Origin of the sequence: Sorangium sp. So ce590 (assembly GCF_051521365.1) — a bacterium.
GTDB lineage: Bacteria > Myxococcota_A > Polyangia > Polyangiales > Polyangiaceae > Sorangium.
The window spans coordinates 4528452-4586122 of the sequence record NZ_CP150346.1; the positions used below are offsets into that span (position 1 = coordinate 4528452).

A 57671-nucleotide genomic window follows, 5' to 3' on the forward strand; every position below is an offset into this window, starting at 1 on the left:
GAGGCCGGCGACGCCCCAGCCGGTCTGCGCGGCGAGGTCGCCGCGCAGCTTGGCGGTGAGGGCGCCCTGGAGGGCCAGGAAGTGCGCGGGCTGCACCTCGGGCGGGTACGACATGCCCGCGAAGACGCCGGCGAGCGCCGCGCCGAGGACCGCCTCCGGATCGCGCGCATCGGCCATGCGGCGCTGCACGGCGACCTGCGTGAGGTCGATGATGGCGTCGCGGAGGCGCTCGTCGGCGAGCACCCCGGGGCTGTAGGCGAGGGGGATCTGCGCGAGCGCGCGGTAGCGGCGCGGCTCGGCCTCGGCGAGCGCGCGCAGCGCGGCGAGGTGCGCGAGGCCGAGCTCGGTGACGCGCCGGTGGGCGGCGCTGCCCGCCTGGCCTGCGGCGGGCGCGGGGCCGCGCTCGTAGAGCAGGCTCGGCGCGTGTGCCCACGCGGTGCTCGTCTGATCGACGGCGCGGACGAGCGCCTCGTAGCGCGGCAGCCACGCGTCGAGCGGCAGCCGTCTGCCCGGCGCTGCCGCCGCGGCGCTCCCGGTGGCGGGTGCGGCCGATGCAGCCGATGCAGCCGATGCAGCCGATGCAGCCGATGCAGCGGATACAGCCGCGGCGTCGCCCGGGGCGAGGGCGCCGGCGAGCGCCGAGGCGAACACGAGGTCGCGCGCGCCTTCCATGGGCGGGGCGACGTCCCGGCCGCAGCCCGGCGCCTTCCCGAGCAGGTCGTCGAGCGCGGCGCGCCGGCCCGCGGGCACGGCCCGCAGCACCGCCGCGCCGCGGACGCGCCACGCCGCGCGGCTGTCCCGGGCCGTGCGCACGCGGAGGAGGTCGCCGTAGGGCGTATCGTCCGGCGCGGGCGGAGGATCCAGCCGGGGGGCCGCGGGCGCGCCGGCGGCGCCGGTCGCGTCGCCGTCGTCCTCGAGCGCGACGCCGGCCGTCCCGAGCAGCTGGAGCGCGTACCGGCCGCGCAGCGCCGGCTCGTCGTTCGGGTCGCGCCCCTTCAGCGCGGCGGCGAGGGCGTCGGCCGCGCGCGCGGCCTCGACGTAGCGGAAGCCGCCGGCGGCGTCGAAGGCGCGGCGCACGAGCGCCGCGAGCGCGATGTCGTCCGCGACGCGCGCGAGCGCCGCGTCGCCGCGCGCGATCGGCGCGACGCCGGCCATGAACGGCGCCAGCGGGTCGCTCGGGAAGAGCTGGACCGCGCCGCCGCCGCGGGCGCGCGCGTGGACGAGGTGCTCGACCCCGAGGGCCTCGCCGATCGCGAGGAGCAGCGCGTCGGCGCCCAGCGCGCCGGGGGTTGGCAGCGGCGCGGCGCGGATCCACGTCGCGTCCGCCGCGCCACCGCGCTGCGCCTTGCCGGCGGCCTCCGCGCCTGCCTCGACGATGACCGCGACGCGCGGCGTCGCCCCGCCGCGGCGGTCGAGATCGCGGAGCAGGAGCGCCCACGGATCGCCGGCGTCCCGGGCGGCGCGGGCCTCGACGTAGCCCAGGGCGAGCTCGCGCGGCGCGCGGCCTTCGGCGAGGGCGCGCTCGCACGCGTCGAGGTGCGCCGGATCGCAGCGCGACGCTGGCGGGGGCGCGGTGCCCGGGGGGCTCGCGCCGCCGCAGCCGACGGCGAGGAGCCCGAGGACGAGCGCCGAGCAGACCGAGAGAGCGCGCGACGAGACGACCACGCGGGCGTGCAGCATGACGAGCGCGCGACCTTACACGAAGACCGCGGGCCGGCCGCGGTCGTCTCGCAGATCGGACGAGCGACGCCCCCCGGACCGGGCAGCCGCTGCCTTCCTGCCCCCCGGGGGCCGTGCTACTCCCGCGGCATGCGACGGGCTCCGGAGCGACGAGGTGCCGGCGGCGAGGGGGGTGGCGGGAGCGCCGGTTGCGCGGCGCGGGGCGCCCTCGCTGCGCTCGGGCTCGCGTGCCTCGCCCTCGCGGCGTGCAGCGAGGGCGAAGGCGGGTACGCCGGCACGACCGCGCGCGTCGGCAAGGACGAGGCGACGATCTACATCAACAACGGCACGGAGCCCGAGTACGTCGACCCCGGAAAGTCGAACGACTCGGCGAGCTCCACGCTGCTCCAGCAGATGTTCGAGGGGCTGACCACCTACGCGGCCGGCGATCTCCATCCCGTGCAGGGGGTGGCGACGCGCTGGGAGCAGAGCGACGACAACCGGATCTTCCGGTTCCACCTGCGGCCCGAGGCGCGCTGGTCGGACGGCAAGCCGGTGACGGCGCACGACTTCGAGTACGCGTGGAAGCGCGTGCTGCGCCCCTCCACCGCCTCGCTCGCCGCCACGAACCTCTACATCGTGAAGAACGGCGAGCTGTTCAACCACGGCAAGCTCAAGGCGCTGCGCGAGGCCACCCTGCTGCGCACCGCGCCGCGGCCCGACGCGCCGTCCGCGCTCGATCTGCCCAAGGGGTCGTTCGTCGTGGTGCTGGCGCGCTCGCCGATCCAGGTCGACACCGCGATCGCGCCGCTCGCGGCGCTGCCGGAGGGCGCCGCCGCGGTGACGTTCACGAAGGGCGACGCGAAGGGCGGCCCCGGAGACCGGCTCGTGTTCGACGCTGCCGCCGGCGGCGCCGCGCCGCTCGGCCCCGCGCCCGGCGGCGGCTGGCAGGGCGCCGTTGTCGACATCGTCCGCGCGGGCCCGCCGTGCCAGTGCAACGGCGCCGCCGATCGCTGGTTCGAGGTCGAGCGGGGCGGCGCGCGCGGCTTCCTCCCGGGCTGCCTGCTCGTCCCCCCCGCCGCGGGCAAGGACGGCGCGGGCGCCGCGCCCCGCGAGACCTACGCGGTCGTCGCGCCGCACGCGGACCTCCCCACGTACGACGCCGCGGCGGCCCCCGCGGCCGCGCAGGGCGAGCCCCCGGTGGGGTTCGTGCCCGAGGCGCTCCTCGTCGAGGACGACGGCGCCGTCGGCGTCCGCGCCAGGGACGACCTCACGCTCGACGTGCAGCTGGAGCAGCCCACGCCCTACTTCATCGATCTCACGAGCTACGTGACGCTCTTCCCCGTGCGCAAGGACGTGATCGAGGCGTTCGCGCAGCGCGGCGAGCCCGAGCTCTGGTTCCGCCCCGAGAACATCGTGGTCAACGGCCCCTACACGCTCGATGAGTGGAAGTTCCGTTACGAGATCACGATGAAGCGGAATCCGATGTACTGGGACCGTGACAAGCTGAAGATTCACCGCGTCGTCTGGCTGGAGATCGAGCAGTACAACGCCGCGATGAACATCTACAAGGCCGGAGATCTCGATTACGGAGGCGACAACTCCTCGCTCCCCTCCGAGCACCTGGACTGGCTGTCGACAAAGAAGGACTTCAAGCGGTTCCCCTACCTCTCCACGTACTGGCTCGAGTTCAACACGAGGAAGCCGCCGGTCGACGACGTCCGCGTCCGCTGGGCGCTCAACCTCGCGGTCGACAAGCAGCAGATCGTCGAGAAGATCACGCGGGGCGGGCAGATGCCGGCCACGCACTACGTCCCGGACTACACGGGCTCGGGCTACGACGAGGCGCTCGCCGAGGACAGGAGGCTCGGGGTCGACCCGTTCTCGTCGCCGGACGTCCTGTTCAACCCGGAGCGCGCCCGCGCGAAGCTCACCGAGGCGGGCTACGAGGTCGTCCGGGAGGGCGACGGATACCGGGCGAAGAACTTCCCGGCCCTGGAGATCCTCTACAACACGAGCGAGGGGCACAAGCAGATCGCCGTCGCTGTCCAGGACATGTGGAAGCGTCACCTCGGCGTCTCCGCCACGCTGCGGAACGAGGAGTGGAAGGTGATGCTCAAGAACGTGCGCGACGGCAACTTCCAGGTCGTGCGGTTCGGCTGGATCGGCGAGTACAACCACCCGGCGACGTGGCTCGGCACGCTGCTCTCCTACAGCCCGCAGAACCGGACGGGCTGGGCCGACAAGGAGTTCGACGACCTGATGCGCACCGCCGCGGCGACGGCCGGTCGGAAGGAGAGCATCCAGGTGTTCCGCAGGGCGGAGAAGCGGGCCGTCGACCGCATGCCCAAGCTGCCGCTGTATTTCTACACGAAGTCGACGCTTGTGAAGCCCTGGGTCAAGGGGTTCAAGGGCAACGCGCGGAGCGTGCAGCTCGTCAAGTGGCTCTGGATCGACCCGCGCTGGCGCGACAACCCGTCGAACGAGATCGCGTTTCCGCAGCTCGAGTTCCCGGCGCCGGGCCGGCTCGGCCCGACGCTGGGTAAGCCGGCCGGGCCGGCGGCGCCGTGACAGCCGATCCCCGTCCACCACGATCTCCGTCGCCGTCCGACAGCCGCTCCGCTCGGCCGCGCGGCGACGCCTTCGCGCGGCCGCGGGGGGTGAGGGGACGTGCCCGTTGACGTGCTGGCCTGGGCCATGGCCTCATTCAAGGAGAGCAGCATGGACGCTCTCGGGAGAACGACATGAGCAAGACGATCCTGGTCACCGGAGGCGCGGGCTACATCGGCTCGCATACCTGCGTGGAGCTCCTCCACGCGGGCTACCGGGTGGTCATCCTCGACAACCTCTGCAACAGCCGCAAGGCGGCCGTCGAGCGCGTGGAGCGGATCGCCGGCAAGCAGGTGACGTTCGTCGAGGGCGACATCCGCGACGCGGCGCGGCTCGATCGGTTGCTCGCCGAGCATCCCATCGACGCGACGATCCATTTCGCGGGGCTCAAGGCGGTCGGCGAGTCGGTCGCGAAGCCGCTCTCGTACTACGAGAACAACGTCGCCGGGACCGTGTGCCTGCTCAAGGCGCTCGACGCCCGGGGCGCGCGGAAGCTCGTGTTCAGCTCGTCTGCCACGGTCTACGGCGATCCGGAGCGCGTGCCGCTGGACGAGGGGTGCCGCCTCGGGCCGACCAACCCCTACGGGCAATCCAAGCTCATGGTGGAGCACATCCTGCGCGACGTCGCGGCCACCGGCGGCTGGTCGCTCTCGTCCCTGCGTTACTTCAACCCGGTCGGCGCGCACGAGAGCGGGCTTATCGGCGAGGACCCGAGCGGCATTCCGAACAACCTGACGCCGTTCATCACGCAGGTGCTGGTGGGGCGGCGCGACAAGCTCCGGGTGTTCGGCGGCGACTGGCCGACGCCGGACGGCACGGGCGTGCGCGACTACATCCACGTTGTCGACCTCGCGCTCGGGCACCTCGCCGCGCTGAACCGCATCTTCACCGTCGGCGACAGCTTCACCGTCAACCTCGGCACCGGGCGTGGATACTCCGTTCTCGATATGGTGGCCGCGTTCGAGAAGGTCAGCGGGAAGCGGGTCCCCCACGAGATCGTCGCCCGGCGCCCCGGGGACGTCGCCTCCGTGTACGCGGATCCGGCGCGCGCGGCGGAGCTCCTCGGCTGGCGCGCGGAGCGCGACCTCGAGACCATGTGCCGCGACAGCTGGCGCTGGCAGGAGCAGAACCCGAAGGGGTTTGCCGACTGACACCGCGTCTCCTGAGCGCGTTCCCGGGTCCGTGATGGGGGGAATTTGAATCACAGAGGCACAGAGGGTACGGAGGAGAGAGAAGAAGATCATATTTCATCTCTCTTCTCTTCCCTCTGCGTCCTCTGTGCCTCTGCGGTTCATTCTCCTATGAAGCCCGGGACCAAGGAACAGCGATGACGCCGTTCGCCCGCGAGCCGCTGCGCCCGCGCGTCGCCCTCCTCGGCGCGCTGCTCGCGCTCGCGGCGTGCACGGGCGAGGGCGATGGGTACGTCGGGACGACGACGCGCACCGGCAAGGACGTCGCGACCTTCTACGTCAACAACGGCGACGAGCCGGAGTACCTCGATCCCGGCAAGGCCGTCGACTCCGTGAGCATCACGCTGCTCCAGCAGATGTTCGAGGGGCTGACCACCTACGCGGCCGGCGATCTCCATCCCGTGCAGGGGGCGGCGACGCGCTGGGAGCAGAGCGACGACAACCGGATCTTCCGGTTCCACCTGCGGCCCGAGGCGCGCTGGTCGGACGGCAAGCCGGTGACGGCGCACGACTTCGAGTACGCGTGGAAGCGCGTGCTGCGCCCCTCCACCGCCTCGCTCGCCGCCACGAACCTGCACATCCTCAAGAACGGCGAGCTCTTCAACCTGGGCAAGCTCAAGGCGCTGCGCGAGGCCGCGACACTGCGCACCGCGCCGCGCCCCGACGCGCCGCCGGCGATCGAGCTCCCCAAGGGGGCGTTCGTCGTCGTGCTCGGCCAGTCGCCCGCCCGGGTCGCGTCGGGGGTGCCGCCCCTCGCGGCGCCGCCTCCCGGGGTGGCCTCGGTGACGTACGCCGAGCCCGACGAGAAGACCGGCGCCGGCGAGCGGCTCTCGTTCGACGCGGCCGGCGCGGCCCCGGTGCCCGCGCCGATCGACGCGACCCCCGGCGGCGGTTGGCGGGGCGCCGAGGTCGCCCTCCTCGCGGCCGGCCCGCCGGTCGCCTGCAACGGCGCGGCCGACCGCTGGTTCGAGATCGAGGGGCCTCAGGGCCGCGGCTATCTCCCGGGCTGCCTGCTCGCGCCGGCCGCGTCCGCGGAGGCCGCCGCGTACGCCCTTGTCGCGCCCCACGCGGCCCTCCCCACGTACGACTCCGCCGCGCCACGGGCGGCGCCGCCTTCAGGCGGGGTGACCGGGTTCGTCGCCGCATCGGAGCTCGTCGAGGACGACACCGCCGTGGGCGTGCGGGCGCGGGACGACCTCACGCTCGACGTGGAGCTCGAGCAGCCCACGCCCTATTTCACCGATCTCACGAGCTTCGTCACGCTGTTCCCGGTGCGCCGCGACGTCATCGAGCCGTTCGAGGCGCGCGGCGAGCCGGAGCTCTGGTTCCGCGCCGAGAACATCGTGGTCAACGGGCCCTACCAGCTCGATGAGTGGAAGTTCCGGTACGAGATCACGATGAAGCGGAACCCGGCGTACTGGGCGCATGACGCGCTCAGGATCCACCGGATCGTCTGGATGGAGATCGCCCAGTACAACGCCACCCTGCAGCTCTACAAGGCAGGGGACCTCGATTATCTGGGCGACAACTCCGAGCTCCCGTACGACCACCTCGGCTGGCTGTCCGGGAAGAAGGACCTCCGGCGGATCGAGTACCTCTCCACCGTGTACTATGAGCTCAACACGAGGAAGCCGCCGCTCGACGACCCGCGCGTGCGGTGGGCGCTGAACCTCGCGATCGACAAGCGCGAGCTGGTCGAGAAGGTCACGCGGATGGGGAAGCCCGCGACCCACTACGTGCCCGACATCACCGGATCCGGCTACGCCGAGCAGGTGGCGGAGGACAGGGCGCGCGGCGCGGATCCGTTCTCGAGCCCTGACGTCGGCCACGACCCCGCGCGCGCTCGCGCGCTGCTCGCCGAGGCCGGATACGAGGTCGTCCGCGAGGGGGACACGCTCCGCGCGAAGGGGTTTCCGCCGATCGAGGTGCTCTACAACACGGGCGAGGGGCACGGGCAGGTCGCCGTGGCCATCCAGGACATGTGGAAGCGCCATCTCGGGATCTCCGTGACGCTGCGGAACGAGGAGTGGCGGGTGATGCTCAAGAACCTCCGCGACGGCAACTTCCAGGTGATCCGGCTGGCCTGGTTCGCCGACTACAACCATCCGCAGACGTGGCTCGGGACGTTCCTGTCGTACAGCCCCCAGAACCGGAGCGGCTGGGCAGATGCGGAGTTCGACGAGACGATCCGCAAGGCCGCCGCGATGGCCGATCCGAGGGAGAGCATCCGGCTCTTCCGGACGGCCGAGCGGCGGGCGCTCGACGGGATGTTCAGGATCCCGCTCTATTTCGAGGAGAAGTCGACCCTGGTGAAGCCGTGGGTGAGGGGGTACATCCCCAACGCGCGGAACACGCAGCTCGTCAAATGGCTCTGGATCGACCCCGACTGGCAGCACAGGCCGGCAGGCGAGCCCCCGCCGGCGCTGGAGATGCCGCCGCCGGGGCGGCTCGGAGGGGGGCAGTGAGCAGGCCTCCGGGACGGTGATCTGCAGGGCGTGGGGCCGTGACGAGCGCCCCGGTCGATTCGTGGTCCGGACGGCCACGCCCGGCTAGACTCGCGCCATGCACCTCACCGACGCCTTGCTCGGCGCGACTCACGTGCTCCTCTCGGGCGCCCGCGCCGCGATCGAGATCCGCTGTCCAGGTCCCGGTGTGCTGCGCGTGCGCCACGCTCCCTCGTCCGCCGTGACGGGCTTCACGCACCCCGATCTCCCCCCCAAGCGCTCGTTCGCCGTGGTCGCCGACGGCGCGCTGCCGCTCTCCGCGCGCCGGGAGGGGGACACGCTCCACGTGACCGCCGAGGGCGCCTCTCTCGAGGTCTCCCTCGCCTCGGGCACATGGACCTTCGGCGACGGACAGGGCTGCATCCTCGCGCGCAGCGAGGGCGTCTCCGGGGAGGTCCGGCCGGCCTTCCCGGTGGACGAGCTCCGCGCCCGGCTCTCGCTCGCGGCGCCCCCGGGCGAGGCCTACCTCGGCTTCGGCGAGAAGGTCGGCCCGCTCGACAAGCGCGGCCTGCGCTTCACCTTCTGGAACACCGACGCTTTCCCGCCGCACGTCGAATCCGACCCGCTCTATGCCTCGATTCCCTTCTTCGTGGCCCTCCGCGGCGGGGTCGCCTGGGGCCTCTTCCTCGACGAGCCGTGGCGCTCGGAGGTCGACATCGCCCTGAGCGACCCGGATCGCATCGAATGGGAGTCGCGCGGGCCCGAGCTCGACGTCTACCTCCTGGCCGGCCCGCACCCGGCCGACGTCCTCCGGCGCTACGCCGCGCTCACCGGGCGCCCGGCGATGCCGCCCCTCTGGAGCCTCGGCGCGCACCAGTCGCGCTGGGGCTACGAGACCGAGGACGACGTGCGCGGCGTCGTCCGCGGCTATCGATCGCGCGGCCTCCCCCTCGATGCGGTCCACCTCGATATCGACTACATGGATGCTTACCGGGTGTGGACCTGGGACCGCTCGCGCTTCCCGGACCCGGCGCGGCTCGCGCGCGATCTCGCGGCCGAGGGGGTCAAGCTCGTGACGATCGTCGACCCGGGGATCAAGGCGGACGTGGGCTATGCCGTCTACGAGGAGGCGCGCGCGCGAGACTTCCTCGTCCGGCTGTCGCGCGGCGACACCCTCGTGGGAGAGGTCTGGCCCGATCCCGCCGTCTTCCCGGATCTGACGCGCGAGGACGTGCAGCGCTGGTGGGGCGATCTCCAGAAGTCCTTCGTCGACGCCGGCATCGCCGGCATCTGGAACGACATGAACGAGCCGGCGTGCTTCTCCGTCCGGCCCGACAGGGGCCTGCCCGCGCCGAACGGCGGGCGCACCTCGGGGCTCGGCACGATCGAGGGCAGCACGCTCCCCTACGACGCGCGCCACGGCGCCCGGCGGCACCTCGAGGTCCACAACGTCTACGGGCTCGGCATGTCGCGGGCCGCCTACGAGGGGCTCGCCCGCCACGCGCCCGACCGGCGCCCCTTCGTGCTCACGCGCGCGGCCTTCGCCGGCATCCAGCGCTACGCCGCTGTGTGGACCGGCGATTTTGCGAGCAATTTCACGCATCTGGAGGCGTCGATCCCGATGCTCGTCGGCCTCGGCCTCTCGGGCGTGCCGTTCGTCGGCGCGGACATCCCCGGCTTTGCCGGCCGCGCGAACGGCGAACTGCTCGTGCGCTGGATGCAGGCGGGGCTGTTCTATCCGCTCATGCGCAACCACGCGGCGAGGGGCAGGCCGGCGCAGGAGCCCTGGCGCTTCGGCGAGCCGTACCTCGGCCTCGCGCGCGCGGTGCTCGAGCGGCGCTACCGGCTCCTGCCGACCCTGTACACGCTGATGCGCGAGGCGGCGGAGACGGGCCTGCCGGTCTTGCGGCCGCTGTCCTTCCTGGCCCCGGAGGATCCCGAGGCGCTCCATGCCTACGATCAGCTCCTCTTCGGCGACGACCTGCTCGTCGCGCCGGTGGTGCGGCCGGGGCAATCGAAGCGGCTCTCGTACCTGCCCGCCGGCGCATGGATGGACTTCGCCAACCTGGAGCGCGCGGGGAAGGTCGAGGAGGGCAGGCGCCACGTCATCGCCGATGCGCCGCTCGGGGTCGTCCCCGTGTGGCTGCGCGCCGGGGGCGCGGTGGCGCTCACCGCGCCGCGGATGCACACGACGACAGCGCGCTGGGAGGAGATCACGTGGCACGTGCACGCGGCGGAGCGGGTGAGCGGCCGTCTTTACGAGGACGAGGGCGACGGGCAGGGTCCGTCGCGCATGACGCGGCTCTCGGGCGGATTCGACGGCGCGACGTTCACGCTGGAGCGCCGCGTCGAGGGCGATCTGCCGCCCGCGCGCGAGGTGGAGACGATCCGGATCTACGGCGTGCCCCCGCCGCACGCCGTGGCCGGGGCCATCTCGCACCGCGTCCTGGAAGGGGTCGTCGAGATCGAGGTCGCGGCCGACTGGCAGCGAATCGAGCTGCGGGCGTCCTGAGCCGGGAGGCGCGGAGACGCGAGGCAGCGCAAAAGCAAGGCGGGAGCTCAGCACAAGCGAGCTCCCCGATCTCGCTTGTCTTCCGCGGCGGACCGACCCACCTCGCCCTGAGCCGCCTGCGTGAGAGCGACGCGCCGCATTACGCTTCTGTCCCGTCGAACAGGGCACGTTCGGCGGGCTGCAGCCGGACTGAATTAAACGATCATCACGAGATCCGGCGGACAGTGCCACGCGATCTCGCGTACAGCGTCCATGGGACGCGGTTGACAACTTCCACCAAATGTGGTTGTCCTACTTTCTCACTGGAGTGCTCTATGTCCCCTCGATCCTTCCTTCTTGTTACCTTCGCGGTCGCTGCCCTGGCGTGCTCTTCGGGGCCCGGCGAGAACGGCAATTTGACCTCCGGCTCCGGCGGCAGCAGCGGGACGACCACCGGCGGCACCAGCGGGACGCCTTCGGGGGGCGATAGCAGCTCGAGCGGCGGCGACTTCGGGAGCATGGCGGGGGGCAACGTGACGGTCGGCGCCGGCGGCGCCGGCGGGGGCGAGTGCAAGAGCACGCTCGAGGTCCTCTACCGCGACTTCAACGCCACGCACCCCGACTTCGAGATGGACTTCAGGGGCGACGTGGTTCGACGCAAGCTCGTCGAGCCGGCGCTCGACAGCGACGGGAAGCCGGTGTTCCTCGACTCGATCGGCTGCCAGGCGGACCTGCAGACCCCGCTCGACTGCGGGGGTGGGAACCCCAATCAGGTCGTCATCAACAGCAAGGCGTCGTTCGACCAGTGGTACCGGGACGTGCCGGGCGTGAACATGACCTTCCCGAAGCAGCTCGAGCTCGAGGAGTCGCCGCCCGGCTCGGGTCAGTACGTCTTCGACAGCATGGATTTCTTCCCGCTGGCGCCTGAGGAGGGGTTCGGGATCACCCCTCAGAACCACAAGAACCAGAACTTCCTCTTCACCACCGAGATCCACCTGAAGTTCGGCTACGTCGCCGGCCAGCAGTTCAGCTTCCGGGGCGACGACGACATGTGGATCTTCATCAACGGCAAGCTCGCCCTCGATCTCGGCAGCATGCACGGGCCCGAGTCGGGTGTCATCGACTTCGATGCGCAGGCCAGCTCCCTGGGCATCACTCCGGGCAACAGCTACACGATGGATATCTTCCACGCGGAGCGCCACACCGACGGGTCGAACTTCCACATCGAGACGAACATCTCCTGCTTCGTGCCCGTCGACGTGCCGAGGTGAGGCGCGCCGGCGCCTCGGGCGCTGGCTGACGACGAGCGTCTCGAGCGGCCCGAGCCCTCCCGATTGCCGGGCGACGGACGCCCGCGCTGACCTGCGCGCGTTCACGCCGCAAGTTGACATGCTCCCAGGTGAACCGGTAAAGTTCGCCCCCTGATGTGCCGCCTCCGGCGCGACCGGGCGGTCCTGAGGTCGCGTTTTCCGCCGTACGGGGCGGCGGTGCGGCGTGCTGGGGCTGACGTGGACTGTCGCGGGTCCTGACTCCCGCGTGGAGCATGCTGATGAAGAGTCGAACGATGACGCGCCGCGTGTTCGCGGCGGCGGCGCTGGCCCTGTCCGCGGGCGTCACGGCGGGCTGTCCTTCCAAGCAAGAGGCGCAGCCCTCGCCCGGCGCCAGCGCCTCGGCGGCCGCGCAGAGCGGCGCGGCGCCCGCGAAGAAGGGCACCGCGTTCGTCACGATCTCCAGGGAGCAGCAGGCCTCCTGGGTGCGCAACTTCAACCCGCTGCTCGCCGAGGGCAGCGTGCGCTTTCCCACGGTCGCCGGCATCTACGAGCCGATGCTCGTCTTCAACACGATGAAGGGCGAGTACACGCCGTGGCTCGCGACGAAGTACGCGTGGAGCGACGGGAACAAGAAGCTCACCTTCACGATCCGCTCCGGCGTCAAATGGTCGGATGGACAGGCGTTCTCGGCGAAGGACGTGGCGTTCACGTTCGAGCTCCTGAAGAAGCACGCCGCGCTCGATCTCTCGGGGGTGTGGAAGTTCGTCGAGTCCGTCAAGGCGACGGACGACACGACGGTCGAGTTCGCGCTGAAGCGGGCGTACGTCCCGGGGCTCAGCTACATCGGCCACCAGCCGATCGTGCCGGAGCACAAGTGGAAGGACGTGGCCGATCCGGTCACCTACTCGAACGAGAACCCCGTGGCGACAGGGCCGTTCACCGAGGTCAAGGTCTTCCAGAACCAGGTGTACGAGCTCGGCAAGAACCCGAACTACTGGCAGCAGGGGAAGCCGGCCGTCGACGGGCTCCGCTTCCCGGCGTACCCGGGCAACGACCAGATCAGCCTGGCGATCATGAACGGCGAGGTCGACTGGGCGGGCGCGTTCGTGCCCGAGATCGAGAAGGTCTACGTCGCCAAGGACCCGGCGAACCACCATTTCTGGTTCCCGCTCGTCGGCGGCATGGCCACGCTCTACCCGAACAGCACGAAGAAGCCGTTCGACGACGTGCGCGTGCGCAAGGCGATCAGCATGGGCCTCGATCGGGAGCAGATCGTGAAGATCGCGTCCAACAACTACACAAGGCCGGCGGACGCGACAGGGCTCGACGACTCCTACGAGCGCTGGCGCAACCCGAAGGCCGCTGAGGCGGGCGACTGGGTGAAGCTCGACGTGGCGAGGGCGAAAGAGCTCCTCGACGAGGCCGGGTACACCGCGGGCCCGGACGGGATCCGGGTGAAGGACGGCAAGCCGATGCGCTTCGAGATCAACGTCGTCACCGGCTGGTCCGACTGGGTCCGCGCGGTCCAGATCATCACGCAGAACCTCAAGCAGCTCGGCATCGACGCCTCGCTCAAGACCTACGATTTCAGCGCGTTCTTCGAGGCGCTCCAGAAGGGCACGTTCGACATGTCGATGGGGTGGACGGTCGTCGAGCCCACGCCCTACAACTACTACCGCGAGCTCATGTCCGCGGAGCTCGTGAAGCCCGTCGGCGAGGCGAGCGCGCGCAACTGGCACCGCTACGGCGACAAGGGGGCCGACAAGCTGCTCCAGCAGTTCGAGGCAGCGACGGAGTTCGCCGAGCAGAAGCGCATCCTCGACGAGGTGCAGATGCTCTACGCGCAGAACGCGCCGGTGATACCGCTCTTCAAGAACCCGTCCTGGGGCGAGTACAACACGAAGCGCTTCACCGGCTTCCCCACCAAGGAGAACCCGTACGCCAAGCTCTCGCCGAACAACCCGCCGGAGTACCTGCTCGTCCTGACCGAGCTCAAGCCGAGGTGACTCCGATCGGCCCGCGCCGGCGCGGGCCGCGAGCCTGCGTCTCGCCGGTCAGCTGCCCGAGGCCGACACGATGCAGGCGTCGAGCTCCGGCGTCTCGCGCCAGCCGCACTGTCCGGACGCGTCGCGCTCGCAGATGCCGTGCTCGCCATAGAAGGCGTACTCCTCGCGCCACTCGCACGTGGTGGCCACGTGCTCGCTGGCGCAGACCTGCCCGCTACAGCCGGTGACGACGCATCGGCCGGGACGCACGATACCCGCGGCCTCCTCGACGCCGGGCGCCCGGAGCTCGTCGAGCGCGGGGGCAGGGCGGCCGCAGCCGCTCTCGTCGGCGCCGGTGAGCGCGGGGACGCAGAGAAGGAGCACCGAGAACGCGAATCGATGACGCTTGACGAATGAGCTCATCCTGAGACCGCCTTGATAGAGACGCAGCAATGCCCCGAGCAGGGCGAGTCGGCGCCTGTGTACAACGCGACGCTCCTCGGTTCATGCGCTCTGAGCGTCGAGCGATGCGGTCGCCCGGGGGTAGGACCGGCCCGAGATCTGCGCTACTCCCTGACGACGCGATGGCGTCACTCCGTCGCTGCGGCGCCGTGTCGACGGCGGTCCGCGCGTCGCACGCGAAAGGCGGGTCGGCGGCGGCGACGATATCATCGTCGCGAGGCGGGGACGGTCCTAGTCCGCAGGCCCGGTGGCCTCAAGGGATCGCGCTGTCGATGGCGTAGCCGGCGCTCCCGTTGGGGACCGTCACGGCACCGGAACCGATCGCGAACAGGCCGTTCGGCGCGAGGTTCGCCGGGGATTGCGCCGCCAGGATCGTCTGGTACCAGGTCAGCTGCGTGATCTCGCCGCCGTCGACGTCCACGCGGAGGTACATGCTGCCCTTGTCGTAGCGGAAGCCGCCGCTCACCGGGTCGTTCGAGAACGAGGCCCAGGGCAGCAGCCTGGGCACCTGGAATTGCTGCGTACCGCTCAGCTGCGGAGGCGTGCCATCGCCGTCGACGTGGTTGAAGAACACGTTTTTCTGGCCGAGGTAGCCCAGGTTCGCCTTCGTCACATACCAGTACTCCGTGTTGGCCTGGTAGGGGCCCACGTTGCTCCCTGTGATTGCGAGCATTCGAAAGAAAGGCTGGCCGTTCGAGAACGTCGCCGTGTACAGACGCCATTTCTTCATTCCACCATCGAGCTGCGCCGCGCTCGCCGAATCGAGGTCTTCGTCGTCCTCGGGCTCCCCGCCCGCGGTCGCGATGCAGCCCGCCGTCGCGAGGCACAGAAAGACCGCCGCCCCTGCCTGCATGAGAATGCTTTTCATGTGATTTGTGCTCCTGTGGTGATTGTATCGTTGATGCTGGCTGCTCGACCAAGCGGGGCGAGCTGCCGTTCGAGGACGGTACGGAGGAAGCCCATGCGCGGTGGTATCAAGGAATCGCGCTGTCGACGTAGTGGCCGATGCTCCCGTTCGGGGCCGCCACGGACCCGGAGCCCGCCATGAACACGCCGTCCAGCGTGACCTTGGCGGGTTGTCTGCGCCGCCGGGATCGTCTGGTACATGGGGGGGGCCGGCCAGGGGCAGATTGCAAGCGCTGTGCCGATCCGTCGCGCGAGGACAGCGGACGGCGGGGCGCTCGGCGACACGTCCCGCAGGTCAGGGCTGCATCGGCGTCCATCGTGACATGTCACGGATGTCACGTGACATGTCACGGATGTCACGTGACATCCGTGACGGCGAATGGATTCCCACCTGAGCGCTTCACGACGGGGTGGATGCCTCTCCTCTGTGCCCTGTGTGGTTCAAATTCTTCCCATCGCGGAACCAGGCACGAAACACCGATGCGTTACTGGTCTTCCGGGCAGGTGGGCATCGGGTCAGGGCACATTTGACCCTCGACCCAGGGGCGCGTCTGCTTGCAGCCGCTCACGTCCTCGAACGTGTTCCCGGCGACGAAATCGGGCCCGGCCGTGCCGACCCACCCGCGGGTGACGCCGTGGCCGGCGACGTGCCGGAACGTCGATCCCTGGATGAACGCGCTGGCCGGCGCCTCGCTGAAGATGACGGCGCCGTTGAACGTCGTGAGGTCGTTGCAGCTGAGCAGGCTGCAGCCGCAGTCATAGCCCGCGTACTCGATGATGACGTTCTCCAGGACGTTCTCGTCGCGCGGGATGCCGCCGAACCAGAGCCCGCCCCAGTCGCCGGGCGCCGGGTTCTCGGCGGCCGAGGTGAAGACGATGGGCCTCTCCGGCGTGCCCAGCGCGCGGAGGACGCCGCTCGCCGCGAACTCGCCGGTGAAGTGCTCCATCTGCATGACGTTCCCGGGCTCGAACCGGATGGTGACGCCGGGCTCGATGGTGAGCGTCGTGAGCGGCGCGCCGTCGCCGCCCGCGCCGATGTTGAAGCGGGCGTCGTGCCAGTCGCCGAAGTGATAGGGCACGCCCCGGTCGCGCAGCGTCGTGTCCTGCTGCAGCCCGTAGGTCTGATTGGCGCCCTCGTCCAGGATCAGGATCTCGTCCCTTCGATTGCCGGTGTACTCGCCGACAGGGATCGAGCCGATCGCCTGCTCCCCGAGCTCCAGCGGATACGGGTGCTCCTCACTGCCGCTCTCCGTGATCACGAGGTCCGTGGAGCCCTCGGCGAACGACGACGCTTGCAGGAGGAGCACCCCGGCGCCGAGCGATCCGCGCACCGTCACGTGATCGACGAGGAGGGCCGGCGCCGCGGGGGTCACGGACGCCCCGTACGCGGAGAGCGTCGCGTTCGCGTGGAAGCGATCGCCGCCGCCCCCCTCGAGGATCACGTGCCGGAGGGTCGCCCTGGCCGGCCACGCGACGTGGACGTTGTTCCACCGCGCGCCCTCGCTGCCGCGAAACGCGATGGGCTGCGCCTCGGTGCCCTCGGCGTTCAGCTCGGCGCCCTCTTCCATCGCGGAGATGCCCGTGTCCTCCTCGAGCAGCACCTCGGCGCACGGCTCGATCGTGAGGGTCACGCCGGCGCGGAGGCGGACAGGGAAGCTCACGATGTGCGGGCTCCCCTCCGCGGTCCAGGTCTCGTTCTCGCTCAGATCGCCCTCGTGGACCGTCGGACCGCCGGAGGGCGCGCGACACCCCGGCTCGACCGTGCCGCCCGAGCCTCCAGAGCCGGAAGCCCCGCCCGCGCCGCCAGCGCCGGAAGAGGGCGGGTCGCCGGGATCGCACGCGGCGAGGAACATCCCACCTGCCGCGGTGAGCGTGACTACAACGTTGCGTAGAGCCATATCCTTGTATTCCTTGTGAGCGCCTGTGTGTTCATACGCGCCCAGGCAAAGGCGCAGAGAGTAGCTCATCTGCGCCCGATCCGCAGAGCCTTCGTAAACATCTTTGCAATCTTGAGCCCGGCCGCTCGCGGCTGGCCTCGCATTGCGAATCTGCCGAGCCAAGGTGTTCTCCGGGACGGTGGACAGCAGCGCTCGTGTGACGGTCGACGCCCGGCACTCCCGCGGTCGCGCGGTCGACCGATGGGCTTCAGCGCCGCGGCGCCGGCTGCGCCATGCGGAACGACGCGAACCTCGCGGAGGCCTCGCTCGGGCCGCGCACGAACAGAGCCGCGCGCACGCCGCGATCCCAGGGCGGCAGATCGGGGCCGGCCTCGGCGTCCACCACGTCGCCGACCGGGGCCCAGGCGGCGGCCCCGCCGGCGCGGATCGTGAAGCGGAACAGATGCCCGTCGGCGACCGTCATCCGGAGCTGCGCGCGGTCGGGCGCCCTCGTCTCGGCCACCACCGCGAGGGCGCCGTTCGCGACGCGGAATCGAGCGCGTCGCCGTCGAGCTCGTCGACGATCTCGGCAGGCCAGGGAGCCGACCTCCATGCACGTGAGCGGCCCGTGATCGGTGTACGGCCCGCCCGGCGCGGCAGCGCTGGCCGCGGCGACGCACAGCGGGCCGCCGCGCTGCCGGGCCGTGTAGAAGACGTCGTATCGGCCGCCATCCTCGCTGATCTCGGGCGCCCAGAGGCTTCCGGCGGCCCAGGACGGGAGCTCGGGGAACACGGTGTCCACGCGCTCCCAGTTCACGAGATCGGTCGAGCGGAGGAGCGGAAACGGCGCGCCCCACTCGGAGCTCGTCGCCGTCGCCCAGGATTCGTGCCCCACGCGGATGACCGACGGGTCGGCGAAGTCCCCGGGAACAACCGGGTTCGTGGACACAGCGGCGGCGCCGCTGTGCCCCGCGGCGCCGGTGGACCGCGGCGCGCCCGCGAGCTCGGTATCGTCCCCGCAGCCGCCCAGGAGCAGCAGGGAGACAAGAATTTGAACGGGCGTGACGAGGTGCACGGCGCAGGATAGCGCCCGCCGCGCGGCCCGAAGCGAGATCGGGCCGCGGGCCTCCCGGATCAGCCGGTCACGTTCTCCCAGGCGACGGCGGTCGGCCCGAGGAGCGAGCGCCCGTTGGTGGCGATGACCTCCTTGTACCAGGAGAAGGAGTCCTTCGGGATCCGGCGCTGGGTCTGGTAATCGACGTAGACGAGCCCGAAGCGCTCCTTGTAGCCCTCGGCCCACTCGAAGTTGTCGAGGAGCGACCAGGCCCAGTACCCGACGACGGGGACGCCCTCTTTCACCGCCCGTGCGAGGCCGAGCAGGTACCGGTGCATGAGGTCGATGCGCTGCGGGTCGTGCACCTTGCCGTCGAGGAAGACCTGGTCCCTCGTGGAGGTGCCGTGCTCGGTGATCCCGATCGGCAGCTTGTATCGCTCCCAGAAGTACCTGGAGCCCCAGTACAGGGTGCTGGGGACCACCTGCAGCCAGTCGAGCGTCGCGCGCGGGTAGCCGGGCGGGGAGGCGACGCGCTCGGGCTTGCCGTCCTTGCCTTGCCGCCACGTGCCCGCCGAGTACATGTTGAGCCCGAGGTAGTCGATAGGCCGCTTGATCTGGTCGAAGTCGCTGGCGGGGAAGTCGGGCATGTCGTTGCCGAAGAGCCGGAGGCCGCTCTCCGGATACCGCCCCTCGAGCACCGGCGCGATCCACCAGGCGTTGTTCCACGGGTGCCGCTCGTAGACCGAGAAGATCGCCTCGCGCGCCGCCTCGACGTCGCCCGGGTCCTCCGTCGCGGGGCGCTGCACCTGGGTCGCGAGCACGTAGCCGATCTTCGCGGCTTTGACCGCGGCCCGCAGGGCGTCCACCTGCTTGCCGTGGGCCCGCATCTGGTTGTGGGCGGCGGTCAGGTACTCCCGGTACGGGAGCTTGAGCCCGGGGGCGAAGTGCCCATCGAGGAGCGCGTTGCCGATGAACGCCTGCGGCTCGTTCTGCGTCACCCACCACGGCACGCGATCCCCGAGCCGCCTGGCGACGACCGTCGTGTAGTCGGCGAACCAGTCGGCGACGTCGCGCTGGAGGAACCCGCCGCGGTCCTGGAGCGCCTGGGGGAAGTCCCAGTGGAACAGCGTGCACATCGGCGTGATGCCGAGGCGGAGGAGCTCGTCGACGAGCCGGTCGTAGAAGTCGAGCCCCTTCGGGTTGACCTTGCCCGTGCCCTCCGGGAGGACCCGTGTCCATGAGACGCTGAAGCGGTAGCTCTTGGCGCCGAGCTCGGCGAGCAGCCCGAGGTCCTCCTTGTAGCGGTGGTAGTGGTCGCACGCGACGTTGCCGGTGTGCCCTTCGAAGACCTTGCCGGGGGTGTTCGAGAAGACGTCCCACACCGAGGGGCCGCGGCCGTCCTCGGCGGCGGCGCCTTCGATCTGGTAGGCCGCGGTGGCGGAGCCCCACAGGAAGCCCGCGGGGAACGGCGCGGCCGTCGCGCCTGCCGGGCCCGCGCCGGCCGAGGGGGCCGGCGACGCGGGCGCGGAGGTGGACGAGGCTGCCGCGACGGGTGGCGCCGCCGCCGCGGCGGACGGGGCGGACGCGGCTCCAGAGGCGTTGTTCTGGGGGAGCGACTCGGAAGGCGTGGAAGCGGACATGGGGACGCATCATCCACAGCGCCCGGTGGGCAAGCAATGGGGTCGTGCCTGCGCCGGTTGCTTGACGGCCCGCGCCGGCTCGACAACATGGGCGACATGCTCGCGATCCGTCCCAAGACCGCCGGTGGCCCGGAGGTGATGCAGCTCGAGGAGCACCCGACACCCGCGCCTGGCCCGGGTGAAGCCGTGGTCCGCGTCGAGGCAGCGGGGGTGAACTTCATCGACATCTACCAGCGGAGCGGCCAGTACAAGCTCGATCCGCCGATCCCGCTCGGGCTCGAGGGCGCCGGGCGCGTCGAGGCGGTGGGGCCTTCCGTCACCGAGGTGAGGGAAGGGGATGAGGTCGCGTGGACCGGCGGCCCCGGCTCGTACGCCACGCACGTCCGCATCCCGGTCGAGAAGCTCGTCCCCGTGCCCGCGGGCGTCGGCGCGAAGCGCGCGGCGGCCGCGATGCTCCAGGGCATCACCGCGCAGTACCTCGCGCGCTCCACGTTCCCGCTCGGGCCCGGCCACACGTGCCTGGTCCACGCGGCCGCGGGCGGGGTCGGCCTGCTGCTCTGCCAGATGGCGAAGCGGCTCGGCGCGCGCGTGATCGGCACCGTCTCGACCGAGGAGAAGGCGCGGCTCGCGCGCGGCGCCGGCGCCGACGAGGTGATCCTGTACACGCAGGCCGATTTCGAGGCCGAGGCGCGCCGGCTCACGGGCGGCGCCGGCGTCGACGTTGTCTACGACGGGGTCGGGCACGACACGTTCGCGAAGAGCCTCGGCGCGCTCCGCCCGCGCGGCATGATGGTGCTCTTCGGCCAGTCGAGCGGGGCGGTGTCCTCGTTCGACCCGCAGATCCTGAACCAGAGGGGGTCGCTGTACCTCACGCGACCGAGCCTCGCGCACTACACCGCGACGCGCGAGGAGCTGCTCCAGCGCGCCGCCGACGTGCTCGGCGCGATCGCGCGCGGCGAGCTCACGATCTCCGTCGGCGCCACGTACCCGCTCGCCGAGGCGGCCGAGGCGCACCGCGCGCTCGCCGGGCGGGCGACGACGGGGAAGGTGCTGCTCATTCCGTAGCGCAGGCAGGGGACGAGCTGCCATGGCGCCAGAAGCAGAAGCAGATTTGAACGCCAAGGCGCCAAAGCGCCAAGATGCGATGAATGATTTGAACGCCAAGGACGCCAAGCGATTGAAATTTCTGAGCACTTCGTCGCGTCCTGGCAGTTGAATCTTCTTCTTTCTCTTTTTCTTGCGCCTCGGCGTTCAAATCTCTCCTCTTCCACGCGGCTCCGATGTTGACCGCGCGTCCTCCGCGCCGGTACGCTGCCGGCGCAGAGGTGCACATCTCATGATCGAACGTCCCACGCTTGCGCCCGAGAAGGTCTCCGAGGCGGTGAAATCGCAGATCGCCAGCTTCCATCGCTCCGTCGTCGACGAGGTCGCGGCCGCGGTGAGCCGCGACCGGGTGGTCGTCGTCGGGATGGCCCAGAATCCCATCGTGAAGAAGGCGCGGCAGCTGCTCGATGGGGAGGGCGTGAAATATACCTACCTGGAGTACGGGAGTTACCTCTCCAAGTGGAAGGAGCGGCTCGCTCTCAAGTTCTGGGCCGGCTTCCCGACGTTCCCGATGGTGTTCATCGACGGGGTCCTCGAAGGCGGCCACAGCGACCTCGTGAAGCTCCGCGACCAGGGCAAGCTCAAGGGGCAGTCGTGACGAGGCGCGGCTGAACGTCGGGCACAGAACGCGCAGACACAAGGACGGCAGCTCGGAGGCACCTCGTGACATCGCTCGGGATCCACGGAAGACGGCGGGATGACGAGGGGAGCCGCGCGGCTCGACGGCCCGGAGGCGGCGCGCCGTGAGCTCCTACGCCATCAAGCGGCTGCTCTCCATCATCCCCACGCTCTTCCTCGTCGCCACCCTTGTGTTCGTCCTGGTGCGCATCGTGCCGGGCGGCCCGTTCGACCAGGAGCGGGCCGTGCCCGTCGAGGTCCAGCGGCAGCTCGACGCAAAGTACCACCTGAACGATCCGGTGCTGAAGCAGTATGGCGACTGGCTCCTTGCGCTCGTCACGAAAGGCGACCTGGGCCCGACGTTCAAGTACCCGAACCGCACCGTCAACGAGATCATCGCCCTCAGCCTGCCCGTGTCGATGCAGCTCGGGTTCTGGGCGATGCTCTTCGCCCTCGCGATGGGCATCCCCCTCGGCATCGTCGGGGCGATCCGCCAGAACACCTGGAAGGACACGGCGGCCATGGCGGTCGCCATGGTCGGCCTCAGCGTGCCGCGGTACGTGCTCGCGCCGCTGCTCATGCTCGTCTTCTCGCTCAAGCTCTACTGGTTTCCGGTCGCCCGCTGGGAGACGTGGCGGCACATGGTGCTCCCGATCATCTGCTCCGGGCTCCCGGTGGCCGCCTACATCGCCCGGCTGACGCGCGGCGGGATGCTCGAGGTGATCCGCTCCGACTTCATCCGCACCGCGCGCGCCAAGGGCCTCTCCGAGCGCAAGGTCGTCCTGAAGCACGCGCTCCGGGGCGGGCTGCTCCCGGTCGTGAGCTTCCTCGGCCCCGGCTTCAGCGGCCTGCTCGTCGGCTCCCTCGTCGTCGAGAAGATCTTCAACATCCCCGGCATGGGCCGCTACTTCGTCGAGGCGGCCACGAACCGCGACTACAACCTCGTGATGGGGGTCATGCTCGTCTACGGCTGCCTGCTCATGCTCTTCAACGCGATCGTCGACGTGGCGTACGCCTTCATCGACCCGCGGGTGGAGCTGCGCTGACCATGCCCGCCGCCCCCCCGCCGCACGCCGCAGAGCGCGCCGCCGGCGCCGCGCCCGGCGACCTGCCCGCCGTCCCCGGCGGCGCGGCGCCGCGCCCGGCCGCCCCGCTGCGGCTCGACGCGCTCGAGCAGGGGTCGAGCCTCGGGCGCGACGCGTGGCGGAGGCTCCGCAAGAACCGCGCGGCGGTCGCCTGCGGCGTCGTGCTCGTCGCGATGATCCTCGCCTGCATCCTCGTCCCCGAGCTGTCGAGCTACCGGTACGACAAGGCCGACCTCAAGCTCGGCGCGCAGCCGCCGTCGCTCGCGCACTGGATGGGCACCGACTACTTCGGCCGCGATCTCATGGCCCGCGTGTTCTTCGGCGGGCGCATCTCGTTCGCCGTCGGCATCGTCGCGACGCTCGTCAGCTTCGTCATCGGCGTGAGCTGGGGCGGCGTCGCCGGCTACTTCGGCGGCAAGGTCGACGCGATCATGATGCGCATCGTGGACGTGCTCTACACGTTCCCGTTCCTCATCCTCGTCATCCTGCTCATGGTCTTCTTCGCGAACGACCAGACGGTCCTCTACCGCGCCTGGCAGGCCGCGCTCGGCCTGTTCGTCGAGGATCCCTCGGATCCCAGCTACTTCCCCATCTTCCAGATCGTCGTCGTCTTCGCGGCCCTCGGCGGCATCTCCTGGCTCACGATGGCCCGCATCGTGCGCGGCCAGGTGATCTCGCTGCGCAGCCAGCCGTTCATCGAGTCGGCGCGCTCGATCGGCGTCGGCCACGCCGCGCTGATCTTCCGGCACCTCGTGCCGAACGCGCTCGGCCCGATCATCGTCTACACGACGCTCACCATCCCCGAGGTGATGATGACCGAGGCGTTCCTGAGCTTCCTCGGCCTCGGCACGCAGGAGCCGCTGTCGAGCTGGGGCCTGCTCGCGTCCACGGGCGCCGACGCGATGGATCTCTTCCCCTGGCAGCTCATCTTCCCGGCGCTGATGCTCGCGCTCACGCTGATCTGCTTCAACTTCCTCGGCGACGGGCTCCGCGACGCCCTCGATCCACGCATCCGAAAGGACTGAAGGGACGCCGCTCCCACGGCGCGCCCGCACGGACCATGCTGCTCGAGGTCAAGCACCTGAAGACCCACTTCTTCACCGAGGAAGGGGTGGTCCGCGCGGTCGACGGCATCTCCTTCAGCCTCGATCGCGGCGAGGTCCTCGGGATCGTCGGCGAGTCCGGCTCGGGCAAGAGCGTGACGAGCCTCTCGCTGCTCCGGCTCATCCCCGACCCGCCGGGCAGGATCGTCGGCGGCCAGATCCTGCTCGAGTCCGAGGGGGGCCTCGTCGAGGACCTCGCGGAGGCGAGCGAGGCGCGGATGGAGCGCATCCGCGGCGACCGCATCGCGATGATCTTCCAGGACTCGATGACGTCGCTGAACCCCTACCTCCGGGTGAGCGAGCAGCTCATCGAGGTGCTGGAGCTGCACCGCGGCATGCGGCGCGCCGAGGCCCGCCGGCGCAGCGTCGAGATGCTGCAGGCGGTGGGCATCCCCGCGGCGGCGTCGCGGATCGACGACTACCCGCACCAGCTCTCGGGCGGGATGCGGCAGCGCGTGATGATCGCGATGGCGCTGCTCTGCGACCCGGACCTGCTCATCGCCGACGAGCCGACGACGGCGCTCGACGTCACGATCCAGGCGCAGATCCTGGATCTCATCCAGGAGCGGAAGGAGGCGCTCGGCGCGGCGGTCCTGCTCATCACGCACGACCTCGGCGTCGTCGCGAAGATGGCCGATCGCGTCGCCGTCATGTACGCCGGGCGCATCGTCGAGGAGGGCCCGGTCGGCGCCATCTTCCACGCCCCGCGGCACCCGTACACGATCGGCCTGTCGCGGTCGATCCCGCGGCTCGACGGCGCGCGCGGCGACGCCCTCGTCCCCATCCCGGGGATGCCGCCGTCGCTCGCGCGGCTGCCGCCGGGCTGCCCGTTCCACCCGCGCTGCGCGCACGCGGTCTCTGTGTGCCAGGAGGAGGCGCCGCTGCCGCGGGTCGTCTCGGGCGAGGGGGACAGGAGGGCGCTGCACGTCGTGCGGTGCCACGTCGAGGACGTCGCCGGACGAGCGCCATGACCACACCCGCCACACCCCCGCCGCTGCTCTCGGTGCGCGATCTCAAGGTCCACTTCCCGGTGCGGCGCGGCCTGCTCCAGCGGCAGGTCGGCACGGTGCGCGCGGTCGACGGCGTCTCCTTCGACGTCGAGCGCGGCGCGACGCTGGGCCTCGTCGGCGAGTCCGGCTGCGGCAAATCGACGACGGGGCGGGGGATCCTCCGCCTCGTCCCGCCCACGTCGGGGAGCGTGAAGATCGACGGCCGGGAGGTCCTGACGCTCGACCCGCGCGCGCTGCGCAAGGCGCGCCGCGAGATGCAGATGATCTTCCAGGACCCGTACGCGAGCCTGAACCCGCGCATGACGGTCCACGACCTCATCGCCGAGCCGCTCTCCACCCACGGCCTCGTCTCGTCGCGCGACGAGTCGCTCCGCGAGGTGGCGCGCCTGATGGAGCTCGTGGGGCTCTCGCCCTCGTACATGCGGCGCTTTCCGCACGAGTTCTCCGGCGGCCAGCGGCAGCGGATCGGCATCGCCCGCGCGCTCGCCCTGAGGCCGAAGCTCGTGATCGCGGACGAGCCGGTCAGCGCGCTCGACGTGAGCATCCAGGCGCAGATCGTCAACCTGCTCGCCTCGCTCCAGCGCGAGCTGTCGCTCACGTACGTGTTCGTGGCGCACGACCTCGCGGTGGTTCGCCATCTGTCAAGCGAGATCGCGGTGATGTACCTCGGCCGGATCGTCGAGCGCGCTCGTCCAGATGCATTATTCCGCTCACCGCAGCATCCGTACACGCAGGCGCTGCTGTCGGCGATCCCGATCCCCGATCCCGACGTGGAGCGCAAACGGCGTCGCTTGACGCTCGTCGGCGAGGTACCGAGTCCGCTGAACCCGCCGTCCGGTTGCCATTTCCACACCCGCTGTCCCTATGCGATGGAGCGGTGCAGCATCGAGGCGCCTCCGCTGGAGGAGCGCCATCCTGGTCACTGGGCTGCTTGCCACCTCACCGAGCTACCCACGGTACCTATGCATCCGTGAGGTGATCCAGCAGCGCTCAGTTCCCGACAGCCGTTCCCGACATCGGTTGAGCTCGCTCTCCAGACATGACGGGGAATGTCCGATGACAGGATTTTCCTGACCTCGTTCTGGGCCGGGGAGGTTAGAATTCCAGGACCGATGCCGCGAATTTCTGACGCCACGCTTCGCGCCCAGATCCCGACGGCCCTTCTCATCGGCGGCGATCAGGCGCTGCTGGAGCGCTGCCAGGCGGCGGCGATGGACGTGGGGATCGTTGTCAAGGCGTGTCCTGTCTCGATGGCTGCGGCGCTGGCGGAGGAGCGTCGGCCGGTGGTCATCGTGGTCACGTCGTCGACCTACGCGCTGGCTCCCGAGGCGTTCGAGGAGATCGCGCGCGAGGTGGTGAGCACGCTCGTGCGGGTCGACGAGACGCTGAAGGACGACGAGCTCGGGGCGATGCTCGGCACGGCGGCGCGCGAGAGCCGCAAGCAGCGCTCGTGGCAGCTCACGCCGGGGCGCTACTCGATGACGCCTGGGGACGATGGGTCCTCGGCGCCGCGCTCGGAGCGCTGGACCCTCGGGGTGATGACGGCGGATGCGTCGTCGCGGCGCGACGCCGAGTCGACGCCGCTGCCGCGCTCCGGGCCGCGGAGCGCGGGCGCGCACGAGCTTGCGTCCCGCGAGCGCGTGGCGGCTGCCGTGGCCGCGCAGCGACTGGAGCGCTCGGGTGCCGGGGCGTCCGGGGAGGCGGCGTACCGGCCGCTCGATCCGGCTGCGCCGCGCTCGGAGCGTCTGGGCGTCATGACGCTGGCGCCGTCATCTTCGCGCGCGCGCCGTGAGGTGCCCTCGTCGCCGCCGACGCCGGCCGGCGTGGTGGTTGCGCGCCGGGAGGGGTCGTTGCCGGGCTCGCAGCCGGCGGGTGCGTACGCGCGACGGGAGACGCCGTTGCCGGGCTCGCAGCCGGCGGGAGGGTACCCGCGGCGGGAGACACCGTTGCCGGGAGGGTACCCGCGGCGGGAGACGCCGTTGTCGGGAGGGTACTCGCGGCGGGACACGCCGTTGGCGGGCTCGCAGGAGGCCGCGATGTATTCGCGGGGGGCGACGCAGCCGCCCGCCACGTATGCGCGGCGGGACACGCCGGCGCCGCTGTCGCAGCAGGCCGCGGTGTACCCGCGGCGAGACGGACAGCCGGCCGCGGGGGGGTACCCGCGGCGAGACACGCCGGCGCCGCTGTCGCAGCCGGCGGCGCCGAGCTCGCGGCAGCCTGCCGGGGCGCCTCCCCGGCGGGAGACGCCGTTGGCGGCCTCGCAGGTGGCAGTGCCGAGCTCGCGGCGGGAGACGCAGCCTGCGGGGGCGCCTCCTCGGCGGGAGATGCCAGCGCCGGCGTCGCACCGGGGGGCGGGGCACCCGCGGCTGGAGACCCTGGGGTCGCAGCCGGGAGCGGCGTCGCCTCAGCGAGAGGCGCTCGCGCCGGGCGCACAGGAAGGTGAGTCCTACGGCGGTCACCCCACGCCGCCGCCGAGCTCACACCGGGCGCCGCCGTCCTCCCGCAGAGCTCAGTTCCACGTCGACATCGCTCTGCTGTTCGATGAGCGAGGCCTGCCGCGCGCCGATCCACAGGCGAAGTGACAGGTCTCCGAGCGTTCGGCTCAGCCGCCGCCTGAGCCACCTGCGCCAGCCGAACCCCCTGCGCCGTCGGAGCCGCCCGAGCCACCTTCGCCGCCTGAGCCGCCCGAGCCACCTTCGCCGCCGGAGCCGCCCGAGCCGTCGGACCCACCTTCGCCGCCCGAGCCGCCCTCGCCGCCGCCGTCTTCACACGACTCCGCGATGGTCAGCGACAGGCTTCGGGTGAGCGGCTCCTGCTTGCCCTCGCCGCCGAGGAGAGGCTCGCCCGTGTCGCTCACGGCGGTGATGGTGATCGCGAGCTCGCCGTAGCGTTCCTCGGGCTCGAGCTTGTCGAGACGCACGTCGATCACACGGCCGGCCGCGGCGTTGTTCTCCTCGCCGTTGACGCTGAGCTCCAGGTGCCCGCACTGCCGGTACGTCAAGCAAGTGCCGGGAGGGCGGAGGAGGAGCTCCGAGACCGTGACGCTGATCGGAACCGTCGGCCCGTCGTCGGAAGAGGCGGTCGAGCGCGCCCCGATCGCGACGCATGCGCCGTCCTTCGGGCTCACGATCTCGATCCGGGGCGTTCCGGTCGGGCCGGGGGCGCTCGACGTCCCGTCGTCGCCGCAGCCGGAAGCGCCGGAGAGCCCGGCGACGAGGACGAGCGCGAACCGCGCAGCGATCGGGGATGCCATGCCGCGCGGTTTATCCGTTGGCGTGGCGCCGGGCAATCCCTTCGTCCGCGAACGGCCGCGCCCGTGGCCCGCAGAGGGCCCCCGCAGGCACCGCCAAGGGCCGCGCGGCGCCGCTAGGGGCCGTCGCAGGCCCCACCGAGGGCCCCGCGGGCACCCGCCGAGGTTTTGCGGAGACGGCGCCGCCCCCCTGGCGGCCGCGGAGCGATCGCCGCTCGGGCCCGGCGGACCGCGCTCCGCCTGGGCCCCGGCGGGCGGACGCTCCTCCGCCTTCCCGCCGACGCTCACCCGGTGACCGGCGGTGCCGCCGAGGCTAAGCTTCGCGCGGCCATGACGACAGCGACGAGGCAGGAGTCGATCCAGAGCAAGCTCGCCCGCGCGCTCGATCCCGTGCACCTCGAGGTGGAGAACGAGAGCCGCATGCACAGCGTGCCGGCGGGCTCGGAGACCCACTTCAAGGTGCTCGTGGTGAGCGAGGCGTTCCGGGGCATGAGCCCCCTCGAGCGCCACCGGCGCGTCAACGACGTCGTGCGCGAGGAGTTCGGCGCCGGGCTGCACGCCTTGACGATCCGCGCGATGACGCCGGACGAGTGGGAGCGACAGGGCGGCGCGGACTTCCGCTCTCCCGCGTGCCTGGGCGGCTCCAAGGCGGCGCCGGGCTCCGGCGCGAAGTCGAGCTGAGCGGCGAGCCGCGCATGGAGCTCGTCGTCGCGCTCGTCTCGGATCTGCACTTCGGCCCGCAGGCGTCGTTCGGGGGCAAGCTGCGCAAGCTCACGGGCGACGCGCCCGCGCTCACGCGCGCCTTCGTGGAGCGGATGAACGAGATCACGCGGCCCGAGCTCGTCGTGAACCTGGGCGACGACATCGAGGACGAGGGGCCCGAGGCCGATCGGGCGCGCTACGGCGAGTGCATCGCCGCGCTCCGCGGCGTGCGGGCCGAGCTCTTCCACGTCGCCGGCAACCACGACGTCGTCCACCTGAGCGAGGCCGATCTGCTGTCCGCCTGGGGCAGGCCCGAGGTGACCCGGCTCCACTACGCGTTCGACCGCGGCGGGTTCCACTTCACGGTCCTGCACACGCGCGAGCGCAAGGATCACGATGTGTCGGTGGGGCCCGAGCAGCTCGCCTGGCTCGCCGACGACCTCGCGGCGTCCTCGCTGCCCAAGGTCGTGCTGATGCACCACAGCGCGGCCGATCAGGACCTCCGGGGCAACCGCTGGTTCGAGGGGAGCCCGCACATCTGCCTCGTGCGCGAGCGACGGGCGATGCGGAGGCTCTTCGAGGAGCACGGCGTGCTCGCCGTCTTCAACGGCCACCTGCACTGGAACCACCTCGACGTGATCCACGGTATCCCGTACGTGACGCTCCAGAGCCTGATCGAGAACCTCGACGACGACGCGCCGGGCCGCCCCGCCGCCGCGCACGCCGTCGTGCGGCTCGGCCCGAAGCGCATCGTGGTCGAGATCGAGGGCGCCGAGCGGGCGCGGTACCAGTTCGAGCGGCGGTAGGGCGGCCGGCGCGTTCACCGGCGCTTCACCCCGCGCACGCCGACGACCGGTCCGTTCAGCGCAGGATCACGCGAGCTCGAACGTGCCTGTCTCCGCGATCCCGCACTGCATCGATCGCAGCATGGATTCCAGCTCTCGCTCTCCATCCCATCCGCTGCGAGCAGGAGGTATCCAGCGCGATGCACGAGAAGACTTCCCCGTCTGCTGGAGCGGATCGGGCTCGGCCTGAAACCGCTCCAGCGTTCTCAGAGACACAGGTGAACATCGCTTCCAGCGCGCCGGCGCCGAGCGAGATGGAGAGCGATGAGCTGCCCTCCGGGGGCCCTTCGCCTCAGGCGGAGGCCGGCGGGAGCGGCAGCACCCGCTCCACGAGATAGCGCAGGATGTCCTGTGGCGTGATGATCCCGACGAGCCGCCCCTCGCGCACGACCGGCAGATGGTGGATCCGGTTCTCGCGCAGCAGGGTCATCACCTCGTCGGTGGGCATGAACTCGTCCACGCAGATGGGCGGGGTGCTCATCACGTCCGCGGCCGTCATGCTCTCGTACTCCTTGCGCAGGAGCACGCCCAGGAGATCCGTCTCGCTGACGAACCCGACGATGCGGTGGCCCTCGTCGATGACCGGCGCGCCGCTCAGGTGATGCTTCGCGAACAGCTGCAACATGTCGGTGACCGGCGTGCCCTGCTCCAAAGCGATCACGCGCTCGGTCATCAGATTGCGCGCATGGCCCTTCATGGTGTGCGGCATGTAATGATCAAGGCGCAGCGGCGTCAAGGGCGCAGCGACGCGCCGCGCCGAGCAGTCCGTCCAGCCGCCGTTCGTCCTCCCCACCGCCCCCCCGTCGGGCGAACGCCGCAGAGAGCGGCGCGCGCCCCGGCCCGGACGAGCTCAGCGCGGCCCTCCCGGCCGACCCCGCAGGCCGGCAGAGAGCCGTCCTCCACCCGGGGCGACGCCAGCGCGGCGAACGCCCCCGCGCGCCGCCCGGCAGGAGGGTGGCTGTCAGCGACAGGAGGCCGCCTCGCCGCTCATCGCGGCTACGTCGCCCATCGCGCCTCCGTCCCCGGTACCAGCATCGCTGTTCTTGATACCGTGGACAGAGCGGGAGTCTCGCGTCGACAGCGCCGACAGAGCGTTCGCGCCGCGACACAAAAAAAGAGCGTATTGCGTGCGCGCCGGTCTTTGCCGCGCGATTCATCAGTGACATCTTTCCATGCGTTGCTGTAACGGAGACGACCGATATCGGCCGCTCCGGCCTTGTTGGTTTCTTCGCGGCTCGTGCACTTGAACCAAGAACTACGTACCGGCGCTGCGACGCGAGCCCCCGTGGCCCGCGTCGCAGCGCCGGTCGTTTCGGGAGCTCACGGGCGAAGAGCTCATGGGCATCCCAGGGGGCGTTGACCATGGAGCATTCGCCGAAGCTGGCTGCACTCGTCCTGGCCGTCGCCGCGCTGTTCACAGGCGCATGCGTGGCCCCGCTCGATCCGGAGGCCGAGGCCGCGGACGACGCCGCGTCCCAGCCCGTCCGGTCGCACAACGCGCTGACGTCGAACGCGCTGACGTCGAACGCGCTCACGGCCGAGGCGCTGACGTCGAAGGCACTGACGTCGAACGCGCTGACGGGCCAGGCGCTCTCGGGCAACTCGCTCACGGCCCAGGCGCTCCGCGACCCGTCCGCGCGCACCGTGCTGAGGTACATCGCGAGCTGCGCGCTGCCAGCAGGCGAGCGCCTCACCGTCGCGCTCGACGACGACGAGCTCTCCTTCCCGGGAGAGCTCGGCCTCGCGCCGAGCTGGGGCCAGGTGGGCGGCTCCTGCGACGACGCGTGCCGTAGCTGGGTCAGCGGCTGCGTCCTCGCCCGCGTCAACTACCTCGGACAGAAGGTGAGCCTCTCCCTCCGCGGCGATCGCGCGGAGCTCCGCGCCGACAAGGTCGAGCGCTCCGCGTACCCCATGCGGGAGGCGACGTACTACGGCGACATCTTCGCGGAGGTGCCCCGCTACCACGCGTGCCTCCCGCCGGAGGCCTCCGCCATCCCCCGCGTCTGCGGGCCGTCGCTCGAGACGTGCGCGATCGAGGTCGCCGGCTCGTGCGACAGCCTGTGCGACGCGCCGAGCGCCGACGGCAGCTTCCCGAACTGCCGCGGCAAGGTCCGCGGCCGCTCGGGCAAGCTCACCGTCGAGAAGACGCCGCACCCGGGCTCGGTCACCGCGTTCCTGCACTGACGTGGGCCACGCGGAGATCATCGCGGGGCGCTTCGTCATCGAAGGAGAGGCCGCCGCGGGCGGGATGGGCACCGTCTACAAGGCGCACGACCGCCTCGGCGGCGTTTCGGTCGCCCTCAAGATCGTCCGCCTGAGGAGCGCGATCCAGGTCGAGCGGTTCGAGCGGGAGGCCGCCCTCCTCGCCGCGCTCGTCCATCCGGGCATCGTGCGCTACATCGCGCACGGCAGCACGCCGGAAGGCGACCGCTACCTCGCCATGGAATGGCTCGACGGCGAGGACCTCGCCGCGCGCCTCGCCCGCCGCTTCCTGCCCGCGAGCGAGGGGCTCTCGCTCGTGCGCCGGGCCGCCGACGCCCTCGCGTTCGCGCACACGCGCGGCGTCGTCCACCGCGACATCAAGCCGAGCAACCTCTTCCTCCCCGGCGGCGACGCCGGGCGGGTCAAGCTCGTCGACTTCGGCATCGCGCGGCCCAGCGCGGACGCGGGGCGCGTGACCGTCACCGGCGGCGTCCTCGGCACGCCCGGGTACATGGCCCCGGAGCAGATCGAGGCCAGGAGCGCGCCCGATCCGCGCAGCGACGTGTTCTCCCTCGGGTGCGTCCTGTTCGAGTGCCTCACCGGCCAGCCCGCCTTCGCAGGCGCGAGCCCGATGGCCGCGCTCAGCAAGATGCTCCTCCTGGATCCGCCCCGCCTCCGCGACCTGCGCGCGGACGCGCCCGCGCCGCTCGACGAGCTCGTCGCGCGCATGCTGTCCAGGCTGCCCGGCGATCGCCCGCGCGACGGCGCCGACGTCGCGGCGGAGCTCGACCGGATCGTCGCGATGGGTGGCGCGTGGACCGCGCCGCCCGACGCGCCGACGCTCTCGGGGAGCGAACCTCCCGGCGCGCCGACGCTCGCGGGGGGGAGCGCGCCGGCCCGCGGCCCCGGCCCGCGCGAGCGCGTCGCCCTCACGCTGGACGAGCAGCGCGTCGTGAGCCTCATCTTCCTCGGCGAGGCCGACCACGGCGCGGCCCGGGCGCCGCGGCCGGCCGCGCTGGCCGCGGAGGTCCCGGGCTCGCCGCCGCCCGCGTCGGCCAGCTCGCCGCCGCCCGCGTCCACCTCGCGCGCCGCCGAGCTCCGCGCGCTCGTCGAGCTCCACGGCGGCAGGCTCACGCAGCTCGCCCCGGGCGTCGACCTCGTCATGATGTCCGGCCCCGGCAGCGCCGTCGATCGCGCCGAGCGCGCCGCTCAGTGCGCGCTCGCCCTCCGCGCCGAGCTGCCCGGCGCACCGCTCTGCGTCATCACGGGGCGGGGCGTCTTCTCCGCGGGCCTCGCCGAGGGCGACGTCATCGACCGCGGCCTCGCCGAGCTCCGCGCCGCGCCCACCGGCGCCGTGCGCCTCGACAGCGCGACCGCCGGCATGCTCGGGCCGCGCTTCGTCGTCGCGCGCGTTGTCCACTCGACGACCCCCGCCCCCTCGGCGCCGGGCGAGCCGCTCGTCCTCTCCGGCGAGCGCGCCGTCGACGAGATCGCCCCCGCGCTGCTCGGGAAGCGCACGCCCTGCGTCGGCCGTGCCCGCGAGCTCTCCATGCTCCACGGCGTGCTCTCCGGCTGCATCTCCGAGTCGCTCGCGAGCGCCGTGCTCGTCCTCGGGCCGCCCGGCGCCGGCAAATCCCGGCTCCGCCTGGAGCTCTTCGCCGCCCTGCGGCAGCGCGACGAGCCGGTCGAGATCCTCTGGGGCCGCGCCGACTCGGGCTCCCCCGGCTCGCCGTTCGGCATGGTCGCCGACGTGCTCTGCCGGGCCGCCGGCCTCCGCGCGCGCGACCCGGCGTCGGCGCGGCACCGCAAGCTGAAGCAGCGGCTCGGGCGCCACCTCGCCGGCCCGGCGCTCGAGCGCGCGGCGGCGTTCCTCGGCGAGATCGCCGGCGCGCCGTCGCCGGAGCACGCCCGCGTGTTGCGCGCCGCGCGCCAGAGCGCGGCCGGCGTGAGCGACGGCGTGTGGGCCGCGTGGGAGGACTGGCTCGCGGCCGAGTGCGCCGCGCGCCCGGTGCTCGTCGCGCTGGAGGACCTGCACTGGGGCGACGTCGCCACCGTGCGCCTGCTCGACGCGACCCTCCGGAACCTCCGCGAGCTGCCGCTCATGCTGCTCGCGCTCGCGCGCCCCGACGTCCACCGGCAGTTCCCGAGCCTCTGGGCCGAGCGCGAGGTGCAGACGATCAAGCTCGGTCCGCTGCCGCGCCGCGCGAGCGCGGAGCTCGTGCGCGCCGCGCTCGGCGCGTCCGTGGCCGAGGGCGTGGTGGCGCACCTCGTCGAGCGCGCCGGCGGCAACCCGTTCTACCTGGAGGAGCTCATCCGGGCGGTCGCGAGCGGCAAGGGCGAGCTCCTGCCCGACTCGGTGCTCGGCACGGTCGAGGCGCGGCTGGATGCCGAGGGCAACGAGGGCAAGCGCGTGCTCCGGGCGGCCAGCATCTTCGGCGATCGCTTCTCGAAGCCCGGCGTCGCGGCGCTGCTCGGCGGCGAGGGGCACCTCGCCGACGTGGAGGCCTGGCTCAGGGCGCTCGCCGACCGCGAGCTCGTCGCGCCGGCCTCCGGGTCGGGGAGCCTCACCGACGCCGCCGACTACGTCTTCCGCCACACGCTCGTCCGCGAGGCCGCCTACGCCATGCTGACCGAGCCCGATCGCGCGCTCGGCCACCGGCTCGCGGGCGCGTGGCTCGAGCGGGGCGCCTCCGCGGATCCGAGGGTCGTGGCCGAGCACTTCCGCCGTGGTGGAGAGCCCGGCCGCGCGGTGCGCTGGTACCGGCGCGCGGCCGAGCAGTCGCTCGAGGCGAACGACCTGCGCGCCGCGCTCGAGCGCGCCGACTGGGGCGAGACGTGCGGCGCCGCGGGCGAGGACCTCGGCGCGCTCCGGCTTGTCGCGGCGGAGGTCAAGGTCTGGGAGGGCGATCTCGCCGCCGCCGAGGAGCTGGGCGCGTCCGCTGCCGAGCTGCTCCCCGCCGGCGCACCCGGGTGGTTCCGGGCCGTCACCCAGATCGCCGCCGCGGCGGGGAAGCTCGGCGCCGTCGACCGCGTGGCGCGGTGGGCGGCCGTCGCCGAGGGCCTCGTTCCGGCCGCGTCGCCGCCCTCCGCGTCGCCGCCCCCCAGCACGCTCGCGTCGCCGTCCCCCAGCACACTCGCGTCGCCGCCCTCCGCGTCGCCGCCCTCCGGCGCGGCCGCGCTGCGGCGCGCGCGGATCGCGTGCTTCTGCGAGTGCGGCGCGCAGCTCGTCTTCGGCGGCCGCTACGCCGAGGCCGACGCCCTGCTCGCGCGCATCGACGAGGACCTCCGCGCGCTCCCGCCGCCGGACGCCGAGCTCGTCGCGATGGCGCAGCAGCTCCGCGCGATCCGCGCCTCGGCCGGCGGCGATCCCGAGGCGTGCCTCGAGGGCCTGGAGGCGGCGCTCGCGGCCTTCGAGCAGGCCGGGGACAGGCGCAGCGCGTGCGTGATCGGCGCGAACCTCGGCTTCATCTACGCGGAGCTCGGCGAGCTCGTGGCGGCCGAGTCCGTCCTGCGCGCCGCCCAGGAGGCCGCCGATCGGATGGGGCTGCGCGAGCTCGCCACCGTGGCGCTCCACAACCTCGGCCACGTGCTCGGGCAGCTCGGCAAGCTCGACGAGGCGCTCTTCGTCGAGCGGCGCGCGGTGGAGGCGTTCCAGCTGCGGGGCGACCTCCGCATGGAGGGCGTGGCGCGGACCTACCTCGCGAAGATCGCGCTGCTCTCGGGCGACGCCGCGACGGCCGAGCGGGAGGCGAGGGCGGCCGAGGCGGCGCTGCACGTGGCCCCGCGGCTGCGCGCGCCCGCCGTGGCGGTGCGCGCGCGCGCGCTGCTGGCCGGCGGCCAGGTCGAGGCGGCGCTCGACGCGGCGCGGGAGGCGTTCGGCGAGCTCGCGGCGCTCGGCTCCCTGGAAGAGGGCGAGTCGCTCGTGCGGCTCGCGTACGCCGAGGCGCTCGCGGCGTCCGGCGCCCACGGCGAGGCGGGCGCCGTGCTCGCCGAGGCCAGGGAGAGCCTGCTCGCGCGGGCCCAGCGGATCGCAGACCCACGGCGGCGCGAGCGGTTCCTGACCGCGGTGCCGGAGAACGCGCGCATCGTCCTGGGCGCCGCAGCGACGTAGGCCCGGGCGCCGCAGCGGGCTGGCCGGCCCGAGGGGTGCATGCCCCCCTCCGCCTCGCCCGCCCGTGCGCATCCGCTTCCCGGGCGACTCGGCCCGACATGGACGGTTTGACGCCGCCGCGCTGATGGCCTGTCGCGCCGCCTGGACCAACGCGACCCGTGCGGGGAAGGACACCGACCTGCCGATTGTCCAGGATAAGCGAGACGCTTGTTGTGCTGAGAGCCTGTGAGTTCTGCTTGATTCGAATTAAAAAAATACTCTATCAGAGGTGACAGGTGATCAGACGAGCTCATTCCTCCAACAGGCGCGCTGTACTACCCACTACCGTCACACCTGCTCGAAATCAGCAGAGAGTCGAGAGAAAACGAGGGGCTGGGTGCCGAATGTGGATTGACGCGTTGCGCTGTGCAGCGGGAGCTGCCGTGCTGCTGCTCTCGCAAGGATGCGTTGCGTCGATGGATGAGGCGATTGACGCAGAGCGCGCCGAGGTCGGCGAGGCGGCTCTGGCGCAGAAGAGCTATGCAAAGACGCAGTATCCGATCGTGCTCTGTCACGGGATGGCCGGCTTCAAGGCGATGTTCGGTGTGGTCGACTACTTCGGTGGGATCGCCTCGACGCTGCGCTCCGACGGAGCGGAGGTGTATGCCACCGCGGTGCCCCAGTTCGACAGCACCGAGGCGCGCGGGGAGGCGCTGCTCGCGCAGGTCGAGGATATCGTCGCGCGCACCGGGAGCGGGAAGGTGAACCTGATCGGGCACAGCCATGGAGGGCTCGACGTCCGGTACGTCGCCGCGGTGCGGCCGGATCTCGTCGCCTCGGTGACCACGATCGGGGCGCCGCACCAGGGGGCCGAGCTCGCCAGCTATCTCCAGGAGAACCTCCGCGACGGCGGGCTCACCCAGGGGGCGCTCTCGTTCCTCGCCAACAGCCTCGGCTCGGTGCTCAGCCTGTTCAGCGGGCACTCGACGCCTCAGGACTCGGTCGCCGCCGTGAGGTCGCTCTCCGCCGAGGGGATGCGCGAGTTCAACGCGCATTATCCGGCCGGGCTGCCCGACAGCCGGTGCGGGCAGGGCGCCGCCGAGGAGAACGGCGTGCGCTTCTTCTCGTGGTCGGGGACCGGGATCATCACGAGCCTCCTCGATCCGACCGACCTGACGCTCGGGCTCATCTCCAAGCTGTACTCGGAGTCGAACGACGGGATGGTGGGCAGGTGCAGCTCCCACCTGGGAGAGGTGGTCCGCGACGACTACGGGATGAACCACCTCGACGAGGTGAATCAGCTCTTCGGGTTCATCAACCTGTCTGGACCGAACCCGAAATCCGTGTTCCGGGCGCACGCGAGCCGCCTGAAGAACGTCGGTCTCTGAGCCGGCGAGGGCCCTCGTGGAGCGTCGTGGAAGGAACGTTCTCCTCGCGGCGATGGCGCTCGCCGCGCTGCTCGGCGTCGGGCAGGTCGCCTCGCGGGAGCGGCCCAGGCCGTCCGCGCCGGGCGCCCGATCGAGCGGGCTGACCGCGCGCAGCTGGCGGACGGAGGCGTTGCCGGCGCTGTCGACGGCGCCGGCCCCCGCGCGCCTCCGGCAGGCGCTGTCGGTCGCGCCGCCCGACAGCGCGCCGCGGCGCGTCGCAGCGCCCTCGCTTCGCGGCACCGACGTCGACGGCGCGGTGCTCGTCGACGCGAACGGCGATCTGATCGTCGGCCCCGAGCTCCTTTCGCTGTTCGACTACTTCCTGAGCGCGACCGGCGAGGAGCCGGCGGCGGTGATCAAGGCCCGCATCGTGGCGGCGATCCGGGAGCGCGCCACGGGCCGCGCGGCGGAGCAGGCGATCGCGCTGCTCGACCGGTACCTCGGCTACCGCGAGGCAGCCGGCGCGGCGCGCGTCGCGCAGGCGGCCGATCCGGCGGAGCGGCTCGCCGCGCTGCGCGAGATCCGGCGGGAGCAGCTCGGCGCGGACGTCGCGGCGCAGCTGTTCGGCGACGAGGAGCGGGAGGGGGAGGCGGCGATCGAGACGTCCCGCCTCCTCGCGGACGCGACCCTCTCGCCCGCGGAGCGCGACGCGCGGATCGCGGAGGTCGAGGCGGCGCTGCCCGAGCACCTCCGCGAGGCGCGGGAGGCGGCGGTGCGCCCGCTCGTCCAGCAGGCCGAGGAGCAGGCGCTCCGCGACGCGGGCGCCTCGGACGAGGAGCTGCACGCGCACCGGGTCGCGACCGTGGGCCCCGAAGCCGCCGACCGGCTCGCCGAGCTCGACCGGCAGCGGGCTGTCTGGCAGCAGCGCCTCGACGCGTTCGCCGACGCGCGCGCGGCGATCGCGGCGAGCGAGCCCGATCCGGAAGCGCGGCGCGCCGCCGAGGAGGCGCTGCTCGCGCGCGCGTTCACGCCGGAGGAGCGGCTGCGCGTGCGGGCGATCCTGAGCTCCGCGCCGTGACCCGCGCGCCGGCGCGGCGCGAGCACGCCGCGGCGAGGCGCGTCCCGCGATCGGGCCGCGAGCGGCGACGTCGCGCCGTGGCACCATCGCGCCGTGGCTACATCGAGCCGTGGATCGAGAGCCCGAGCCCGTCGGCGGTGACGAGCGGCGCTGCGCCCATCTGGAGCACGCGGCCGCGCTGCACCGGCACGCGCACCTGCCGCGGCAAGGCGACGCCGCCGAGCAGCATCCCGAGACCGACGGCCTGGCCGGCGCCCAGGACGGAGAGGCCGACCGCGCTGGCCGCCGAGTGCCGCCCCGTGCCGAGGTGGATCCAGGGGCCGGCCACGGGGATGAGCAGCGAGCTGGGGCTGGGCGCGACCCTGCCGCGTTGCGGGACGAGGGAGCAGGCGCACTTGGTGCATTTAGGCACGAGGCGGGGCTCCGGCCGCTCGAGCGAGAGGGCGGCGCCGTAGAGGGCCGACGCGGTCCAGAAGCCGCCCAGCGTGGACGCTCCCGCGATGATCCAGCGCCTCTTCTGAGGGTTCGCGACGTAGGTGGTGGCGGCGGTCTGCTGCGTGGTGATCGCGGCCCGCTGCGGCCCGAGGCTGCCTTGCGTCGAGGCCCGAGGCGAGATGACCTGTGTGGCGTCGCCCGCGGAAGCGCTGGAGATGCCGAGACAGACGCCGAGCCCGAGAAGCCCGGCGAGCCCCGCGACGACGCCTCTCCCTCCAGTTGACCTACGGCTGTATCTCCCCATCTTCGAAGTCCGCATGAGCCCCTCCCGGTGCCATGAAACGCACCTGCGCTGGAGAGAGCAAGCCCCGGGCCCTCTCGAGATGCCTGGGCCCCGGTCGGCTCGAATGCCCGAGATCCGAGCCACGGAGGCACAGAGAGCACAGAGGGCAAGGAGAGCACAGAGGCTCTCTGCGATTCCCGCCGTGTCCTCTGCGCCGCCGGGATTCCGCTTCCTGGAGGGGAGACGCCGGGTCCTGCGTCCGGGGAGGACCTGGAGAGCGGCGCTCGGCTCCGACAGGCACACCGGCCCGGATCAAGAAAACCGCAAGGACGCCAGGGACGCCAGGAGAGGTCGGAAGATTCTTCTCCCGGCGTCCTTGGCCCCTTGGCGGCCCGTATCCTTCTCTTCCGAGCACCGCGCTGGACCGGTTCTCGTCCCGGCGGAATACACACCTCACGAGACAATGCGACGTGACGCGCGTGATTACCTGGCCGAGAACGACAGGCTACACAGCGCCCTCGCGGAGCCACTCGCCGAACCGCTCGCCGATCATCAGCGCGGTCAGGTTCGTGTTCACGCTCGGGATGGTCGGCATGATGCTCGCGTCCGCGACGAGCAGCCCCTCGACGCCGCGGACGCGCCCGCGCCCGTCGACCGCCGCCGCCGGATCCCCCTCGGGCCCCATCGGGGCGGTCCCGCACGGGTGGTAGCCGGAGCCGCAGCTCCGGTAGATCCACCGCTCCAGCGCCTCGCGCCGCATCAGCGTGCGCTCCGTGGGCCAGAGAAACCAGCCGAGCTCGCGCATCGGCGCGGTGCGGGCGACCTCGTACGCGAGCTGCATCGCGTCGACCGCGCGCGCCAGGTCGTCGCGGTCGACGAGCATGTTCGAGACGATGCGCGGCCGCGCGTGGGGATCGGCGCTCAGGTGCTCGATGCGGCCGACGCCGCGCGGCTTGCCGATGCAGCACGCGATGGCGAACGCCGGGATCGTCAAGCGCGGGTGCAGCGGGAAGAAGGAGCCCGGCTGGAGCTGCATGTCATTCGGGTACGGGCTGCCGCGCGACGTGTAGCGGAGCACCGTCTGGACGAGCGGCTGGCGCAGGACGTCGATCAGCCCGCGGCGGCGCGGCCACAGGCCGATGGCCGCCCCCGGATGATCGAGCAGCCGCGCCCCCACCGCGGGCACGTCGGACACGGGCGCGACCCCGAGGCGCGCGAGCTCGGCCCGCGGCCCGATCCCGCTGCGCAGGAGGATCCCGGGCGTCGCGATCGCCCCCGCGCTCAGCACCACCTTGCGCGTCACGACCACCTCGACGCGCCCGTCGGTCTCGATCTCGACCCCCTCGACCCGGCGGTTCCGCACGAGCACCCGCCGCACCGTCGTGCGCGGCCGGAGCCGCAGGTTCTCGCGCCGGCGCACCTCGGCGGTCAGGTAGCAGCGCGCCGCGCTCATGCGCTGGCCGTCGATCTTGTTCATCGCGTGCGGCCCGACGCCGCCGGGCGCGCGCGGATCGTTCGTGTCCGCGCACTCGGGGTGTCCGAGCGCCCTGCACCCGTCGACGAACGCCGCCTGCCACGGCACGAGCTCCTCGCGCCGCGCGCGGCGGATCGGCACCGGGCCGCCCTTGCCGTGCCAGGGCTCGCCGAGGTCGCGGTCGTCCTCGAGGCGCTTGAAATAGGGGAGGCAGGCGTCGAAGCCCCACTCGGGCAGGCCGAGCGCGGCCCACTCGTCGTAGTCGTACGGCTGGCCGCGGATCGCGATGCACGTGTTCACGGCCGACGAGCCGCCGACCACCTTGCCGCGCGGAAAGAGGAACATGATCTGCCCGGGCGTCGGCCGGTGGCGGTAGCCCCAGTCGTGCGCGAGCCACGAGTTGCGGGTGCCGTCCCGCAGGTCGGCGGGCAGGCGGTCCAGGTCCGGGTAGTCCGGGCCCGCCTCGAGCAGCAGGACCTCGCGATCCGCGCGCTCCGTGACGCGCGCGGCGATCACGGCGCCCGCCGAGCCGGCCCCGACGACGACGAGCTCAGCGGCGCTGCCAGGGCGGGACGAAGAGGACATCGACGTTCGAAACACCTTGGAAACTCGACCTACACGGGATCGCGTCGTCAGGCAACGTGCCCTCGAAACCGGGTGCGCCGTATGCCTGTCGTGCAGCTGCATCGCGTCCCACGCGGCGCGCGCCCATCCGACGGCGGAGCGCGCCCGTCCGGCGACTCGCCCCGGAGGCCACATTGGAAACACCGAGGTTCATACAGGGTGTCTACGCGTTCGAGGGGCAGGGCCTGGAGCAGCCGGTCCCCCTTCGTCCCGTGATCGGGTACACCGTCCCGCGAGACAAGCGCGCGCAGCTCATCTATCTGCGCGCGGGCAACTCCACGTCCGAGCTCATCTACCTGCTCCTCCGGCGCGACGGCCAGCCGATGCGCTACTTCCCGATCGGCGCCAAAGGCGCCATCCACGTGCCGCTCGTCATCGTCGAGGACATCCACCCCGAGACCGTGCTGGAGCTGTCCGTGGGCGCGCCCGAAGGGGTGCGCGGCCTCGCGACGATCGACATCGGCCTGGCGGAGATCTGAAGTCGTATCGCACGTCCAGGAGCTGCGTCGGGTGGATCGCGCCCGGCGCGACGGGGACCTGACCCTGGCGGCGGCGGCGGCGGCGCCGGGCGCTTTGCGGCGCCCCTGGACCGCGCGTCCGGGGGTACGCTACCGGGATGCGTCGCCCGCGACGCCGCCCGGAGGGTCCCTCTCGCCATGGCCGATTTCACGACAGCCGCACCGCTCGCCCCCGGCACCGTCCTCGGGGGCGATTTCCGCATCGTTCGCCCCCTGAGCCAGGGCGGCATGGGCGCCGTGCTCGTGGCCGAGCAGCTCTCCACGGGCAAGCCGCGCGCGGTGAAGCTGATGCACGCGCAGCTCGCGCAGGACCCGCGCTTCCGCGAGCGCTTCGAGCAGGAGGCGAGGGTCGGGGCGCGCATCGAGAGCGACCACGTGGTGGAGGTGGTCGCGGCCGGCGTCGATCCGGCGACGCAGACCCCCTGGCTGGCGATGGAGCTGCTCGACGGCGCCGACCTGTCGGCCGTGGTGGCGCAGCGCGGCGCGCTGCCGCCCGACGAGGTCCGCGAGCTGATGGGGCAGCTGTGCCACGCGCTCGCGGCGGCGCATCGCGCGGGCGTCGTGCACCGCGATCTCAAGCCCGAGAACGTCTTCGTCGCGCGGCCGCGGCAGCAGAACGTCCGCTTCAAGGTCAAGGTGCTCGACTTCGGCGTCGCGAAGATCGTGGCCGAGGCGCGGGCCACAACGGCGGTGACCGCGTCGGTCGGGACGCCGCTCTGGATGGCGCCCGAGCAGACCGAGGCTGGCCAGCACGTCACCCCGGCGTCGGACGTCTGGGCGCTCGGGCTGCTCGCCTTCACCCTGCTCACCGGGCGCATGTACTGGCTCGAACCCACCCGCGGGCCGAGCGCCTCGGTCATGTCGCTCATGCGCGAGGTGCTGTTCGTCCCGCTGGAGCCGGCGTCCGCCCGCGCCGCGCGCCACGGCTGCGCGCACCTGATCCCCGCCGGCTTCGACGCCTGGTTCGCCGCGTGCGTCGCGCGCGACGTCCGCGCTCGCTTCGCCGACGCGGCGCAGGCGATGGCGGCGCTCGATCCCGTGCTCGCCGCGGCCGTCCCCCGGTCCGCGGCTCCGCCGCCAGGGCCGTTCGCGCCGGCCCCGCCGCCAGGGCCGTTCGCGCCGACCCCGCCGGCCACAACGGGCTCGCCGCCGGCCACGACGGGCCCGACCTACCCGACGATGGCCGGCACCGACGTCGGCGGCATGTCCGGCGGCACCCTGGCGCTCGTCCAGGCCCGACCGGTGCGCAAGGCGCCCTGGGGCCTGCTGCTCGCGATCGCCGGCGGCGGGCTGCTCGCCGTCGCCGCCCTCGTCGTCGGCGGCATCGTGGTCGTGGAGCGCCTGCGCGCGACCGAGCCCACCGCCCTCCCGCCGCTGTACGGCAGCGCCGGCGCGACCCCCGGCAGCGCCCCGACGGCGCCGATCGGGCCATCGAGCACCGCCGCGGCCAGCGACATCGACCTGGCCGGCACCTACGACATCACGTCGTCGCGCAACCCGGGCGGGCAGGGCAGCTACGCGGGCAACGTCCTCCTGTCGAGGAGCGGGGACACGTACCGCATCGCCTGGATCATCACGAAGGGCGCCGGTTACGAGGGGATCGCGCTCGTGCAGGGGCAGACCGTCGCCGTGGGCTGGGCGAGCGGCGGCCCGTACGGCGCGGCCGCCTACCGCATCGACGGCGATCGCCTCCGCGGGCAGTGGATCTCCACCGATCGGCCGGGCCGGATCGAGGTCGAGACGCTAGAGGGGCCCGAAGGGCTGACCGGCAGCTACAGCATCGTCGAGGGCCCCCGGAAAGGGACGGTCGTGATCGCGCGCACGGGCGACACGTACGCGGTGACCTGGACGCTGAGCACCGGCGGCACGCTGAAGGGGGTGGGCCTCCGCTCGGGCGATCAGCTCGTGGTGGGCTGGTCGCCGGGCCAGCAGGTCGGGGTGGTGAGCTATGCGATCGAGGGCAGGCAGCTCACGGGGCGATGGGCGAGCCTGGGCGGCACGCAGGCGGGGACGGAGACGCTGCTGCGCCGGTCCGGTTCGTGAGCCGATGGCGACCCCGGGCGCGATCGGTCAGAGCTGCCCATACTCACGGATCCGGTCGCGCTGTTCTCCCTTGTCTCCCTTGTCGGGCTCCAGATCGACGACGATCCCGAGGCGCGATTCGACGTAGGCCGCCCAGAGGGTTCCATGCGTCGGAACGCTGGTCCAGGTATTCATCTCCGTGATCGACAGGAGCCCATCCATGCTCCGATCGAATATTCTTATGTCCCTGAATCGTAATCCGCATGTGAGGCCGAGCTGGACGTTGACATTGAGGGAATACACGTCCCCACCGAGGAAGAGATCGACGTGCGTGGTCCGGACAAGGGTCGCCTGCGGCCTCAAGGTCGTGGTGAACATGGGAAGAACGGCTCCGATCAGTTGGTATAATTGAAGGCTCGTAGCCGCGCTCCCTCGGAACGGTCCGGCTTCGAACGTGGCATGGATCCCCAATTTCTTGCCTTCTATCGTCGACATGTTCTCCTTGCCCACTCCAGCGCCGATAAAATACCCGATGTTGAGCTCCTGGGTGGGGCTCGCGGTCTGTCCGAAGCTCACCATGACCGAATGGACGGCCCCCGGAGCTGTTCCGCCGCCGTACGTGGCTCCGAGTCTCGCGAGATGGGGGAGCTTCGTTTGAGCGATGCCGTTGAGGTGGAGACCGTCCCAATGGAATTTCTCAGGCGGCCGTGGCTCCTCAGCTGATGCCAGAGCGGCGAGGGTGAATACTCCGAGACCTGTCAGCGCGCGCAAGAATGGCGGCCCTGGCCCATTCGACCAGCGGGTCGATGGCTCCCACGAGATGAACGGCGGCGTGAGATGGGTTCGAGTCATTCGACCTGCATGCGGGCGATGCACTCTGGGTTCTTTACTAGTTCGTCGATGTCGACGTCGCCGTACTCGTCTTTGGTCATATAGGCGCTTTCCATGGCGCTGATTCCGCGGATGTCGCTCGTGACGTCTGGCTGCGATGCGCTCTCGAAGTGTCTTAAAACGGCGGAGCAGATCGAAAATTGGTCTCTTGCCAGATCTCGAACGCTCAATACAGATTCGCAGTCGATTGAGGTGTTGCTCAGTATTTCCTCGTATGCGTTGAATTGCCACCTGAAGTCCCTGCAGCTCTCGGCCATCCTGTTGAGCTCCGTCGCTCGCGATGCGATGTCGCATTGCTTCGAAAGCGCTGGCTCAGGTGGAGGTGTGGGGCTGCCTTCGCCGGCGTGGGGCTGTTCCTCTCTCTGCTGGATGTGGTGGTCGCGGCGCTGGAGGGTCTCTTCGCAGCTGATCAACTTCTTCCGGGTGACGCTCAGAGCTGACCGAACATCGGAGTCGTCGTTTCTGGCGGCGTCCTGGTGTGATTGATGTTGGTTTTTACTCTCCGCCGAGGCTCGCCCCAGATTGTATGTTGCCGCCGACGCGGCGATCGCGATGATCCCAAATCCAAGCCATCTTGTCGGTTTTGATGATGTTTTCATGCGTCGAACGTCGCGGATCGAGGTCCAGATGGTACTCGCGAGAACGGCGACCTTGGCCTGTTGGACTGACGGGGCGATGGCTCCCGCGACCTGAGCGGAGGAGTGGATTCGAGTTATTCGGCCTGCATGCGGACTATGCACGCTGGGTTCTTTACCAGCTCATCAATGTCGATGTCGCCGTATTTGCTAGTGATTGTGTAAGCATCGTCTACCGCGCCGACGGCGAGAGGATCGCTCGTCGCGTCCTGGGATCCGGGTTCCTCGTTGATTCTTGTAATGAGAGCGCAAGTCTGGCGCTGTCTCTGGGCTAGGTTTCGAATGCTCAAGACGGTTTCGCAGCCGACCGTGCTGTTTCCCAGGATCGCCTTGTATGCATCGAAGTGTCTTCTAAAGTTCCTGCAGTGCGCGCCCGCTATATTCAGATCTTGCGCTTGCATCGCGATGATGCATTGCTTCGAGAGCTCTCGCTCAGGTGAAGGCGTGGGGTTGGCTTCGCTGATGTAGGGCTCCCTCGCTCCCTCGTGAAGATCGTGGTCGCGACGCTGGCGGGTCTCTTCGCAGATGGCCAACCTTTGCTGGGTGGCGCTCAGAGTTGACCGAAGATCGGGTTTGTTCTTTCTGACGTCCTGGCGCGTTTGAGGCCGGTTGTCGCTCGGTGCCGAGATTCTTCCCAGGTTGTACGCTGCCAAAGCGGCGACGGCGATGAACCCCAATCCAATCCATGTTGTCGGTTTCGGTGATGTTTTCATCTGTCGAGCCTTGTGGATTGATGGCGATCGTCGTCGGAGCCGCAGCTGGTGAGGTGTGGAGGAGTCTCCCGGTGCTGTGAGCTAGTAGTAGCAGGGATCCTTCTTGGTTGGCGTTATCCCGACATTCTGAGGCTTGATGATTAGGGTGGTACCGCTGTTGGGTTGTAATGACTCGCGCCATTCATTGCATGATTTAGTGGCGAGTATGAGGAGGAATCGGTCTTGTAGCGGCGTCGTCCCCTCGCAGTAGATTGGCTGGGGCCAGACGGTCTCTTGTGCGCACAGCGCTTGGCACGTGGGGGATGGATCCATGCATGTCGGTGGTGGCTTTTCATCGAAGATCGTGCATCCGGTCTGGGATAGTACCGTCACGGAAATGATATGGGCGAGGCTGGGACGGATTGTCATTGAACGATGAAGTGCTGCGGTCATAGGCTCCTGCTCTCCGGGGCATCTGGTGGGGTCTCGCGTTTGCCTCAAGAAGGAGGGAGGAGGATACAGGAAAGGTTGCCGTTCTTCGATGAATCCGTGCACATGGTCGCGGCCGGACGCCGCGAGCGAGCGCGTCGAGCTCGCCAAGGCACGCGCACGATGCCCAGGACGTCGCGAGCAAGCGATGACTCGCGCGGCCGGTCGCGGACGATCTCGTTTCGTTTCCAGGGGATCGACGGGGGGCCGATCGGTGCGCGCGGTTCACGTCGCGAATGCTCGTTGGCAGCGCTCCCACGCCGCGCTTCAGAGAGCACCTTGCTGCGCAGCGCGCCCCCGTCGGCGAGCTCCGCGACGACGGCGGCGTAGCGCTCGATCGGGACCGGCTCCTCGAGGGGCGCTCCTGATGCCCCCGCCGGCGACCACCATCAGGCGCTCGCGCTGCGCGAGGTCGCGCAGATCGACGTGGGCGCGCCAGGTGAGGAGGTCTACAGCGCGATCGACGCGCAGCACCACGACCTCGGGGACCTAGACGCGGGCTCGGACGGCTACAGCTTCGGGCCGTTCGCGCTCGGAGACCGGGGCGGCGTCTACGACGCCATCGCGGGGGAGGACGACGACGTCGAGATCGACGAGACATCGGGCGGCGACCGGTTCGCCTGGAGGGGAGAGGCGTCTGCGACGCGTGAAGGTGCGCGGAAGCGATTGTGCGGTCTGATTTTTCTGCCTGAGCGGTCGCTCCACATCCAGGTCGCGGTGGCACAGCTAACGAAATGCGTTGCAACGGTGACCTGACCCACGTATGCGTTCCATCGTGGGAGACCACGTTCGCATGGTGCTCCGGCGTTGCCGAGGCATCAGGGCGATGGTGGTCCTCCCATGGGCACTGGAACTTCTCGTGGAGGGATCAGACTCATGAACCACCAAGTTCGATACGCTCTCTCGGCGCTGTCCATCGCCGCGTCGGTGAGCGTGGCAGGACCAGCGAATGCAGACGTGACCATCTCGGGAAACGTATCTCCCCAGAATCCATCCGACCCTTGGGACCTCGGGCTGAGCCAGCTCGTCGTGGGAGCCGGGACGGTCGAGGTGACCCATGGCGGGACGTTGATCAGCCCCGGCGCATCGGTGCGCGGGGGAGGTGATGCCTGGTTCGGTACCGTCAAGGTCGACGGGTATGGCTCGACCTGGGTCAACAATGGAACCATTGAGCTCGGCGCGAGCCTTATCGAGAGTTGGCTCGTCGTCCGGAACGGCGCCGAGGTGACCACCGATGAGCTCAGGGTGGGCGTCAGAGGCTCGCTGGGTGACGCTTTTGTGCTCGTCGAGGGGTATGACGCCACCCTGACGAGCAGGACGAACCTCTCCATCGGCCATACTGGGCAAGGCCACGTCGAGCTCAAGCAGGGAGCGAGCATCTTCTCACATAACGTCTATATCGGCGGAGTCGGCAACTGCACAGTCTGCGGGGGTGACGTCGCCATCACGGGTTCCGCGACGACGTGGGTGAGCACGGGGGAGTTCATCCTGGGCGTGAAGACTGGCAGCTTGCTGAACATCCGGCGCGGCCAGCTCTTCACCGTGGGCGCGCGCATCGACGGCGATGACTTCCGGAACAGCCACGCGAGCGTGAGCGGCTGGGGCGGCACGTGGACCAACCAGGGGCTCCTGCGCGTGGGGGCAAATCGTGGATACGGCACGCTCACCCTCGGGGCTTATGGGACCCTCGTGACGGAAGACACCGAGATCCACTCCGAGCTCGGCGGGGGCTTCATCAAGGTGAACGATGTCTATGCATCGTGGCTCAACAGCGGCGACGTCACCGTCTTTGCCATAGGCAATCAGTCTCCGTCGATCCTCGTCGACAACGGCGCCTTCGTGAGCATCGGCGGCCTCCTCCGCACCGCGCCGACGGTCGGGGGCTATCCCTATCCGTACCTGGGGCCCTCGGTGCGTCTCGCGGACGGCGACCTCGTCGCGGGCGCGATGGAGGTCGCGGAGGGCGATTTCGACCTCGCCGGCGGGCGCCTCGAGATCGGCAGCTTCGTGGGCGATCTCGCCAACATGCAGGGCGGAGAGCTCTCCGTCGGAGCGGTTCACCCTTCGACCGACATCGCCGGCAGCTACAGCCAGGGGCCGGGCGCCGCCCTCAGCATCGCGGTCGCGGGCTCGAGCGCCTTGCCGCTCCTCCAGGTGGATGGGGATCTCGATCTCGACGGGGCGCTGGAGGTCCGGCCGGCCGACGGCGCCGTGTCGTTCGAGGCCGGGGACACCGTCGTTCTGCTCGGTTGGCTCGGTGACCTCACGGGGACGTTCGCTGCCGTGAATATCGCCTTGCCGCTCGCCCCGGGGCTCGCCTGGGACACTTCGGCGCTGTACACGACCGGCGAGATCACCGTCGTGACCGCGAGCTGAGCGCCCTGCACGCGGCTGCAGGTCTCGCCGGGCTCCTCCCCGGAGACGGTGATGTTGTAGCGGCCCCGGACGCCGCACGAGATCAACTCGTCCGGTGTTATGTTATCTGATTTATGCCGCCCGAACGGTCACTCCATATCCGAGTTGCGGTGGCTCAGCTGACGAAATGCATTGCATCGGTGACCCGACCCACGTATGTGTTCCATCGTGGGAGACCACATTCGCATGGTGCTCCGGCGTTGCCGGGGCATCAGGGCGATGGGGGTCTCCCATGGGCACTGGAACTTCTCGTGGAGGGATCAGAATCATGAATCATCAATTTCGACGCGGTCTTTCGGCGCTGCTCGCGGTTGCGTCGCTGAGCGCGGCAGGACAAGCCTATGCGGACGTGATCGTCACTGGGGATGTGTCGCCCGAGGACCCGAGCGATCCGTGGGACCTGGGCTCGAACACGCTCCTCGTGGGGGGCGCGAGCGCCGTTTGGGAACCGACCTTCGACGATGGGGAAGTGATCGTCACGAGCGGCGGGAAGCTGTTCAGCGCAACCGCGCTGGTGGGGAATAGCGCCAGCGGTACGGTCCAGGTCATCGGGTACGGCTCGATGTGGACCAACAGCGGATCCATCCAGATCTGCGCGAGCGGCTACTGCGATGGGTCGCTCATCGTCCGGAACGGTGCGGAGGTGAGCACCGATGAGCTCGTCGTGGGCAATCGAAACTCGATGAGCCTCGGTCGTGTGCTCGTCGAAGGGTATGACGCCACCCTGACGAGCCGGACGAATACATACATCGGCCTCAGGGCACGAGGTCGCGCCGAGCTCAGGCAAGGAGCGAGCTTTTTCTCGAACAACGTCTATATCGGCGGCGCCCTGGGGTGCTCGGTTTGCAATGGCTCGGTGACCGTGGCCGGCTCTGCGACGAGATGGGTCAGCACGGGCGAGTTCATCGTGGGCGTGTACAGCCAGGGCACGTTGGACATCTACCGGGCCGAGGTCTCCACGGTGAATGCCAGGATCGGGGTTTCTAGCACGATTTCCAGCAGCAAGGCCAGCGTGAGTGGTTGGGGTGGTACGTGGACCAACCAGGGGCTCCTGCGCGTGGGGACGGATCTCGGATACGGCGAGCTTACCCTCGGGGCTTATGGGACCCTCGTGACGGAAGACACCGAGATCCACTCCGAGCTCGGCGGGGGCTTCATCAAGGTGAACGATGTCTATGCATCGTGGCTCAACAGCGGCGACGTCACCGTCTTTGCCATAGGCAATCAGTCTCCGTCGATCCTCGTCGACAACGGCGCCTTCGTGAGCATCGGCGGCCTCCTCCGGACTGCGCAGCCGGCCAGCATCCCCTACGTCTATCCCTACCTGGGGCCCTCGGTGCGTCTCGCGGACGGCGACCTCGTCGCGGGCGCGATGGAGGTCGCGGAGGGCGAGTTCGACTTCGCCGGCGGGCGCCTCGAGATCGGCAGCTTCGCGGGCGATCTCGCCAACTTGCAGGCTGGCGAGCTCTCCGTCGGAGCGGTTCACCCCTCGACCGACATCGCCGGCAGCTACAGCCAGGGGCCGGGCGCCGCCCTCAGCATCGCGGTCGCGGGCTCGAGCGCCTTGCCGCTCCTCCAGGTGGATGGGGATCTCGATCTCGACGGGGCGCTGGAGATCCGGCCGGCCGACGGCGCCGTGTCGTTCCAGGCCGGGGACACCGTCGTTCTGCTCGGTTGGCTCGGTGACCTCACGGGGACGTTCACTGCCGTGAATATCGCCTTGCCGCTCGCCCCGGGGCTCGCCTGGGACACTTCGGCGCTGTACACGACCGGCGAGATCACCGTCGTGACCGCGAGCTGAGCCCATCTCGATCACCCGCCCGCTCTGCGCCGCCGGCCCCGCGCCGCCGCCGGCGCAGAGCACCTCCAGCCGGTCGGCCGGCCGCGGATCGTTGCGGTCGAACCTCTGCACGAGCGCCGTCGAGGCCGCGAGACGGAGGCGCTCCCGGTCGCCACCCGGGCAGCTGAGCTTTCCTCGGGCATCGGAGGCGGTCCTGCCGGGGCAGCTGAGCTTTCCTCGGACATCGGAGGCGGTCCTGCGGGGGCAGCTGAGCTTTGCTCCGGCATCGGAGGCGGTCCTGCCGGGGCAGCTGAGCTTTGCTCCGGCGTCGGAGGCGGTCCTGCCGGGGCAGCTGAGCTTTGCTCCGGCATCGGAGGCGGTCCTGCCGGGGCAGCTGAGCTTTCCTCGGGCATCGGAGGCGGTCTTCCCGGGCGCCCCCTCACGACGTCCGGCGAGCTGCCGTCGGGATCTTGCTAGGTCCGTTGACCGTACGGGACAGGTGGTTACTCCTGCCCGGAACGTCCGGCGGGGGCCGGACGCTCACAACGCGTCCAGCTCCGGGGGCAGGGGGGTCATGTTCCTCCGCCGCCCGGCGAAGGGCATCAACGAGAGGTGTTCCCCTCATGGCCAAGCCTTCCACTCCGGTCGACAAGAAGAAGCCAGCTCCCACGAAGCCCGCGGCCCCGCCCCGGGCGGCGGCGGCGTTCGACAGCATCCTCCCCGAGATCGAGGCGCTGAGCCCGGATCGGCTCATCTCCATCAAGATCGACATTCCTCGCGCCGTCTCGCTGGTGCTCGGCGTGCTGCCTGGCCTGCTCGCGCTGCGCCCCGCCATCGTCGAGCACCTGCGGCAGCACGATGTCGCGGCGCTCGACCGTCTCGAGAGCTACGCGCTCGCCGCCTGGTACGCGCACCTTCAATGGCTGTCCACCGGAGGCGCCGAGAACGCGCTGAAGCCGCTGCTCGCCGAGGCGGCCGCGCTGCGCGAGAACCTGCTGGGCGACGCCGAGGCGCTCGCCCGTCGCGGGCTGCTCGACGCGGAGACGGTCGCGGAGATCCGCGCGGGCCACGGGCACATCGACACGGCCAACGACCTCGTGGCGCTCTCGGCGCTCTTCGGCGGGAGCTGGTCCGACATCGCCGGCAAGACGGCGGCGACCGAGGACGAGGTGAAGCGCGCCGGGGAGATCGGGCCGCAGCTCCTCGCCGCCCTCGGCGTGCGGGAGCACGGCAAGGGGCCCGGACCGACCGAGGCCGCGGACAAGCGGGCGCGCGCGTTCGCGCTGCTCGCGCACGCCTACGACCAGACCCGCCGCGCCGTGGCCTACCTGCGCTGGAACGAGGGAGACGCCGACACGATCGCGCCGTCGCTCTACAAGGGCCGCGGCGGCCGCGGCGGCCGCGCGGCGGCGTCCAGCGACGCCGCGCCCGAGCCGGAAGACGCCGAGGCGCCGCCCGTGGCGGCCGCGCCAGCGCCGGCTGCCGGCGCGGCGCCCGCGGCAGCACCGAGATGAGGTGGGGCGGCCCGGTGCTCTCGACGTCAGTTCCAGCGGTAGGCGACGCCGAGCGGCAGAGACGCCGCCACGCCGTCCTCGCCGATGAGGAACAGCGGCGTGGCCTGCAAAAAGAGCGAGCCCGCCGGGCTGTCCATGAGCTTCATCCCGAGCTCGGCGCCAAGGCCCAGAGAAAATCCGAGAGGCAAATCGGTCTCGACCGCGCCTCCATCGCCGTAACCGGTGCTGGACCCAGCCGGTAGATACCCGCCCTGCTCGTAGACCTCCGCGGTATGCGTCGCCGTGCCGAAGAGCAGTGTCGCGCCCACCCTGAAGCGCTCACCGAGCAGGTACGACGCCGAGGGGCCGAGCGCGAAGAGAATGCCCTCGCTCGAGTGAAGGCCGATCTGGGCGCGAAGGCCGACATCGAGGCGCTCCATCGCCGTATATCCGACGAACCCCGTCGCCCCTGCGAGGAAGCTATCGGTCTCGGCATGGAAGGAGCATGCCCCGTCCATGGTGATGCAGCCCTCGTTCTTGCCCGCTTTCAGCCAGAGATAGCCGACGAGCACGCCCGCCTCATAGACGAAGCGGCCCGCTGCCCCCGGCGCGGCGGCGCGCGCGCTCCTCTCCTCGCGCGGCGCCGCGGGCCGCTGCTCCGGCCTCGACACGGCCGCGGGGGCATGGACCGGCTCCGCCGGCGCGGCCGCCGGGATGGTGACGTCCGCGCGCTCCGACTCCCTCAGCGTCACCGTCGTCTGCCAGAACACCTCGCCGCGGCGCGCCGCGGCCACGACGTGCTCGCCCGGATCCACCGGCAGCTCCTTGTCCCACGCGGCCGGATCGAGCGCCGCGCCGTCGAGCAGGATCGCCAGCTGATCCGCGCCGGCGTCGCCCGCCGAAACACGCACCCGGAGCCAGGGCACGCGCGGCGCGATCGCCTCGATCCGGCTCCTGGCGAACGCCTCCCGCGCCGCGTCGCCCTCGGTGCGCGCCGTGGTCAACGCTTCCTGGAAGCCGACCCAGGCCGTGGCCACGTCGCCGAGCCGCTCATGGCAGAAGGCCACATTGAGCTTCGTTCCCAGGCTCGGCTCCAGCCGCTGGCTCTCCTCGAGCCTGGGGCAGGCCTCGGCGAAGCGCTGTTCGACAAGGAGCGCGCGGCCCTCCCGGAACAGCCTCTCGGCGGCGCTCTCCTCGGCGGCGACCTGCCGGCCCCAGAGCAGCGCCGAGGCGCCGAGGAGCGCGGCGGAGAGGGGCGCCCAGAGCGTGCGGCGAAACGGACGAAGCGGGTTCACGTTGTCCTCGGGGGGCGCTAGCGGTCGGAGGTGGGCGGAGCATCGCTCGGGTCCGGGAGGCCGCTCTGCGGGCACCCGCCCTCGGCCGGAATGCCCAGCACCCTGAAGGTAACCTGCTCCCCATTCAAGTCGACAACAAACGAGTCCTGGCCGCCGGACTCCCCGAACGCGCTGTCGTAGGTTCGCTCCGCGAGGACGGGCCACCTCGCCTCCTCGTCGACCGCAGTCGCGTCGGACACCCGCACATGGTAGACCTGCTCGTCGGAGTCCGACTCGAACTCGAACTTGTAATGGGGCCGCGGCGGCTGCTGTGTGTCGTCGAAGACGGTGAGACTGCCGATGGTCTCGGTCTCCCCTGCAAGAGAGCAGTGAGATGCCGAAAACTCGGGATCGTACGCCTGGACGTCGATCCCGAATGCCATCCTTTTTTCTTCTTCACACGCGGTGAGCAGCAGGGCGAGCGCCAGGAGAGATGCTTTTTTCATGTTCTGTTCTCCTCTTCTTCACGGATTCACGGAAGGTTGGGTCCAGCGTCGAGCGCCCGCGAGGCCGTGCCACGGCGTGGCCGCGACGAGCGCCCCGCAGCGCGGAGCGCAGAGCAGCGCCGGAGCTCGGAGCGCCGGCAGGCCCGTGATGCGTCCTGCGCCGGCGGCCCGCCGGAGCTCCCGTCCGGGGTCGGCCTGTGGTAGCTTCGCGTCGTCGATGATCCTATTCCGCGCGCCCCCCACGTTCCTTTAGACATGGACGACGATTTCTCGCGCGGGGCCCCGCGCGGCAGGTTTCCGACGACCCACAGGTCGGCCGTCGTCGCGGTGGGCAGCGACGACCCGGCGGAGCGGGCGCGCTCGTTCGAGATCCTCGTGCGCGCCTACTGGAAGCCGGTGTACAAGCACCTCCGCGTCCGCTGGCGCATCGAAGGAGAGCACGCCGCCGATCTGACGCAGGGCTTCTTCGCTCGCGCGTTCGAGCAGCGCACGTTCTCCGCGTACGACCCTGCGCGCGCCCTGTTCCGCACCTATCTGAAGATGTGCCTCGACCGCTACGTCATGAAGGAGGCCGAGAGCAGCGGCCGCCAGAAGCGCGGCGGACATGCCGTGACGCTCAGCCTCGACTTCCCCTCTGCCGAGCGGGAGATCGGTGCGCTCGCCGTGCCAGCACCGGAATCGCTCGACACGTACTTCGACCGGGAGTGGACGCGTCACCTGGTCGGCATGGCGGTCGATGCCCTCCGCGAGCGCTGCGAGCGCGGCGGCAAGGAGCTCACCTTCCGCGTCTTCGAGCGCTACGTGCTCCACGACGGCCCCGAGGAGCGTCCCACCTATGCAGAGCTCGCCACGGAGCTCGGGATCAAGGTCACCGACGTGACCAACTACCTCGCCTCCGCGCGGCGCGAGTTCCGCGGTCTGCTCCTCGAGACGCTGCGGGAGATCACCGGCTCCGAGGCCGAGTTCGAGGCGGAGTCCCGCGCCTTGCTCGGGGGCGCCCGGTGACCTTCGTCGACGACGCGGGGGTCGGACGCCTCGTCTCGCTCGCGGCCGAGCCCGAGGTCGTCGCGGGCAGGTTCGAGCTCGACACGCTGCTCGGCGAGGGCGGCATGGGCGTCGTCTTCGCGGCCTGGGACCGCGAGGGGCACCGCAGCGTGGCGCTCAAGCTCCTGCGCGACGTCGACGAGGCGACGAGCGCGCGCTTCGACCGGGAGGCCGAGGCGCTCGCGGCGCTCTCCCACCCGGGGATCGTCGGCTACGTCGCCCACGGCAGCACCGCGCTGGGTGAGCGGTACCTCGCGATGGAGCGCCTCGTCGGCGTGACGCTCGCGGAGCGGCTCGCCGAGGGCCCGCTCGGCGTCCGCGACGCGGCGCGCGTCGGGCACGGCGTCGCCGCGGCCCTCGCCGCCGCGCACGAGAAGGGCCTCGTCCACCGCGACATCAAGCCGAGCAACCTCTTCCTGCAGGACGGCGCCGCCGATCGGGTCAAGCTCCTCGATTTCGGGCTCGCGCGCGGGAAGGAAAGCGCGCCCGCGGTCACGGGCCCCGGGGCGCTCGTCGGCACGCCGAGCTACATGGCGCCCGAGCAGGTGCGCGGCGCGGCGACCCCCGACGCGCGCACCGACCTGTTCGCGCTCGGCGCGGTGCTCTTCGAGTGCCTGACCGGTCGGGCGCCGTTCACGGGCGCGGACACCGAGGCGGTGCTGGTCAAGATCCTCGTCGAGCGCCCGCTCGCGGTCCGGGCGCTCTGTCCGCTCGCCCCGCCGGCGCTCGAGGCGCTCATCGCGCGGATGCTCTCCAAGGCCCCCGAGGGCCGCCCGGCGAGCGCCGCCGAGGTCGCGCGCGCGCTCGCCGCCCTCCTCGCCGACGAGGGCCTCGACGCCGCGCCGGCCGCCGGCGATCCGGCGCAGCCCGCGGCGCCGGGGACGCTGATCGCCGGCAAGTACCGGGTGATCCGGACGCTGGGCAGCGGCGGGATGGGCGTCGTGCTGCTCGCGTGGCACGAGCCGCTCGACCGGAACGTGGCGCTCAAGCTCCTGCGCGGCAGGAAGAGCGGCGGGGACGTGGCGCGCTTCCTCCGCGAGGCGCGGGCGGCGTCGCGGCTCGAGAGCGAGCACGTCACGCGGGTGATGGACGTCGGCACGCTCGACGACGACACGCCGTTCATCGTGATGGAGTTCCTGAGCGGCAAGGACATCGGGCAGGTCCTGCACGACAGGAAGCGGCTGCCGGTCGGGGTGGCCGTGGACTATGTGCTCCAGGCGGGGGAGGCGATCGCCGAGGCGCACGCGCTCGGCATCGTCCACCGGGATCTGAAGCCTTCGAACCTGTTCCTCACCACCCGGAGGGACGGCTCGCCGCTCGTCAAGGTGCTCGATTTCGGCATCTCGAAGATGTCGCGCGCGAGCGACGCTGCGCGCTCGGAGACGCTCGCCGTCGACGCGAGCATCACGGCGCCGGACGCGGTCATGGGCTCTCCGCTCTACATGTCGCCCGAGCAGCTCGAGAGCACGAAGCGCGTCGACGCCCGCGCGGACATCTGGTCGCTCGGCGTCGTGCTGCAGGAGCTCCTCACCGGCCGTCCGCCGTTCGAGGCGGACAGCTTCATGGCCATGGGCGCGAAGATCGCCGCCGGCGCTCCCGCGAGGCTCCGCGACGGCTGCCCCGAGGCGCCGGAGGGCCTCGCGGCGGTGGTGCTCCGCTGCCTGGAGAAGGATCCGGCGCGGCGCTTTCAGAGCATCGCCGAGCTCGCGCAGGCGCTCGGGCCGCACGCGCCGGAGGGGTCTCGGCTCTCGGTGGAGCGCATCACCCGCGTCGCCGGCGCCGGCGCCGCGGTCGCTGACGAGCCGGCCGCGCGCCCGGAGGACGTCGCCGTGGACCGGGCGATCTCCGCGCGCACCTGGGATGCGCCGGCCGCTCCCCGGGGGCGGCGCGGCGCGCTCGTCCTGGGCGTGGGCGCGGCGCTCGCGCTCGGCGCCGTGCTGCTCGCCGCGCAGCGCGCGCCGGAGGTCGCGGACGGCACGCCCGCGGCGTCTGCCTCCGTCGCTCCGACGGCGCCGTCGGCCGAGGTGACGCCGAGCCCGAGCCAGGCCCTCCAGGCCCTCCAGGGCAGCGCAGCTGCGGCTGCAGCCGCGCCCTCGCCGCCCGCGGCGACGACGAACGCGGCGTCGCCGACTCCGGACGCCGAGGCCTCGGCGGACGCGCCGCCTTCGCGGGGCGCCGGGCCCTCGAACGGCGCGCCGCCTTCGCAGCGCGCAGGGCCGGTGGCCGGGGCGCCATCGCCGAGCCCGCCAGCGCGCCCGCCGTCCAGCGCCCGCGCCCGGCCCGCCGCGCCGCCGGCCCAGCACAGCCCCCCTGCGGCGCCCGCTGTCGAGCGCTCACGCCCTGCCGCCGAGCCGCCCCCCGGCGACGCCGTGGACCCGATGGATCCGGCGCTGATCCGCCGATAGCTCGCTTCGAGGCCAGATGCTCTTTTCTCCTGGCTGCGCGCGAAAGGGGGGAGAGGACCAGCCGTTCCACACGACGCCGACCACCGGTGGATCGAGCAGAGCGTCAACGCGTCGCGTCTTTGCGACGCACGGCGACGCCGGCTCGCGCGGTGCGTCGATGCCGAACAGGAGCAGAGAGTATTAGTAAATACACATTACTTACTGTCGGTCGGGAAATGATGGTCGGCAGGAGATCATTGTAATGAGTGCTTATATATCGGGTGCGTTCGCCTCTGAGCGCGAGGCCTTGTCACTTTTCGGTAGGGGAGGGCGCTCGCGAGCCCATGGCATGAGATGCCCCGGCCTGGTCGCGACCGCCGGCTGTGGCGAGCGCACGCCAGGAGGAGCGGCGACGCCGCCGAACAGGGGGCACCATCGCCCCGCGCCCTCTCGACGCGCTCCGCTCCTCCGCGCTCTGCTTGCCCTCGTCGCGTCTGCGGCCTTCCTTGGCTGCGGCGATGATGGTGCCAGTTCCTCGAACGGCAGCGGAAGCGCCGGCGCTGCTGGCGGTGGTGCCGGCGCTGCTGGCGGCGGTGCCGGCGCTTCGGGCGGCGGCACCGGCACGGCCAGCAGCGGCCAGGGCGGGTCGGGCGGCCATCCTCCCGCGGG

General features: G+C 71.2%; 43 protein-coding genes (1 of these 43 only partly in view). 28 read left to right on the forward strand and 15 right to left on the reverse strand.

Translation table 11 applies throughout. The features are described 5' to 3' along the window. Window positions 1-1680 carry the 5' portion of a hypothetical protein gene (locus WMF28_RS16995; protein ID WP_437603290.1) on the reverse strand. It extends 2778 nt beyond the left edge of the window, so only the first 1680 of its 4458 coding nucleotides appear in the window; the start codon lies at window positions 1678-1680; its stop codon lies off the left edge, out of view. Between the two features lie 129 nt (window positions 1681-1809). On the opposite strand from WMF28_RS16995, the gene WMF28_RS17000 reads away from it, so the two are divergent. From WMF28_RS17000 to WMF28_RS17025, 6 genes are all read left to right on the forward strand, one after another. Then, window positions 1810-4230: a peptide ABC transporter substrate-binding protein gene (locus tag WMF28_RS17000; protein WP_437603291.1), complete on the forward strand. Its 2421-nt coding sequence runs from the start codon at window positions 1810-1812 to the stop codon at window positions 4228-4230. 173 nt (window positions 4231-4403) lie between these two features. After that, window positions 4404-5420 carry a UDP-glucose 4-epimerase GalE gene (galE, locus tag WMF28_RS17005; RefSeq protein WP_437603292.1) on the forward strand — a complete coding sequence of 339 codons (1017 nt, stop codon included), beginning with the start codon at window positions 4404-4406 and terminating at the stop codon, window positions 5418-5420. 176 nt (window positions 5421-5596) lie between these two features. Next, the gene (locus WMF28_RS17010) at window positions 5597-7924 is read left to right on the forward strand and encodes a peptide ABC transporter substrate-binding protein (RefSeq protein WP_437603293.1); all 2328 of its coding nucleotides are present in this window, start codon (window positions 5597-5599) and stop codon (window positions 7922-7924) included. A gap of 97 nt (window positions 7925-8021) precedes the next feature. Continuing rightward, entirely contained in the window at window positions 8022-10415 is a 2394-nt protein-coding gene (locus WMF28_RS17015) for a glycoside hydrolase family 31 protein (protein ID WP_437603294.1), read from the forward strand. A gap of 314 nt (window positions 10416-10729) precedes the next feature. Further along, complete coding sequence (locus tag WMF28_RS17020; RefSeq protein WP_437603295.1) at window positions 10730-11665, forward strand: fibro-slime domain-containing protein; 936 nt, start codon at window positions 10730-10732, stop codon at window positions 11663-11665. A 278-nt stretch (window positions 11666-11943) separates the two neighbouring features. After that, entirely contained in the window at window positions 11944-13671 is a 1728-nt protein-coding gene (locus tag WMF28_RS17025) for an ABC transporter substrate-binding protein (protein WP_437603296.1), read from the forward strand. Between the two features lie 48 nt (window positions 13672-13719). Here the strand turns inward: WMF28_RS17025 and WMF28_RS17030 are convergent, their stop codons facing one another. The 5 genes from WMF28_RS17030 to WMF28_RS17050 form a co-directional block, all read right to left on the reverse strand. Further along, complete coding sequence (locus WMF28_RS17030; protein WP_437603297.1) at window positions 13720-14073, reverse strand: hypothetical protein; 354 nt, start codon at window positions 14071-14073, stop codon at window positions 13720-13722. Window positions 14074-14365: 292 nt separating this feature from the next. Then, window positions 14366-14980 carry a hypothetical protein gene (locus WMF28_RS17035; RefSeq protein WP_437603298.1) on the reverse strand — a complete coding sequence of 205 codons (615 nt, stop codon included), beginning with the start codon at window positions 14978-14980 and terminating at the stop codon, window positions 14366-14368. 523 nt (window positions 14981-15503) lie between these two features. Continuing rightward, complete coding sequence (locus WMF28_RS17040; RefSeq protein ID WP_437603299.1) at window positions 15504-16916, reverse strand: hypothetical protein; 1413 nt, start codon at window positions 16914-16916, stop codon at window positions 15504-15506. A gap of 247 nt (window positions 16917-17163) precedes the next feature. Then, window positions 17164-17970 (reverse strand): glycoside hydrolase family 43 protein, encoded by an 807-nt coding sequence (locus WMF28_RS17045; RefSeq protein WP_437603300.1) that lies wholly within the window; start codon window positions 17968-17970, stop codon window positions 17164-17166. Window positions 17971-18029: 59 nt separating this feature from the next. Continuing rightward, entirely contained in the window at window positions 18030-19589 is a 1560-nt protein-coding gene (locus tag WMF28_RS17050; protein ID WP_437603301.1) for a GH1 family beta-glucosidase, read from the reverse strand. 96 nt (window positions 19590-19685) lie between these two features. Between WMF28_RS17050 and WMF28_RS17055 the strand changes: the two genes are divergently transcribed. The 8 genes from WMF28_RS17055 (at window position 19686) to WMF28_RS17090 (ending at window position 27091) form a co-directional block, all read left to right on the forward strand. Further along, window positions 19686-20654: a quinone oxidoreductase family protein gene (locus tag WMF28_RS17055; protein WP_437604269.1), complete on the forward strand. Its 969-nt coding sequence runs from the start codon at window positions 19686-19688 to the stop codon at window positions 20652-20654. A gap of 22 nt (window positions 20655-20676) precedes the next feature. Beyond that, window positions 20677-20805: a hypothetical protein gene (locus WMF28_RS17060; protein ID WP_437603302.1), complete on the forward strand. Its 129-nt coding sequence runs from the start codon at window positions 20677-20679 to the stop codon at window positions 20803-20805. A gap of 120 nt (window positions 20806-20925) precedes the next feature. Then, entirely contained in the window at window positions 20926-21291 is a 366-nt protein-coding gene (locus WMF28_RS17065; RefSeq protein WP_437603303.1) for a glutaredoxin domain-containing protein, read from the forward strand. Between the two features lie 145 nt (window positions 21292-21436). Continuing rightward, window positions 21437-22357 (forward strand): ABC transporter permease, encoded by a 921-nt coding sequence (locus WMF28_RS17070; protein WP_437603304.1) that lies wholly within the window; start codon window positions 21437-21439, stop codon window positions 22355-22357. Window positions 22358-22359: 2 nt separating this feature from the next. Further along, a complete protein-coding gene (locus tag WMF28_RS17075; RefSeq protein ID WP_437603305.1) occupies window positions 22360-23421 on the forward strand; it encodes an ABC transporter permease in 1062 nt (353 codons plus the stop codon). A 35-nt stretch (window positions 23422-23456) separates the two neighbouring features. After that, entirely contained in the window at window positions 23457-24470 is a 1014-nt protein-coding gene (locus tag WMF28_RS17080) for an ABC transporter ATP-binding protein (protein WP_437603306.1), read from the forward strand. Then, entirely contained in the window at window positions 24467-25483 is a 1017-nt protein-coding gene (locus tag WMF28_RS17085; protein ID WP_437603307.1) for an ABC transporter ATP-binding protein, read from the forward strand. Before WMF28_RS17080 ends, WMF28_RS17085 begins: the two co-directional genes overlap by 4 nt. Window positions 25484-25621: 138 nt before the next feature. Further along, the gene (locus WMF28_RS17090; protein WP_437603308.1) at window positions 25622-27091 is read left to right on the forward strand and encodes a hypothetical protein; all 1470 of its coding nucleotides are present in this window, start codon (window positions 25622-25624) and stop codon (window positions 27089-27091) included. Window positions 27092-27111: 20 nt separating this feature from the next. Here WMF28_RS17090 and WMF28_RS17095 read toward each other — a convergent pair whose 3' ends face one another. Then, the gene (locus tag WMF28_RS17095; RefSeq protein ID WP_437603309.1) at window positions 27112-27762 is read right to left on the reverse strand and encodes a hypothetical protein; all 651 of its coding nucleotides are present in this window, start codon (window positions 27760-27762) and stop codon (window positions 27112-27114) included. A 327-nt stretch (window positions 27763-28089) separates the two neighbouring features. Between WMF28_RS17095 and WMF28_RS17100 the strand changes: the two genes are divergently transcribed. Together WMF28_RS17100 and WMF28_RS17105 are read left to right on the forward strand one after the other, a co-directional pair. Continuing rightward, the gene (locus WMF28_RS17100; protein ID WP_437580928.1) at window positions 28090-28440 is read left to right on the forward strand and encodes a BolA family protein; all 351 of its coding nucleotides are present in this window, start codon (window positions 28090-28092) and stop codon (window positions 28438-28440) included. Between the two features lie 14 nt (window positions 28441-28454). Beyond that, window positions 28455-29267, forward strand: coding sequence for a metallophosphoesterase family protein (locus tag WMF28_RS17105; RefSeq protein WP_437603310.1), 813 nt, complete (start codon window positions 28455-28457; stop codon window positions 29265-29267). A gap of 331 nt (window positions 29268-29598) precedes the next feature. On the opposite strand, the gene WMF28_RS17110 is transcribed toward WMF28_RS17105, so the two are convergent. Continuing rightward, the gene (locus tag WMF28_RS17110) at window positions 29599-30003 is read right to left on the reverse strand and encodes a CBS domain-containing protein (protein WP_437603311.1); all 405 of its coding nucleotides are present in this window, start codon (window positions 30001-30003) and stop codon (window positions 29599-29601) included. Window positions 30004-30668: 665 nt separating this feature from the next. Here WMF28_RS17110 and WMF28_RS17115 point away from each other — a divergent pair. The 4 genes from WMF28_RS17115 (at window position 30669) to WMF28_RS17130 (ending at window position 38043) form a co-directional block, all read left to right on the forward strand. Next, window positions 30669-31490 (forward strand): hypothetical protein, encoded by an 822-nt coding sequence (locus tag WMF28_RS17115; protein WP_437603312.1) that lies wholly within the window; start codon window positions 30669-30671, stop codon window positions 31488-31490. Between the two features lies 1 nt (window position 31491). Further along, window positions 31492-35619: a serine/threonine-protein kinase gene (locus tag WMF28_RS17120; protein ID WP_437603313.1), complete on the forward strand. Its 4128-nt coding sequence runs from the start codon at window positions 31492-31494 to the stop codon at window positions 35617-35619. A 455-nt stretch (window positions 35620-36074) separates the two neighbouring features. Further along, window positions 36075-36986: an esterase/lipase family protein gene (locus tag WMF28_RS17125; RefSeq protein WP_437603314.1), complete on the forward strand. Its 912-nt coding sequence runs from the start codon at window positions 36075-36077 to the stop codon at window positions 36984-36986. A gap of 16 nt (window positions 36987-37002) precedes the next feature. Next, complete coding sequence (locus tag WMF28_RS17130; RefSeq protein WP_437603315.1) at window positions 37003-38043, forward strand: lipase secretion chaperone; 1041 nt, start codon at window positions 37003-37005, stop codon at window positions 38041-38043. A gap of 97 nt (window positions 38044-38140) precedes the next feature. Here the strand turns inward: WMF28_RS17130 and WMF28_RS17135 are convergent, their stop codons facing one another. Together WMF28_RS17135 and WMF28_RS17140 are read right to left on the reverse strand one after the other, a co-directional pair. Beyond that, window positions 38141-38797 carry a hypothetical protein gene (locus WMF28_RS17135; RefSeq protein WP_437603316.1) on the reverse strand — a complete coding sequence of 219 codons (657 nt, stop codon included), beginning with the start codon at window positions 38795-38797 and terminating at the stop codon, window positions 38141-38143. Window positions 38798-39266: 469 nt separating this feature from the next. Then, window positions 39267-40820 (reverse strand): GMC family oxidoreductase, encoded by a 1554-nt coding sequence (locus WMF28_RS17140; RefSeq protein WP_437603317.1) that lies wholly within the window; start codon window positions 40818-40820, stop codon window positions 39267-39269. Window positions 40821-40993: 173 nt separating this feature from the next. Here WMF28_RS17140 and WMF28_RS17145 point away from each other — a divergent pair, with 173 nt between their 5' ends. Beyond that, window positions 40994-41338 carry a molybdopterin oxidoreductase gene (locus WMF28_RS17145; RefSeq protein WP_437603318.1) on the forward strand — a complete coding sequence of 115 codons (345 nt, stop codon included), beginning with the start codon at window positions 40994-40996 and terminating at the stop codon, window positions 41336-41338. A 177-nt stretch (window positions 41339-41515) separates the two neighbouring features. After that, window positions 41516-43420 carry a protein kinase domain-containing protein gene (locus tag WMF28_RS17150; RefSeq protein ID WP_437603319.1) on the forward strand — a complete coding sequence of 635 codons (1905 nt, stop codon included), beginning with the start codon at window positions 41516-41518 and terminating at the stop codon, window positions 43418-43420. 27 nt (window positions 43421-43447) lie between these two features. Here WMF28_RS17150 and WMF28_RS17155 read toward each other — a convergent pair whose 3' ends face one another. The 3 genes from WMF28_RS17155 to WMF28_RS17165 form a co-directional block, all read right to left on the reverse strand. Further along, window positions 43448-43978 carry a hypothetical protein gene (locus WMF28_RS17155; RefSeq protein WP_437603320.1) on the reverse strand — a complete coding sequence of 177 codons (531 nt, stop codon included), beginning with the start codon at window positions 43976-43978 and terminating at the stop codon, window positions 43448-43450. Window positions 43979-44247: 269 nt separating this feature from the next. Beyond that, window positions 44248-44889, reverse strand: a complete 642-nt coding sequence (locus WMF28_RS17160; RefSeq protein WP_437603321.1) for a hypothetical protein — start codon at window positions 44887-44889, stop codon at window positions 44248-44250. Window positions 44890-45002: 113 nt separating this feature from the next. Then, entirely contained in the window at window positions 45003-45638 is a 636-nt protein-coding gene (locus WMF28_RS17165; RefSeq protein ID WP_437603322.1) for a hypothetical protein, read from the reverse strand. Window positions 45639-46532: 894 nt separating this feature from the next. Between WMF28_RS17165 and WMF28_RS17170 the strand changes: the two genes are divergently transcribed. The 4 genes from WMF28_RS17170 (at window position 46533) to WMF28_RS17185 (ending at window position 51815) form a co-directional block, all read left to right on the forward strand. After that, window positions 46533-46862, forward strand: coding sequence for a hypothetical protein (locus WMF28_RS17170; protein ID WP_437603323.1), 330 nt, complete (start codon window positions 46533-46535; stop codon window positions 46860-46862). A gap of 120 nt (window positions 46863-46982) precedes the next feature. Beyond that, the gene (locus WMF28_RS17175; RefSeq protein ID WP_437603324.1) at window positions 46983-48482 is read left to right on the forward strand and encodes a hypothetical protein; all 1500 of its coding nucleotides are present in this window, start codon (window positions 46983-46985) and stop codon (window positions 48480-48482) included. Window positions 48483-48789: 307 nt separating this feature from the next. Then, a complete protein-coding gene (locus tag WMF28_RS17180; RefSeq protein WP_437603325.1) occupies window positions 48790-50322 on the forward strand; it encodes a hypothetical protein in 1533 nt (510 codons plus the stop codon). A gap of 602 nt (window positions 50323-50924) precedes the next feature. After that, window positions 50925-51815, forward strand: coding sequence for a hypothetical protein (locus WMF28_RS17185; protein WP_437603326.1), 891 nt, complete (start codon window positions 50925-50927; stop codon window positions 51813-51815). A gap of 26 nt (window positions 51816-51841) precedes the next feature. Here the strand turns inward: WMF28_RS17185 and WMF28_RS17190 are convergent, their stop codons facing one another. Together WMF28_RS17190 and WMF28_RS17195 are read right to left on the reverse strand one after the other, a co-directional pair. After that, a complete protein-coding gene (locus WMF28_RS17190) occupies window positions 51842-53089 on the reverse strand; it encodes a hypothetical protein (protein WP_437603327.1) in 1248 nt (415 codons plus the stop codon). A gap of 17 nt (window positions 53090-53106) precedes the next feature. Next, window positions 53107-53574 carry a hypothetical protein gene (locus WMF28_RS17195; protein WP_437603328.1) on the reverse strand — a complete coding sequence of 156 codons (468 nt, stop codon included), beginning with the start codon at window positions 53572-53574 and terminating at the stop codon, window positions 53107-53109. Between the two features lie 255 nt (window positions 53575-53829). On the opposite strand from WMF28_RS17195, the gene WMF28_RS17200 reads away from it, so the two are divergent. Then, entirely contained in the window at window positions 53830-54579 is a 750-nt protein-coding gene (locus tag WMF28_RS17200; RefSeq protein ID WP_437603329.1) for an RNA polymerase sigma factor, read from the forward strand. Continuing rightward, on the forward strand, window positions 54576-57023 hold the full coding sequence (locus tag WMF28_RS17205; RefSeq protein WP_437603330.1) for a protein kinase domain-containing protein: 2448 nt from the start codon (window positions 54576-54578) through the stop codon (window positions 57021-57023). The genes WMF28_RS17200 and WMF28_RS17205 overlap by 4 nt, the downstream gene beginning before the upstream one ends. Window positions 57024-57671: the final 648 nt, after the last annotated feature.

Coding starts and splice junctions, on each gene's coding strand:
- WMF28_RS17000 (WP_437603291.1), top strand. CDS start 1,810: ATGCGACGGGCTCCGGAGCGACGAGGTGCCGGCGGCGAGGGGGGTGGC.
- galE (WP_437603292.1), top strand. CDS start 4,404: ATGAGCAAGACGATCCTGGTCACCGGAGGCGCGGGCTACATCGGCTCG.
- WMF28_RS17010 (WP_437603293.1), top strand. CDS start 5,597: ATGACGCCGTTCGCCCGCGAGCCGCTGCGCCCGCGCGTCGCCCTCCTC.
- WMF28_RS17015 (WP_437603294.1), top strand. CDS start 8,022: ATGCACCTCACCGACGCCTTGCTCGGCGCGACTCACGTGCTCCTCTCG.
- WMF28_RS17020 (WP_437603295.1), top strand. CDS start 10,730: ATGTCCCCTCGATCCTTCCTTCTTGTTACCTTCGCGGTCGCTGCCCTG.
- WMF28_RS17025 (WP_437603296.1), top strand. CDS start 11,944: ATGAAGAGTCGAACGATGACGCGCCGCGTGTTCGCGGCGGCGGCGCTG.
- WMF28_RS17030 (WP_437603297.1), bottom strand. CDS start 14,073: ATGAGCTCATTCGTCAAGCGTCATCGATTCGCGTTCTCGGTGCTCCTT.
- WMF28_RS17035 (WP_437603298.1), bottom strand. CDS start 14,980: ATGAAAAGCATTCTCATGCAGGCAGGGGCGGCGGTCTTTCTGTGCCTC.
- WMF28_RS17040 (WP_437603299.1), bottom strand. CDS start 16,916: ATGGCTCTACGCAACGTTGTAGTCACGCTCACCGCGGCAGGTGGGATG.
- WMF28_RS17050 (WP_437603301.1), bottom strand. CDS start 19,589: ATGTCCGCTTCCACGCCTTCCGAGTCGCTCCCCCAGAACAACGCCTCT.
- WMF28_RS17055 (WP_437604269.1), top strand. CDS start 19,686: ATGCTCGCGATCCGTCCCAAGACCGCCGGTGGCCCGGAGGTGATGCAG.
- WMF28_RS17060 (WP_437603302.1), top strand. CDS start 20,677: ATGGCGCCAGAAGCAGAAGCAGATTTGAACGCCAAGGCGCCAAAGCGC.
- WMF28_RS17065 (WP_437603303.1), top strand. CDS start 20,926: ATGATCGAACGTCCCACGCTTGCGCCCGAGAAGGTCTCCGAGGCGGTG.
- WMF28_RS17075 (WP_437603305.1), top strand. CDS start 22,360: ATGCCCGCCGCCCCCCCGCCGCACGCCGCAGAGCGCGCCGCCGGCGCC.
- WMF28_RS17080 (WP_437603306.1), top strand. CDS start 23,457: ATGCTGCTCGAGGTCAAGCACCTGAAGACCCACTTCTTCACCGAGGAA.
- WMF28_RS17085 (WP_437603307.1), top strand. CDS start 24,467: ATGACCACACCCGCCACACCCCCGCCGCTGCTCTCGGTGCGCGATCTC.
- WMF28_RS17090 (WP_437603308.1), top strand. CDS start 25,622: ATGCCGCGAATTTCTGACGCCACGCTTCGCGCCCAGATCCCGACGGCC.
- WMF28_RS17095 (WP_437603309.1), bottom strand. CDS start 27,762: ATGGCATCCCCGATCGCTGCGCGGTTCGCGCTCGTCCTCGTCGCCGGG.
- WMF28_RS17100 (WP_437580928.1), top strand. CDS start 28,090: ATGACGACAGCGACGAGGCAGGAGTCGATCCAGAGCAAGCTCGCCCGC.
- WMF28_RS17105 (WP_437603310.1), top strand. CDS start 28,455: ATGGAGCTCGTCGTCGCGCTCGTCTCGGATCTGCACTTCGGCCCGCAG.
- WMF28_RS17110 (WP_437603311.1), bottom strand. CDS start 30,003: ATGAAGGGCCATGCGCGCAATCTGATGACCGAGCGCGTGATCGCTTTG.
- WMF28_RS17115 (WP_437603312.1), top strand. CDS start 30,669: ATGGAGCATTCGCCGAAGCTGGCTGCACTCGTCCTGGCCGTCGCCGCG.
- WMF28_RS17125 (WP_437603314.1), top strand. CDS start 36,075: ATGGATGAGGCGATTGACGCAGAGCGCGCCGAGGTCGGCGAGGCGGCT.
- WMF28_RS17135 (WP_437603316.1), bottom strand. CDS start 38,797: ATGCGGACTTCGAAGATGGGGAGATACAGCCGTAGGTCAACTGGAGGG.
- WMF28_RS17140 (WP_437603317.1), bottom strand. CDS start 40,820: ATGTCCTCTTCGTCCCGCCCTGGCAGCGCCGCTGAGCTCGTCGTCGTC.
- WMF28_RS17150 (WP_437603319.1), top strand. CDS start 41,516: ATGGCCGATTTCACGACAGCCGCACCGCTCGCCCCCGGCACCGTCCTC.
- WMF28_RS17155 (WP_437603320.1), bottom strand. CDS start 43,978: ATGGTGAGCTTCGGACAGACCGCGAGCCCCACCCAGGAGCTCAACATC.
- WMF28_RS17160 (WP_437603321.1), bottom strand. CDS start 44,889: ATGAAAACATCATCAAAACCGACAAGATGGCTTGGATTTGGGATCATC.
- WMF28_RS17165 (WP_437603322.1), bottom strand. CDS start 45,638: ATGAAAACATCACCGAAACCGACAACATGGATTGGATTGGGGTTCATC.
- WMF28_RS17175 (WP_437603324.1), top strand. CDS start 46,983: ATGAACCACCAAGTTCGATACGCTCTCTCGGCGCTGTCCATCGCCGCG.
- WMF28_RS17180 (WP_437603325.1), top strand. CDS start 48,790: ATGAATCATCAATTTCGACGCGGTCTTTCGGCGCTGCTCGCGGTTGCG.
- WMF28_RS17185 (WP_437603326.1), top strand. CDS start 50,925: ATGGCCAAGCCTTCCACTCCGGTCGACAAGAAGAAGCCAGCTCCCACG.
- WMF28_RS17195 (WP_437603328.1), bottom strand. CDS start 53,574: ATGAAAAAAGCATCTCTCCTGGCGCTCGCCCTGCTGCTCACCGCGTGT.
- WMF28_RS17200 (WP_437603329.1), top strand. CDS start 53,830: ATGGACGACGATTTCTCGCGCGGGGCCCCGCGCGGCAGGTTTCCGACG.